The organism is Vibrio sp. McD22-P3 (assembly GCF_021568915.1).
In the GTDB taxonomy this organism is placed as follows: Bacteria; Pseudomonadota; Gammaproteobacteria; order Enterobacterales; family Vibrionaceae; genus Vibrio; species Vibrio mediterranei.
In genome coordinates this window covers 57,672-115,342 of record NZ_JAKGTN010000008.1, presented here as the reverse complement: position 1 = coordinate 115,342, position 57,671 = coordinate 57,672, and the positions used below count along the sequence as shown (strand labels likewise).

The 57,671-nt window shown below is 44.5% G+C and carries 52 protein-coding genes (2 of these 52 cut by a window edge); 30 read left to right on the top strand and 22 right to left on the bottom strand.

Annotated features, from left to right (window positions below):
* The 4 genes from L2W36_RS11340 to L2W36_RS11325 all read left to right on the top strand — a co-directional run.
* Positions 1–204, top strand: partial view of a PTS sugar transporter subunit IIB gene (locus L2W36_RS11340; RefSeq protein WP_006069230.1) — the 3' portion only. Its footprint begins 66 nt before the window's first position; the window shows 204 of its 270 coding nt (coding positions 67–270); its start codon lies off the left edge, out of view; its stop codon occupies positions 202–204.
* Positions 205–216: 12 nt separating this feature from the next.
* Positions 217–1,473 carry a PTS ascorbate transporter subunit IIC gene (locus tag L2W36_RS11335; RefSeq protein ID WP_006069231.1) on the top strand — a complete coding sequence of 419 codons (1,257 nt, stop codon included), beginning with the start codon at positions 217–219 and terminating at the stop codon, positions 1,471–1,473.
* Positions 1,470–1,919: a PTS sugar transporter subunit IIA gene (locus L2W36_RS11330; RefSeq protein ID WP_236110071.1), complete on the top strand. Its 450-nt coding sequence runs from the start codon at positions 1,470–1,472 to the stop codon at positions 1,917–1,919. Before L2W36_RS11335 ends, L2W36_RS11330 begins: the two co-directional genes overlap by 4 nt.
* Before the next feature lie 289 nt (positions 1,920–2,208).
* On the top strand, positions 2,209–2,721 hold the full coding sequence (locus tag L2W36_RS11325) for a GNAT family N-acetyltransferase (protein WP_006069235.1): 513 nt from the start codon (positions 2,209–2,211) through the stop codon (positions 2,719–2,721).
* Positions 2,722–2,786: 65 nt separating this feature from the next.
* Here the strand turns inward: L2W36_RS11325 and L2W36_RS11320 are convergent, their stop codons facing one another.
* A complete protein-coding gene (locus L2W36_RS11320; protein ID WP_236110070.1) occupies positions 2,787–3,770 on the bottom strand; it encodes a zinc ABC transporter substrate-binding protein in 984 nt (327 codons plus the stop codon).
* Between the two features lie 147 nt (positions 3,771–3,917).
* Between L2W36_RS11320 and L2W36_RS11315 the strand changes: the two genes are divergently transcribed.
* The 9 genes from L2W36_RS11315 (at position 3,918) to L2W36_RS11275 (ending at position 11,420) form a co-directional block, all read left to right on the top strand.
* Positions 3,918–4,649, top strand: a complete 732-nt coding sequence (locus L2W36_RS11315) for an ATP-binding cassette domain-containing protein (protein WP_236110069.1) — start codon at positions 3,918–3,920, stop codon at positions 4,647–4,649.
* Complete coding sequence (locus tag L2W36_RS11310) at positions 4,639–5,448, top strand: metal ABC transporter permease (protein WP_107305992.1); 810 nt, start codon at positions 4,639–4,641, stop codon at positions 5,446–5,448. Before L2W36_RS11315 ends, L2W36_RS11310 begins: the two co-directional genes overlap by 11 nt.
* Positions 5,449–5,454: 6 nt before the next feature.
* Positions 5,455–6,123, top strand: a complete 669-nt coding sequence (locus tag L2W36_RS11305) for a DUF1826 domain-containing protein (RefSeq protein WP_107305993.1) — start codon at positions 5,455–5,457, stop codon at positions 6,121–6,123.
* A gap of 5 nt (positions 6,124–6,128) precedes the next feature.
* Positions 6,129–6,587, top strand: a complete 459-nt coding sequence (locus tag L2W36_RS11300) for a Fur family transcriptional regulator (RefSeq protein ID WP_031493159.1) — start codon at positions 6,129–6,131, stop codon at positions 6,585–6,587.
* Between the two features lie 48 nt (positions 6,588–6,635).
* On the top strand, positions 6,636–7,970 hold the full coding sequence (locus tag L2W36_RS11295; RefSeq protein WP_236110068.1) for a dihydroorotase: 1,335 nt from the start codon (positions 6,636–6,638) through the stop codon (positions 7,968–7,970).
* Between the two features lie 63 nt (positions 7,971–8,033).
* Positions 8,034–8,594: a carbonate dehydratase gene (locus L2W36_RS11290; protein ID WP_236110067.1), complete on the top strand. Its 561-nt coding sequence runs from the start codon at positions 8,034–8,036 to the stop codon at positions 8,592–8,594.
* Complete coding sequence (locus tag L2W36_RS11285) at positions 8,584–9,588, top strand: CobW family GTP-binding protein (protein ID WP_006069243.1); 1,005 nt, start codon at positions 8,584–8,586, stop codon at positions 9,586–9,588. Before L2W36_RS11290 ends, L2W36_RS11285 begins: the two co-directional genes overlap by 11 nt.
* A 12-nt stretch (positions 9,589–9,600) precedes the next feature.
* A complete protein-coding gene (locus tag L2W36_RS11280) occupies positions 9,601–10,275 on the top strand; it encodes a DUF1007 family protein (RefSeq protein ID WP_443088392.1) in 675 nt (224 codons plus the stop codon).
* Entirely contained in the window at positions 10,272–11,420 is a 1,149-nt protein-coding gene (locus tag L2W36_RS11275) for a nickel/cobalt transporter (protein ID WP_236110066.1), read from the top strand. Before L2W36_RS11280 ends, L2W36_RS11275 begins: the two co-directional genes overlap by 4 nt.
* Before the next feature lie 131 nt (positions 11,421–11,551).
* On the opposite strand, the gene L2W36_RS11270 is transcribed toward L2W36_RS11275, so the two are convergent.
* The 4 genes from L2W36_RS11270 to L2W36_RS11255 form a co-directional block, all read right to left on the bottom strand.
* The gene (locus tag L2W36_RS11270) at positions 11,552–12,424 is read right to left on the bottom strand and encodes an aspartoacylase (RefSeq protein WP_236110065.1); all 873 of its coding nucleotides are present in this window, start codon (positions 12,422–12,424) and stop codon (positions 11,552–11,554) included.
* Between the two features lie 197 nt (positions 12,425–12,621).
* The gene (locus tag L2W36_RS11265) at positions 12,622–14,316 is read right to left on the bottom strand and encodes a phospho-sugar mutase (RefSeq protein ID WP_236110064.1); all 1,695 of its coding nucleotides are present in this window, start codon (positions 14,314–14,316) and stop codon (positions 12,622–12,624) included.
* Between the two features lie 194 nt (positions 14,317–14,510).
* Positions 14,511–16,127 carry an ABC transporter ATP-binding protein gene (locus L2W36_RS11260; RefSeq protein ID WP_236110063.1) on the bottom strand — a complete coding sequence of 539 codons (1,617 nt, stop codon included), beginning with the start codon at positions 16,125–16,127 and terminating at the stop codon, positions 14,511–14,513.
* 22 nt (positions 16,128–16,149) lie between these two features.
* Positions 16,150–16,638: a hypothetical protein gene (locus tag L2W36_RS11255; protein ID WP_038226232.1), complete on the bottom strand. Its 489-nt coding sequence runs from the start codon at positions 16,636–16,638 to the stop codon at positions 16,150–16,152.
* Positions 16,639–16,832: 194 nt separating this feature from the next.
* On the opposite strand from L2W36_RS11255, the gene L2W36_RS11250 reads away from it, so the two are divergent.
* The 5 genes from L2W36_RS11250 (at position 16,833) to L2W36_RS11230 (ending at position 24,561) form a co-directional block, all read left to right on the top strand.
* A complete protein-coding gene (locus tag L2W36_RS11250) occupies positions 16,833–17,924 on the top strand; it encodes an alkene reductase (protein ID WP_236110062.1) in 1,092 nt (363 codons plus the stop codon).
* 185 nt (positions 17,925–18,109) lie between these two features.
* Positions 18,110–18,391, top strand: a complete 282-nt coding sequence (locus tag L2W36_RS11245; RefSeq protein ID WP_038226228.1) for a hypothetical protein — start codon at positions 18,110–18,112, stop codon at positions 18,389–18,391.
* 638 nt (positions 18,392–19,029) lie between these two features.
* Positions 19,030–22,050, top strand: coding sequence for an NADH-dependent flavin oxidoreductase (locus L2W36_RS11240; RefSeq protein ID WP_236110061.1), 3,021 nt, complete (start codon positions 19,030–19,032; stop codon positions 22,048–22,050).
* 53 nt (positions 22,051–22,103) lie between these two features.
* A complete protein-coding gene (locus L2W36_RS11235; RefSeq protein WP_107306000.1) occupies positions 22,104–23,048 on the top strand; it encodes an FAD:protein FMN transferase in 945 nt (314 codons plus the stop codon).
* Between the two features lie 112 nt (positions 23,049–23,160).
* Positions 23,161–24,561 carry an amidohydrolase gene (locus L2W36_RS11230; protein WP_236110060.1) on the top strand — a complete coding sequence of 467 codons (1,401 nt, stop codon included), beginning with the start codon at positions 23,161–23,163 and terminating at the stop codon, positions 24,559–24,561.
* A 58-nt stretch (positions 24,562–24,619) separates the two neighbouring features.
* Here the strand turns inward: L2W36_RS11230 and L2W36_RS11225 are convergent, their stop codons facing one another.
* The 3 genes from L2W36_RS11225 to melR all read right to left on the bottom strand — a co-directional run bounded on the left by L2W36_RS11225 (position 24,620) and on the right by melR (position 26,532).
* Positions 24,620–25,168: a disulfide bond formation protein B gene (locus L2W36_RS11225; protein ID WP_236110059.1), complete on the bottom strand. Its 549-nt coding sequence runs from the start codon at positions 25,166–25,168 to the stop codon at positions 24,620–24,622.
* Positions 25,169–25,183: 15 nt separating this feature from the next.
* On the bottom strand, positions 25,184–25,339 hold the full coding sequence (locus L2W36_RS11220; RefSeq protein ID WP_006069256.1) for a DUF5993 family protein: 156 nt from the start codon (positions 25,337–25,339) through the stop codon (positions 25,184–25,186).
* A gap of 188 nt (positions 25,340–25,527) precedes the next feature.
* Positions 25,528–26,532, bottom strand: coding sequence for a transcriptional regulator MelR (gene melR, locus L2W36_RS11215; RefSeq protein ID WP_038226208.1), 1,005 nt, complete (start codon positions 26,530–26,532; stop codon positions 25,528–25,530).
* Between the two features lie 327 nt (positions 26,533–26,859).
* Here melR and L2W36_RS11210 point away from each other — a divergent pair, with 327 nt between their 5' ends.
* The 3 genes from L2W36_RS11210 to L2W36_RS11200 all read left to right on the top strand — a co-directional run bounded on the left by L2W36_RS11210 (position 26,860) and on the right by L2W36_RS11200 (position 32,021).
* Positions 26,860–28,212 (top strand): alpha-glucosidase/alpha-galactosidase, encoded by a 1,353-nt coding sequence (locus L2W36_RS11210; RefSeq protein WP_236110058.1) that lies wholly within the window; start codon positions 26,860–26,862, stop codon positions 28,210–28,212.
* Positions 28,213–28,282: 70 nt separating this feature from the next.
* Positions 28,283–29,710: a melibiose:sodium transporter MelB gene (melB, locus tag L2W36_RS11205; protein ID WP_236110057.1), complete on the top strand. Its 1,428-nt coding sequence runs from the start codon at positions 28,283–28,285 to the stop codon at positions 29,708–29,710.
* A gap of 100 nt (positions 29,711–29,810) precedes the next feature.
* Positions 29,811–32,021 (top strand): hypothetical protein, encoded by a 2,211-nt coding sequence (locus L2W36_RS11200; protein ID WP_236110056.1) that lies wholly within the window; start codon positions 29,811–29,813, stop codon positions 32,019–32,021.
* Positions 32,022–32,097: 76 nt separating this feature from the next.
* On the opposite strand, the gene L2W36_RS11195 is transcribed toward L2W36_RS11200, so the two are convergent.
* The 3 genes from L2W36_RS11195 to L2W36_RS11185 form a co-directional block, all read right to left on the bottom strand.
* Positions 32,098–33,537 carry a catalase gene (locus L2W36_RS11195; protein WP_236110055.1) on the bottom strand — a complete coding sequence of 480 codons (1,440 nt, stop codon included), beginning with the start codon at positions 33,535–33,537 and terminating at the stop codon, positions 32,098–32,100.
* A 397-nt stretch (positions 33,538–33,934) separates the two neighbouring features.
* Positions 33,935–34,714, bottom strand: a complete 780-nt coding sequence (locus L2W36_RS11190) for a glycine betaine ABC transporter substrate-binding protein (protein WP_236110054.1) — start codon at positions 34,712–34,714, stop codon at positions 33,935–33,937.
* A 123-nt stretch (positions 34,715–34,837) separates the two neighbouring features.
* Positions 34,838–35,731, bottom strand: coding sequence for a DMT family transporter (locus L2W36_RS11185; RefSeq protein ID WP_006069263.1), 894 nt, complete (start codon positions 35,729–35,731; stop codon positions 34,838–34,840).
* A 163-nt stretch (positions 35,732–35,894) separates the two neighbouring features.
* On the opposite strand from L2W36_RS11185, the gene L2W36_RS11180 reads away from it, so the two are divergent.
* Positions 35,895–36,095, top strand: coding sequence for a hypothetical protein (locus tag L2W36_RS11180; protein WP_236110053.1), 201 nt, complete (start codon positions 35,895–35,897; stop codon positions 36,093–36,095).
* A gap of 200 nt (positions 36,096–36,295) precedes the next feature.
* On the opposite strand, the gene L2W36_RS11175 is transcribed toward L2W36_RS11180, so the two are convergent.
* Entirely contained in the window at positions 36,296–36,781 is a 486-nt protein-coding gene (locus L2W36_RS11175) for a MarR family winged helix-turn-helix transcriptional regulator (protein WP_231892903.1), read from the bottom strand.
* A gap of 181 nt (positions 36,782–36,962) precedes the next feature.
* Positions 36,963–38,111 (bottom strand): cyclopropane fatty acyl phospholipid synthase, encoded by a 1,149-nt coding sequence (gene cfa, locus L2W36_RS11170; RefSeq protein ID WP_031494225.1) that lies wholly within the window; start codon positions 38,109–38,111, stop codon positions 36,963–36,965.
* Between the two features lie 374 nt (positions 38,112–38,485).
* On the opposite strand from cfa, the gene L2W36_RS11165 reads away from it, so the two are divergent.
* Positions 38,486–39,661, top strand: a complete 1,176-nt coding sequence (locus tag L2W36_RS11165) for an MFS transporter (protein WP_006069267.1) — start codon at positions 38,486–38,488, stop codon at positions 39,659–39,661.
* Positions 39,662–39,682: 21 nt separating this feature from the next.
* Here the strand turns inward: L2W36_RS11165 and L2W36_RS11160 are convergent, their stop codons facing one another.
* Positions 39,683–39,847 (bottom strand): hypothetical protein, encoded by a 165-nt coding sequence (locus L2W36_RS11160; protein ID WP_156750258.1) that lies wholly within the window; start codon positions 39,845–39,847, stop codon positions 39,683–39,685.
* Here L2W36_RS11160 and L2W36_RS11155 point away from each other — a divergent pair.
* Positions 39,826–40,707 (top strand): DoxX family protein, encoded by an 882-nt coding sequence (locus L2W36_RS11155; RefSeq protein WP_236110052.1) that lies wholly within the window; start codon positions 39,826–39,828, stop codon positions 40,705–40,707. The genes L2W36_RS11160 and L2W36_RS11155 overlap by 22 nt on opposite strands.
* Before the next feature lie 65 nt (positions 40,708–40,772).
* Here the strand turns inward: L2W36_RS11155 and L2W36_RS11150 are convergent, their stop codons facing one another.
* The 7 genes from L2W36_RS11150 to L2W36_RS11120 all read right to left on the bottom strand — a co-directional run bounded on the left by L2W36_RS11150 (position 40,773) and on the right by L2W36_RS11120 (position 47,571).
* Complete coding sequence (locus tag L2W36_RS11150; RefSeq protein WP_031493168.1) at positions 40,773–41,081, bottom strand: hypothetical protein; 309 nt, start codon at positions 41,079–41,081, stop codon at positions 40,773–40,775.
* 126 nt (positions 41,082–41,207) lie between these two features.
* Entirely contained in the window at positions 41,208–41,726 is a 519-nt protein-coding gene (locus tag L2W36_RS11145; protein WP_236110051.1) for a GNAT family N-acetyltransferase, read from the bottom strand.
* 80 nt (positions 41,727–41,806) lie between these two features.
* Positions 41,807–42,706, bottom strand: coding sequence for a multidrug transporter (locus tag L2W36_RS11140; protein WP_236110050.1), 900 nt, complete (start codon positions 42,704–42,706; stop codon positions 41,807–41,809).
* Between the two features lie 65 nt (positions 42,707–42,771).
* Entirely contained in the window at positions 42,772–43,476 is a 705-nt protein-coding gene (gene phnR, locus L2W36_RS11135; protein WP_006069272.1) for a phosphonate utilization transcriptional regulator PhnR, read from the bottom strand.
* Positions 43,477–43,503: 27 nt separating this feature from the next.
* Positions 43,504–45,207, bottom strand: coding sequence for a putative 2-aminoethylphosphonate ABC transporter permease subunit (locus L2W36_RS11130; protein ID WP_062456546.1), 1,704 nt, complete (start codon positions 45,205–45,207; stop codon positions 43,504–43,506).
* Between the two features lie 45 nt (positions 45,208–45,252).
* On the bottom strand, positions 45,253–46,359 hold the full coding sequence (locus tag L2W36_RS11125) for a putative 2-aminoethylphosphonate ABC transporter ATP-binding protein (RefSeq protein WP_006069274.1): 1,107 nt from the start codon (positions 46,357–46,359) through the stop codon (positions 45,253–45,255).
* Between the two features lie 201 nt (positions 46,360–46,560).
* Positions 46,561–47,571, bottom strand: a complete 1,011-nt coding sequence (locus L2W36_RS11120; RefSeq protein ID WP_062455943.1) for a putative 2-aminoethylphosphonate ABC transporter substrate-binding protein — start codon at positions 47,569–47,571, stop codon at positions 46,561–46,563.
* A gap of 221 nt (positions 47,572–47,792) precedes the next feature.
* Here L2W36_RS11120 and phnW point away from each other — a divergent pair, with 221 nt between their 5' ends.
* The 3 genes from phnW to phnX are packed head-to-tail and all read left to right on the top strand — an operon-like array spanning position 47,793 to position 51,080.
* Positions 47,793–48,896: a 2-aminoethylphosphonate--pyruvate transaminase gene (gene phnW, locus L2W36_RS11115; RefSeq protein WP_107306010.1), complete on the top strand. Its 1,104-nt coding sequence runs from the start codon at positions 47,793–47,795 to the stop codon at positions 48,894–48,896.
* Positions 48,896–50,269, top strand: a complete 1,374-nt coding sequence (locus L2W36_RS11110; RefSeq protein ID WP_236110049.1) for an aspartate aminotransferase family protein — start codon at positions 48,896–48,898, stop codon at positions 50,267–50,269. Before phnW ends, L2W36_RS11110 begins: the two co-directional genes overlap by 1 nt.
* Complete coding sequence (phnX, locus tag L2W36_RS11105) at positions 50,262–51,080, top strand: phosphonoacetaldehyde hydrolase (RefSeq protein WP_236110048.1); 819 nt, start codon at positions 50,262–50,264, stop codon at positions 51,078–51,080. The genes L2W36_RS11110 and phnX overlap by 8 nt, the downstream gene beginning before the upstream one ends.
* Positions 51,081–51,175: 95 nt before the next feature.
* On the opposite strand, the gene L2W36_RS11100 is transcribed toward phnX, so the two are convergent.
* Positions 51,176–51,889 (bottom strand): GntR family transcriptional regulator, encoded by a 714-nt coding sequence (locus tag L2W36_RS11100; protein WP_006069279.1) that lies wholly within the window; start codon positions 51,887–51,889, stop codon positions 51,176–51,178.
* Positions 51,890–52,144: 255 nt separating this feature from the next.
* Here L2W36_RS11100 and mngA point away from each other — a divergent pair, with 255 nt between their 5' ends.
* The 3 genes from mngA to L2W36_RS11085 all read left to right on the top strand — a co-directional run.
* Positions 52,145–54,079, top strand: a complete 1,935-nt coding sequence (gene mngA / locus L2W36_RS11095) for a PTS 2-O-a-mannosyl-D-glycerate transporter subunit IIABC (RefSeq protein ID WP_236110047.1) — start codon at positions 52,145–52,147, stop codon at positions 54,077–54,079.
* A gap of 127 nt (positions 54,080–54,206) precedes the next feature.
* Positions 54,207–56,846, top strand: coding sequence for a mannosylglycerate hydrolase (mngB, locus tag L2W36_RS11090; RefSeq protein ID WP_236110046.1), 2,640 nt, complete (start codon positions 54,207–54,209; stop codon positions 56,844–56,846).
* A gap of 386 nt (positions 56,847–57,232) precedes the next feature.
* Positions 57,233–57,671: the start of a linear amide C-N hydrolase gene (locus L2W36_RS11085; protein ID WP_164491500.1), read on the top strand. Its footprint extends 572 nt past the window's final position; the window shows 439 of its 1,011 coding nt (coding positions 1–439); it begins with the start codon at positions 57,233–57,235; its stop codon lies off the right edge, out of view.

Sequence of the window (57,671 nt, the reverse complement as noted above, 5' to 3'; positions counted from 1 at the left end):
AAAGAAGTAGCAGGGAAAATTGGTCTAGATGCAGAAGTTGATCATGAAGATCTATCATCAGCAGCATCAAGCAATGCTGATATTTGGGTAGCAGCTACTGATGTTGCAACGCAATTAGCAGATGCTGGTAAAGAGAATATTGTTAGCCTAGCGAATATTTTTGACAAAGCTTCAATTGAAGAGCAATTAAAAAAATTCATCTAAGGAAAAAGTATAATGGCTAACTTCTTCGAGTTTATGCTGGGCTTATTAAAAGAGCCCGCAATCATGGTTGGTTTAATAGCTTTCATTGGCCTTATTGCACAGAAAGCTGATGTTTCAACCATTCTAAAAGGCACTATTAAAACCGTAATGGGTTTCCTAATTTTAGGTTTTGGTGCTGGCGCTTTAGTTGGCGCACTAAATAACTTCTCCACTGTATTTACAGAAGCATTTGGTGTAAGTGGTGTTATTCCAAATAACGAAGCAATTGTTGCTCTAGCACAAGAAGCATTCGGTTATGAAATGGCACTAATTATGTTCTTCGCATTTATCGTTAATATTCTTTTGGCTCGTTTCACACCGCTAAAATATATTTTCCTAACTGGTCACCACACTATGTTTATGTCTATGCTAGTTGCAGTTATTCTGTCAACAGCAGGTATTACAGGTGCGACTCTAGTTGCGATGGGTGCAATAATTGTTGGTTCTCTAATGGTCATTATGCCTGCTCTAGCTCAGAAATATACTGAGAAAGTTATGGGTACCGATCAATTAGCAATGGGTCACTTCTCAACACTGTCTTACATCGTTGCTGGCTTCATCGGTAGCAAATTTGGTAACCCAGAAAAATCAACTGAGCACATTAATGTTCCAAAGAGCCTTATGTTCTTGCGTGATACGCCTGTCGCTGTTGCTACAACTATGGCTGTGTTCTTTATGATTGCATCTATCTTTGCAGGCGGTGAGTTTGTAGAAGGTGTTTCAGGTGGTCAAAACTGGGTAGTATTCACCTTCATGCAATCTCTGACTTTCGCTGGTGGCGTGTACATCGTACTACAAGGCGTGAAGATGCTGATTGCTGAAATTGTACCGGCATTTAAGGGTATCTCAGACAAACTTGTACCAGGTGCAAAACCAGCACTAGACTGTCCTATGGTATTCCCAGTTGCTCCTAACGCTGTACTGATTGGTTTCCTATCTTCATTCTCAGCAGGTCTTGTAGCAATGGGCATCCAAGGCATGTTTGACTGGACCATTATCGTAGCAGGTGTTGTTCCTCACTTCTTCGTAGGTGGTGCGGCAGGTGTTTATGGTAACGCAACAGGTGGTCTTCGCGGTGCAGTACTAGGTGCATTCACTCAAGGTCTATGTATCTCGTTCCTACCAATGTTACTACTGCCAGTACTAGGTGGCTTAGGTCTTGAAGCAACGACGTTCGCTGACTTCGACTTCGGTGTAGTTGGTCTAATTCTAGGTTGGATTGTATCATGAGCATCATGAACCTAATTGGAGATAACGGCATCGTTATCTCTCACGAAACGAGCTTAAGCGTAGACGCGGCGTTAGATATCACATGTTCAAAGCTGATTGAACAAGGTAAGGTCGAGCCACGTTATTTGGAAGCAATTAAGGTTAAGCACAAAGAAATTGGTGCTTACTATGTACTAGCTCCAAAAATCGCCATGCCACATGCTCGTCCAGAAGACGGCGTGAATGAGCAAGCGCTTCAAATCACGGTATTTAAGAATGGTGTTGACTTAGAATCAGAAGATAACGGCGACGTCTACTTCTCGGTCACATTGGCAGCGATGGACTCTGATAGCCATATCCAAACTATCATGGCATTGGCAGAACTGTTCCAAAACGATGAAGACGTGGACGCCATCATCGCCGCGGATAATGAAGCCGCTATCGTGGAAATTCTTAAAAAGTACTAAGGGTTTAAAAGTTGCGTTGAGCATGCTATTAAATTTAAAGTAGCTAGATTGAAAAGACCTATTCATATAGGTCTTTTTTTGTACATTCAGTTCTAGTTCTAGACTGAAGATTGTCAGCAAATAGAGTCCTCATAAAACTCGTCGTTATTCCCCTTTCCCAATCGAATAAGAGTTTTTAAAAATTGTCGTTGACCTGTCTATAACTTCACACTTTATAGTAACGACATCACATAAGCGAAGAACAACGGCTTGATGCGTAAACAAGCGTGGCCAAATAGCAGGTAATTGCATGAAAATCAGAACAGAAACTCACGAAGATACTAAACAGATCCACTCAATAACATATCAAGCATTTGAGAACCACCCACATCACGAACCAGGTGCGAAACCAACAGAACATCTCATTGTCGACGGACTTCGTCGTGACAACGCACTTACTGTTTCTCTTGTGTGCGAAGCCAATAACGAGGTTATCGGTCATATTGCGTTTTCACCAATCCTAATAGATGGTGAAGCTTCAACTTGGGTTGGATTGGGTCCTGTATCTGTCATTCCAGAGCATCAAGGCAAAGGCATAGGCGGAGCGCTGATTCGAGAAGGGGAAGCTCAAATCAAACAACTCGGTTATCAAGGCATTGTGTTACTTGGAGACCCAAGTTATTACGGACGCTTTGGTTTCGAATCTCATCCAAACCTAACGTTTGCAGATGTCCCAGCAGAATACTTCTTGGTGAAAGGATTTGAGAATACTATCCCTAAAGGTGAAGTAACCTATCACAAGGCGTTCTTTGAAACGGCATAAGGCATAACAAACAGATAAACCTCTCTGCATATCACAATGCAGAGAGGTTATTCACTATTGTGAGTTTACTGTTGGCACTGTTGAAGGCTACCTAGCATCGCCAGCAACAGCTGACTATATTGGTCTTTACCTACTGCGATATCAGCACCGATAGGATCCATCACACCGATGGTAGTAACAGTAGAGTTTTCAAACACTGAATTTACCAGTTGCGGATTAAACTGGGGTTCCGTAAACACACAAGTCACTCCGAGCTCTTTTACCGTGTTGCGAATTTGAGTAATACGCGCAGGACTTGGCTTCGATGCGTCCGATACTGATATTGCTCCTGACGCTAACACACCAAAACGTTGTTCGAAATACTGATAGGCATCGTGGAAAACAATGAATTTAATACCGCCCAGATTTTGGGTTTGCTGTTTTATCTCAGAAGTCAGTTGTTGTAAGCGAGAAATCGTCGCTTTTGCGTTCTGTTGATAAATCGATGCATGCTCACTATCAGCTTCAGAGAGTGTTTTGGCGATGGCTTTAACCCAAACCTCGGCATTTTGAGGATCTAACCATACATGTGGGTCATGGCCTTCATGATGGTGCTCATGATGCTCTTCTTGGTGTTTATCATGGTGGTCAGCATCGTGATGTTCATGTTCATCATGATGAGCCTCATCTCCATGGTGTTCATGCGCCTCAAATGTTGCACCCTCACGGAAGTCATACAAGGTTGTGCCATCCACTTCCATCATCTCAACTTTCTTTGCTGATCCAGCTAAGCTGGATAATGGTTTTTCGAGCCATGGGGTCAACCCCTCGCCAACCCAAAATACAACGTTCGCTTCTGAGAGAGCTTTAGCCTCTGATGGACGCAAATGGTATTCATGAGGTGATGACTCGGGACGAATCAATAAGTCAGGCTCACCAACGCCATCCATCACCTGAGACACTAACGAATGCAATGGAGCAATATCCACTGCCACATTAGGTACCTTAGCGTAAGCGTTTGAAGCTACGACCAAACCAACCACCATGCCTGATAAGGCTTTTTTAAACATTTTCTTCTCCCTGTTTTTTAAGATATAAGATTGGCAACTACAATTGTTATGTTATAACATAACTTTTATTCCAGACGTCTTGCAAGCATCTTTTCTCTATGCACAGGTTTGCAAATCGTCGTTACTTAGTAAGTTGAGAGAAGGTGAATGTTGATTTCATCCCACGGGTTGTCAGTTAAATTTGGCAGCCATTTAATATTGGACAACATAAATATCTCGGTGAGTCAGGGGGAAATAGTCACGATTGTCGGCCCCAATGGGTCAGGTAAATCCACACTATTGAAGACCTTGATAGGCGCAATCTCCCCAATTAGCGGTCACATCGAGCGCAGTGAGAGTTTGAAGATCGGCTACGTGCCCCAGCGTTTACATATTGATGAAACCCTACCTATGACGGTATATCGCTTTCTAACGCTTCCTCTGCGTCATTCCAAATCAAGGATAAAACAAGCCTTGGAGCAAGCTGGTGTTGCTAACTTAGAAACACAGCAACTTCGGTCGCTATCAGGCGGGCAACTACAACGCGTCCTACTGGCTCGAGCACTTCTGAAGCAACCGTCCCTACTGTTACTCGACGAGGCCACTCAAGGACTTGACCAGCGAGGTACTGTCGATTTCTACCAACAAATCGACGCGATCCGCAAACAAACAGGATGTGCTGTCATCATGGTTAGTCACGATCTTCACGTTGTTATGCGAAGAACAGATCGAGTGATCTGTTTAAACGGGCATGTGTGCTGTGAAGGTGTTCCAGAGAAGGTCAGTGCATCACCAGAGTACAAAGCACTATTCGGTTTGGATGATGAAGACGTGTTAGGTGTCTATCGACACCACTCTTCCCCAATCGCTCTCCAAGAAGGAAGACTCAATGTTGGATGATTTTCTCTGGCGAGCGGCCTTAGCAGGAATTGGCGTTACATTAGCCGCCGCGCCATTGGGCTGTTTTATTGTCTGGCGTCGCATGGCCTATTTTGGTGATGCTACCGCTCATGCCTCTATGCTGGGCGTTGCGTTGTCACTAGCATTTTCGCTGCCTATTTTTCCAGGCGTGCTGATTATTGCGCTTCTGATGGCCATAACCGTCTCCACCTTCAGCGGCAGAGGTTACGCCATGGATACCTTACTCGGCGTCATGGCTCATTCGGCATTGGCAATCGGTCTGGTTGCTGTCTCATTTTTATCCGGGATTCGCCTTGATCTGATGGCCTATTTATTCGGTGATATTCTGGCAGTAAGCAAAACCGATTTATTGGTGATTTGGCTGGGTACGTTACTGGTTGTTGGACTGATTGGCTTTCGTTGGTCTGGATTACTGCTCTCCACCTTAAACAAAGATCTCGCGTTAGCAAGTGGCTATTCTCCCAAAAGGGAGCAACTGATTCTCACAATCGCACTCGCTGTCGTCGTTGCAGTCGCCATTAAAGTGGTGGGTGTCTTGCTGATTGTTGCCATGCTGATCATTCCTGCTGCCACCGCCCGCCCATTTAGCCGCACCCCCGAAATCATGGTCGTATTGGCGGCGGTTATTGGAAGCAGTTCCAGCATTGTAGGTCTGCGCACTTCTTATCTAATGGATACGCCTACCGGCCCAACGATCGTTTGTGTCGCCGCTGGGCTATTTCTTGTTTCAAGCTTGGTTTGGAAAGCTACCGTCAAACGTCAAGAGAATGGAGGCTAAGCACTTATGCATAACTACTTAACCAATACAGCCACAGATCTGGGAATATCCCCTCCACTGCCACTGAGCCTACAACCTAGCGCTCTGACGGGAATTTATCAGCCAGAACACAACATCGCGGTTTGGCATCGCTCACTCTCAACAGAAATGACACAAAGTATAGAGTTGCTGCTTCAAGAGCAGACATCTTTAGCGCTAGTGCAAACTGTCACACCCAGCAACACAGCACATTGGGTAAAGGAGAAGCTGGCTAGTCATGATTGCGCAGAGGCTTTAGGCGAAGACATTGCGCTTATCGTTGATATGTTCTGTTGTCTATTCGATTTAAAGGAGGCGGGCTTGCGTCTGACTCGTTTAGATAAACCCATGTGTCCTAAATTTCATGTCGATCATGTCCCCTGTCGACTCGTGACGACTTATCTTGGCAGTGCGACCCAATGGCTAAGTAATAACGATGTTGACCGCCGTAAACTCGGTGCAGGAAGTCATGGTAAGCCCGATCATTTGTCTGGTATTTATCCTAATGAGGCTAGTATCAATCAGCTGTCTTCTGGTGACGTTGCATTGTTAAAAGGCAGTGGATGGGAAGGTAACGAAGCGTTGGGGCTGGTTCATCGCTCACCTGAGGTTCTGCCAAATGAACGAAGGCTGTTACTCACATTAGATATGGTATAGCGATTATGGGTGACATTAACGATATCATTGAGCATGCCGAAAAGCGCTGTAAGATTCGCGGTAAACAACTGACATCTAAACGTAAATTAGTCCTAAAAGCACTAGTCCATGCTGATAAAGCGTTATCTGCCTATGACTTAGTTGATTATTGTAAGACGCATTTTGACCAGAATATTCAAGCCATGTCGGTCTATCGTATTTTGGAGTTTCTTGAGAGCGAGCACTTTGCTCATAAGCTCAATGTTTCTAACAAATACATCTTTTGCTCTCACATTCTTTGCGAACATGAGCACGGCGTTCCTCAGTTCCTTATCTGTTCTCAATGCAACAAGATCAGTGAACAAATCATTGATCCTAATGTGGTATCCGGCCTCCAGTCACACGCCAAAAAGGAAGGCTTTACCGTGCTAAGTCCACAATTTGAGATCAGCGGCGTGTGCGACGAATGTGCGAGAAACGACTAATCACCACCATTTAATAGCCTATTTCACCCAAAGGAGTCCCTAATTCCCATGTCTGCCACGCTTATCAAGAACGCTCGCTTAGTCAATGAAGGAAGCATCATTGAGACGGATATTAGAATTGTTGGTCAGCGAATCGAGATGATTGCATCCAACATTAGCAGTAAACCAGGTGACACCATTGTCGATGCCCAAGGTGGCTACATCATTCCAGGGATGATTGATGATCAAGTCCACTTTCGCGAACCAGGTCTTACCCATAAAGGGACTATTGCAAGTGAATCCCGAGCGGCCGTAGCGGGTGGCATCACCAGCTATATGGAGATGCCAAATGTCAATCCAGCCACAACAACCATTGAAGCATTAGAGCACAAATTTAGTATTGCGGAGCAAAGCTCTTTCGCCAACTACTCATTTTACTTGGGTGCCACCGAAGACAATCTTGAGCAGATAAAGCAGCTTGATCCTCAGAAACACTGTGGCGTGAAGGTCTTTATGGGTGCTTCAACTGGCAATCTATTAGTTGAAGATCCAGCCACATTAGAGGCTATTTTTCGCGACTCACCAGTGCTCATCGTCACTCACTGTGAGAGCGGTGCTGTAATAAAGCAAAACCTACAGAAATTAGCACAAGACAAGTCAACATTGACCATCGACGATCACCCTATACTCCGCGATGAAGAAGCGTGTTTTGCTTCCTCATCCTACGCCGTCGAACTGGCAAAGAAGTATCAAAGTCAGTTGCACGTCCTGCATATCACTACCGCAAAAGAACTGTCTTTGTTTGAGTCTGGTTCAATTAATAAAAAACATATCACCGCCGAAGCGTGTGTTCATCACCTTTGGTTTAGCAACAAAGACTATGAGCGCCTTGGTAATCAAATTAAATGTAATCCTGCTATCAAATACCCAAATGACCGTGATGCCCTGCTTCAAGCTCTGAATACAGGAAAAATCGATATTATCGCTACCGATCATGCACCGCACACTTGGGCAGAAAAACATGTGCCGTACGAGGAAGCCCCAGCTGGACTGCCTTTGGTTCAGCACGCCCTACTCAGCTTACTCGATCAAGTGCATCAGGGTCATATGACTATGACGCAACTGGTTGAGAAAACGGCCCATAACCCCGCGGTCCGTTATGGTGTTCAGCAGCGCGGATTCGTTCGCGAAGGTTACTATGCCGATTTGGTTCTCATCGACCCAGATACGACGACCCTCGTTACTAACGACAATAGCCTGTACCACTGTGGCTGGTCGCCATTTAATGGACACTCTTTCTCTGCGCAAATCAACAAGACTTGGGTAAATGGTAATCTCGTCTATACCAATCAAAAAGTGGTTGAGCAACCCGTAGGAGCAATGAGATTGGTGTTCAATAAATAGCTCATACGACTTTTAATCATGCGTTACAGCGCAATTTTCACTTACTATTGAACAAAAAACACTATGCTAAGAAGAAACCCCAATGGTCATATGCCGCAAGTCTCTGAAACGGCTTTCATCGATCCCACTGCAATTATCTGCGGCAAAGTTATTATCGAAGACAATGTTTTTATTGGTCCTTATGCCGTTATCCGTGCTGATGAAACCAACGAACAAGGCGATATGGAAGCGATAGTCATCAAAAGAGACACCAATATTCAAGATGGTGTCGTAATTCATTCCAAAGCTGGGGCTTCAGTAATCGTCGGTGAGCGAACCTCAATTGCGCACCGCTCTATTGTTCACGGGCCGTGTGAGGTCGGCAACGATGTTTTTATCGGCTTCAATTCCGTTGTGTTTAATGCTGTCATAGGGGAAGGATGCGTGGTACGTCATAACTGTGTGATTGATGGCCTTAACCTCCCTCAACACTTTCATGTCCCACCTATGACCAATATCGGTGCAGATTTTGATTTAAACAGCATTTCTAAAGTACCACCTGAATATTCAGCCTTTTCCGAGTCGGTGGTTTCAGCTAACCATACGCTAGTTCAAGGCTATAGGAGAATCGCTAATGAACTCTGACAATCAGCCTATAACTGGCGTTCCAACTAACATCATTACTGGTTTTCTCGGTGTTGGAAAAACATCGGCAATTCTTAGTCTGATGAAGGATAAGCCCGAAAATGAGCGTTGGGCCATATTAGTTAACGAGTTCGGAGAAATTGGTATCGACGGTAGTCTGGTACAAGGCCAACACAAAGATAAACAACAAGTCTTCATTCGTGAAGTCCCGGGGGGATGTATGTGCTGCGCAGCCGGGTTACCCATGCAAATTGCATTAAACCAGTTATTGTCGGAAGCAAGACCCGATCGTCTTTTGATAGAACCCACTGGACTTGGTCACCCTAAAGAGGTGTTAGAAGTCCTTTCTACCGAACACTATCGCCAAGTGCTTTCATTACAAAAAACAGTCACGCTTGTCGATGCTCGTCGTTTGTCCGACTCTCGCTATACTCAACATGACACTTTCAACCAGCAAATATCGATAGCTGACACTATCGTGGGTAACAAGTTCGATCTCTACCAGCAAGGCGATTCTGAAAAATTGACAACCTACGTAGCGAAAGTAGGCCGACCAAATACAAAGGTGGTCTTTGCCGAACACGGTGCCATCCCCCTATCGGAGTTTGAAGGGGAGACAAGCATTCATCAACACCCACCTCATCACCACCACCATCATTCCCAAAGCAAGCCGCTAGTGTCTGAGCAAGACCTCCCAGAGAGTGGTTTTCTTAAAGCAGAAAATGAGGGGGAAGGCTTTCAAAGCGTGGGGTGGCGTTTTAGTCCCGATAAAGTATTTAACCGACAGAAACTCATTTTATTATTGGTTGAATTAGACGTTGAGCGCATGAAAGCAGTATTTATTACCGAAGATGGAATATTCGGTTACAACTTAACGTCAGATGGTTTAACAGAAGTCGTCCTCGACGATTATTTTGAAAGCCGAATCGAACTAATTTCAGATACTATTGATGATACGTTTGAAGAACAGCTCTTAAGCTGTTTGCAGGAGTAATCATCTTTGACGATTTATGAACTAAAAAATAGAGCCCGCCAAAAGAGCAAGTATTTATTGGTAGGTTTAGTCGCAGCGTTATTCGTTAACGCTGCTGCGGCTCATCCTCACTCTTGGATTGAAATGAAAACACATATCAATGGCCAAGACGGTATCATCACAAGCTTAAGTATGGAGTGGTCTTTCGACGCAATAACCTCTATCTATATGCTTGATGGAGAAGATGTTTCTCCCGATAAAGAGCAGGAAACGTTGCATAATTTGTCGATGTCAGTCCTCAACAATATGAAAGATGAACATTACTTCACTCACTTTTACGATGGTGAAAAAACAGTAAAGTATGGGCTAGCACGCAATGCAAAGATGACCCGTGATAAAGCAAAATTGGTGCTCAGCTTTGAGATTCCCTTTACCAAACCGCTGCCCGTTACTCGCGATTCATTAAAGCTATTAATATATGAGCCGAGTTATTATGTTGATATGGCTTGGCGATCCACTAATGATGTCGTCCTGTCACCAGAGCTAGCCCGCCAATGTCAGGTCAACATCATTGAGCCAAACCCGACTTCAGAGCAAATGAGTTATGCCATGTCTCTCCCTGCTGACGCGGATCCGGATAACACATTGGGTCACCTCTTTACACAAACTGCAAGTATCCATTGTGCCAATGTTTTCGACTCGCAATGACAAACTCAAAGCAAATTGAATCAAACGTTATGAAGCAAAACAAGAACAATGTAACACTCAACCACACCAAAGAAGCACACTTACATTATCGACGTATCTTTGTAGCTATAGTCGTCTCTATACTACTGGTTGTAAGCTTATATCTGTTATGGCAAGCATGGCCGTCACTGGTCGTGATGAGCATTCAATGGCAGCGTGAGGTGAACGCACAACTTGCCGATTTGCTATACGATGCTCAAACACAACCTTTGATCGCTGGTGGCTACTTGATTGGCGCCAGTTTTCTTTATGGAATGCTCCATTCCATTGGTCCAGGTCACGGAAAAGTCATCGTGACCACTTATCTGGCGACCCACCCAACCAAAGTTAAAACTAGCTTAGTTTTAACCGTTATTTCTGCGTTGTGTCAGGCACTCGTTGCTATTGTACTCGTGAGCGTCCTCATTTGGGGTTTCAATGCCTCAATGCAGGCCGTCAACCGTGATGCCATGATTTTTGTTTCAATTAGCTTTGCGCTCGTTGCTTTATTGGGAGGCATTATTTGCTGGAAGGCCGCAGCGCAGATTTTTAAGCTCTTGCGTTCTCACAACCTCAAGATCCGTAGTCTAGCTCCACTCTCTTCTCTAAACACGAAACAGAAAACAAAGCTTGAGGTAAATCCTGCCACCTACGCTATCAAGCCCTCACCTATAGTGGCCAAAGCAACAGGTATTCAACATCACCATTCCCATGGCGATAACTGCGGGTGTGGGCATCAGCATGTTGTTAGTGCACAGATGATCAACGAAGCTTCAACATGGAAAGAATACTTAGGCATTGTTGCATCCATAGGTGTTAGACCCTGCAGTGGCGCCATTATGGTCCTGCTTTTCGCAAACGTTGTTGGTCTATATTGGATGGGGGTAATCAGTGCGATTCTGATGGGACTAGGAACGGCTTTAACAACGTCACTGATTGCACTAATGACTCTGTCTGGCAAACATATACTTAAACGGTATCTAGTGGTGGCAAACAGTGAGCACTCCGTTAACTGGAAGCTAACTGGCAGTTATCTCAAGCTTGTTGGTGGCGTTATACTGATGATCATTGGCTTACTTTTCATGGGCGGGCAGGATTACGGAATGTCCCCTGTGTTGTCGAGCTGACCTGGAAAGCTCTAAATAGAAACTATTTAGAGCTTGTTTACTATGATATGCCACCTGTATTGCCTATCCAGAACATATCTCAGCGGGTTTATGGTCATTACAATAGTCGCTATATTAAGTAGAAGCTCGTCCTATCGAACTGAAACCTTGTGTTTCTCAGCCAAAGCCATCACGATATTCGAGTCACTGTAGGCGCTCTCATTTATAAAGTGCGGGTACACCTCATTGTCGCTCTCCCAATAAACATCATGACCACTGAGAGTGGCCAACAAAGGCTCTCCCTTCCTTAGAACTTCAAAATCTCGCCCACATAAAGTGGGATGTACGACCGCTTCACGCATACCGTCGTTTCCGACTGGTGCTTTGACCTCTTCGGTATAGTAAAAAGCGTCATAATCATTCAGCTCATCAAGCTGCTTCAGGTTATGCTTTTCCACGTAATCCAAAACCACAGAACACATCGCTTTCATAAGCTCCAACGTACTGTATTTTAGCGAGCTATGAGCTTGACTCCCGACCTCTATCATGACGCCATATTCGCTAGCAGTGCAAAGATAGGGCTGATCACTCCAAGATTTCCTACTTTCAAATAAGATATTTGCCTTAGGTAGACGTTGCTTCACATACGCGCCCATCATTCGATAAAACGGGCTATCCGCAAGTAGAATCAAGGTCGCCCCCATATTACTTGTGGTGTTATGCAGATCAATGATCAGTTGATCACTTGTGTTTGCGTGATGTTCAATAAACTGATTGGCGACTTTCGATTCGTGCGAATTCGAACTCTCAACCTTATTAGATGCGGAGAATTCACGATTTAAGTCAGAATCAATATATCTAATGTTCTGTTTTTGAGCCTCAGGGTTAGCAATGATGGAAGAGGCAGAAAACGTCGAGCGATCAACGGCATAAAGACCTTCTTTAATTAACTTATGTAGATAAATCCCAGAAAGTTCATTGCCATGGGTCCCAGCCACAATCAGGACCTGCTTGAGTTTATCCATTTATCTAATACCTCCAATTAAAATTAATAACATTCCTAAACTAGGGCCGATTGCCTACTAAGTGTGTAAAGGTAAGTTAGGAATAATTGATATGTTATAACATATCAATAGGAACATGAAAAAGACTAGGTTTAGATAGGTCAAAAACACAAAAGAGCGGCTGACATGCCGCTCTCTTCTACTGCATTTTTTCTGAGTTATAGACTCCGTTGATGCGCTTCAATTAATGCTAACATTTTGGCTTCAGCCGATTGATTCGCTTGAGCGTAGTCCATCTCTGGTGGAAAATCGCTGATGACCTCATAGTAGCATTTAAGCTTAGGCTCAGTGCCAGATGGACGCACAATGACTCGCGATTGATCCTCAAGCAAATAAATCAGCACATCACTTGCGGGTAAATCGATGGTTTCTGTCGTTCCGTCTGCGAATTGTCGAACGGATGTATTTAGGTCTTCAATCACTTCAATGCGCTTGCCTGCAATCTCTGTCGGTGGGTTGCGACGAAGCTTCTCGCCAATAGGTGGCGACTTAGGATCTAACGCAATACTGCGCTGGGCATTAAAGTAGAAACCATGTTGGCGATAAAGCTCTTCAAGTTTATCCCACAGCGTTTTTCCTTGCGTTTTGAGCTTACCGGTTAACTGTGAAAACGCCACAAGTGCAGAGAGCCCATCTTTATCCCACACTTTATTGCCAACCGTATACCCTAATGCCTCTTCATAAGCGAACAGGAAGGGATGGTCCACGCTCTCTTGAGTCATTGCGACGTTGGTTAGCCATTTAAATCCCGTCAATGTTTGGTAATACTTAGCACCATGCGCCTTGGCAATGCTTCTTAGTAGGCGCGACGAAACTATGGTATTCCCCACCAGCGCATTAGGTTGACCAGCCAACAAGTAATCACCAAATAGTGACCCTACTTGATCTCCCGTCAGCATTTGGTACTCACCATCAGGACGTTTAACTGCAACTGCAAAACGATCAGCATCTGGATCGTTGGCACAGGCAATATCTGCACCGACAGACTTGCCGAGCGCCATCACCATATCCATTGCTCCAGCTTCTTCTGGATTTGGGAAGTTAACGGTTGGGAACGTACCGTCCGGTTCTCGCTGCTCAGTTACACTCGCCACTTGGTTAAAGCCTGCGTCTGCTAACAGTGTTTCTGCCATGTCAGCACCGACACCATGCATCGCAGTATAAACAATGGAAATATCCGTATTGCTATCCGGTGTTAGAAGTTCACTTTGGTTTATGGCTTTACGATAGGTTTGATAGTAATCCTCTTCTAACCAAATCAATAACCCCTGTTGTTTCGCTTGGTCTAAGGGTAACAACGTTAGAGGTTGAGTCGTAGCATCGTCAATCTGTGCCGCAATACCAGAGTCATGTGGAGGAATAATCTGCGCCCCGTTTTCCCAATAGACTTTAAATCCATTGTATTCTGGTGGATTATGACTCGCCGTCACCACAACGGCTGCAGCTGCACTCAATTCACGAACACCAAAGGCAACGATAGGCGTTGCTGCAACTTTATAGGTCAGATACACCTTGATACCAAGAGCTGTTAGAACGGACGCGGTATCGTGCGCAAACTGCTTGGAATCAGGGCGGCCATCATAACCAATCACTACACCTCGCGATGAAGCCTCGCAAACTTGTTCGAGAAGATAATGACCTAACCCAGTCGCAGTTTCTTGAATGACTAAACGATTCATACGATTTGGTCCAGCCCCCACTTTACCGCGTAAGCCAGCGGTACCGAATGCAAGGCGAGAGCTGAATCGATCTTTCAACTCTCTTTCATCGTTCGAGTCCACCAGCTGCTGCAATTCGTGTTTAGTAATTGGATCAGGATCGCGTGCTAACCATTGAGAAATTTGTTCAGTCATAGTGATGTTTCCTTAATTGAGGCAACCTGATGGAGAGGGATATCTTTCAGGTTCTCATTTGTCTATTTAATAATAGTAAATGACTCTCAATATCATTAAAGAGAGAGCAACCGATAAAATGAACTCCAATTTGATAACAAGCTAGAACAGTAATGATAGGTAAGCCAACACTTACCTACCAATAGACAGGGTGACTAAGCCTCTTCAGGGTCTAATTCGAACGAGGCATCAATCAACTTCTGGGTATAATTGCTCTTTGGATGATAGAAGATTTCATCAGTGGTGCCTTGCTCCATAATCTCACCCTTTTGCATTACCAGAACGCGGTCAGATAGCGCTTTAACCACGCTCAAATCATGGCTGATGAACAAGAAACCGATGTTATGTTTCTTCTGAATGTCTTTAAGAAGGTCTATAACGGTAAGCTGTACCGAGCGATCCAATGCAGAAGTAGGTTCATCAAGCAAGATAAATGATGGCTCAAGAATGAGTGCTCGGGCAATAGCAATACGTTGTCGCTGCCCGCCTGAAAACTCATGGGGATAACGGTTGATACTGTGAGGGTCAAGCCTAACTTCTTCTAAGGCAGTCCGTGCACGCTGCATGCGTTCGGCTTTTGACAAATTGGGATGATGAACCGTAAGGCCTTCTGTAATGATGTCGCCTACGGTCATTCGTGGCGAGAGCGACCCATAGGGATCTTGAAACACCATTTGAATGTCTTTTTTAAGGGCAAATCGAGCTTTAGCAGTCAGTTTGTCCACTTCTTGACCTTTGAACTTCACAGTCCCAGTGCATGGTAGCAACCCGATCAGTGCACGTCCTAAAGTCGATTTACCCGACCCTGACTCCCCTACAATACCCAAGGTTTCACCCTGCTTGAGCTGCAACGAAATCCCTTTAACCGCTTCAAAATACTGATTACGATGTTGTATAAAGCTCGATTTAATCAAGAATTTCACTCGAATATCGTCAGCTTCTAGCAAAGTAGGGGCGGTTTCTTCTACTTCCTCTTTTTGTCCCTTAGGTACAGAATCGAGTAGCATCTTGGTGTAATCGTGCTGGGGTGATGAAAACAGCGCTTGGCATTCGCCTTGTTCGACAATATCCCCCTTACACATCACTATCACTCGGTCTGCCAAGTGTTTGACCACACCCAAGTCATGAGTAATAAACAGAATCGCTGTTCCAAGCTTGGCTTGGATTTCTTTGATGAGATTAAGTACTTCAGCTTGAACCGTTACATCGAGTGCAGTGGTTGGTTCATCAGCGATCAAAATGTCAGGCTCATTAATCAAGGCCATAGAAATCATAATGCGTTGCAGCTGGCCACCAGAAAACTCGTGAGGGTACTTAAAGTAAGCCGTTTCTGGTTCTGGCAAATGCACCAAATCAAACAGCTCCAAAACGCGTTTCTTTGCTTGTTGACCACTCACCTTTCTATGGCACATCAATGCTTCAGCGACTTGAATGCCCACCTTCATATAAGGGTTAAGTGAGGTCATTGGTTCTTGGAAGATCATTCCGATACGGTCACCACGAATCTTTTGCATCGCCTTATCATCCATTTTCAGTAGCGAGTGGCCGTTAAATGCGATGTTTGAATCCGCGTGAATAATCGCATTGTTAGGCAAAATCTGCATCAGCGCGTTGGTTGATACAGATTTACCGCTTCCTGATTCACCCACAATAGCTAATGTTTCACCCGCAAAAAGATCGAAGTTGACTTGTTTCACTGCATCAACAATACCGTCATTGGTGGTAAAGCTTACGGAAAGATCGCGGACAGTTAGAATAGGGTCTTGAGACATAATGCTTCCTTGCTCATTCGAATTAGTAATGTGAGTTTGGTGTCGGGTTGGTGTGTGGATTCAAGACCGCAATACTATGATGCGATCGGCTAAGCTCATTGAATTTTTGAGTCCACTCAGCACTGTGTTGAGAAGCGCAGAAGGCTTCCATATGGCTGAGCACAAGATCCGTACTCTCTTCAATCGCCGCATAAACGATCTTGATAAGTTGAGTTTGCTCTAGTGACAAAAATTGCAGTAATGCATAACAGCGATTGAGTGTCTCAAACGCTTGCTGTGGCTCACCAATACTATTGAGGATACTTGATTGATAGATAGAAGCGTCTCGTAATCCTGTCACCAAGAAAACGAACTGACATGGGCGAGTTTGTTTGCATTCAAGTGCATGATAGACATGCGAAGGTAAGCTATCTAACACTTGTGAAAACAAGTGTTTTGCCTCAGGCCAACTGCCTTGTTTTAGTAATTTCTCTGCATTTACAAAACGAGACCAGCACTGTTGAATTTCCATTGGGTGAGCCTTTTTAAAGCGATAGTTGCCTATTAAAATTCAAACCAAATGCGAATGCAAGTAATTATCATTTGACTAATGACTTAACTATTCGAAATTAATGAATACTAAATTCAAAATAAAGCCAATTATCAAATTTAATTAAATGAATACAATGAGCAGACAATAAACATCAGCCACTCAGGACATTCAACATGAGCAAGTTATTTGAGCAAACAGAGATCAAAGGTCTAGGACTTCAAAATCGTATCGCGATGGCACCAATGACTCGAGCACGCACTAATCAGCCAGGCAATATTCCTAATGATATGATGGCCACCTACTACCAACAAAGAGCCACCGCTGGATTGATCATTTCCGAAGCGACGCAGATTTCCGATGACTCTCAAGGTTACTCTTTTACTCCAGGTGTTTATACCGATGAACAGGTGGCCGGCTGGAGCAAAGTGACGCAAGCTGTGCACAGTGAAGGCTCAAAAATGTTCTGCCAACTTTGGCATGTGGGCCGAGTATCCCATCCAACGTTCCAAAACGGTGAAAAGCCAATGGCCCCCTCTGCTCTAGCACCAGTAGAAACTCAAGTATGGATTGCAGACGAAAACGGCAATGGCAACATGATAGATTGTGTCGAGCCACGCGAAATGACCAAAGACGACATTCAGCGTGTGGTTAACGATTTTGCCACCGCTGCAAAGCGTGCTGTAGAAGCCGGGTTTGATGGTGTCGAAATTCACGGTGGCAATGGCTACCTTATCGACCAGTTCCTTCGCACCAACTCCAATAAACGTACCGATGAGTATGGCGGTACACGCGAGAATCGTATTCGTTTCTTACTTGAGGTTGTGGATGCGGTTGTCAGCGCGATAGGTGCTCACAAAGTCGGCGTCCGATTAGCACCATTTATAACTTTTAAAGATATGAATTGCCCAGACATCGTACCGACCATTCTTGAAGCAGCGACAGAATTACAACAACGTGATATCGCTTACTTACATTTATCTGAAGCGGATTGGGATGACGCGCCTGAAATTCCTGAAGCATTTCGTATCGAGCTTCGCAAACGTTTCGACAACTGCATCATTGTTGCCGGCGGTTACACTCAGCAAAATGCAGAGGCCGTGCTAGCTAAAAACTACGCCGATATCGTCGCCTTTGGTCGCCCGTTTGTGTCTAACCCAGACTTGGTCTCTCGCTTACAACACGACAAACCACTAGCGGAACTCGATGGCGCTACTCTGTTTGGTGGCAATGACAAAGGTTATACCGATTATCCAACAATGCCATAACGCTCAGGCCCGCCTTTTGTGCGGGCTTTTTTGTCACCAAATTCCTACATCAATCCTGCTTTTCTTCTTTTTAATCATATATTAACCCGTCAAAACCCTTCATTTGCACAAAATATGACCTCGCTCAAAAATATATGCATCATTAGGAGTATTTTAGGAACGTTCATATTTCAGGAGTGAAAAACATGACAGCTTCAAAAATGTTTGTAAGGGATTTTCTGGGATTACTATTAATCGTCTGCACTGTGCTTGCAGGATTGTGCGTTTTACTTTGCCTACTTGCATTGTTTGCATACGTAAACCACGAAACGATTCTCGCCTCTGACTTCTTCCACGAATCGTTCTACCTCATCGCTTTCTTTATTCCACCCTACTTCATAGCAAGACACATCAACCGTGCAGAGACAGTCACTGCCGTTGAGCAATATTTGTTGATGAAGAGTAAAAGCGAGCAACTTCCACACTAATACGCTTTAAGGGTAATCTTCAATTCATCCTGACCATTACCCTTATTCAACCGCGATCGACGTATTCAGTTACGTACTTCACTGAGCAATTCGACGTTTCTTGTCACTATCTTTCTCTGTTAACTACCGCCCTCAACACCATTAACTCGTCTGACGAATGATGCCCGGTAGTGGAATCTTATTTTCAGCTAAGCACCAATATCCAAAGCTTAAAAAGTTACATTAATGTCACCAGCTGCTCTTTGTCTCTATCACAAAGCTGAAAGCATTACCTGTTCAAACTGCGGTGAAAATAGGGCTATTACGTTGTTAGACTCGGTCAGCTTAACTAATGAATAAAAATAAACCATTGTTATTAAAAGATTTATATAGTTATCCGCCCCTACCAAAAACAGAGCCAGCGCTTGTCGTAACAAATACATTTAATGCATCTAATACATAAACAATTCTTAAACATATGCACAATAAACATATATTGAATGCAAACCTTTCATTTTACTCATAAAAATTATCCATAGTATTTTTGAGGGAAAGTCATCTGATGATGTTTTTCTTATATGAAAAATACTTTGAGCAATGCATTCGGCTCTTGAGGAGTTTTTCATATAAGAATTAATCAGTATGAGGAATATTAACTAATGACAAAGTTAATCGAAGAGATAACGCTTGGGCTGTCCAAGGCCACGCTTAAAAACCGCATTGTCATGGCACCAATGACCATTCAATCTGCATTTTTTGATGGTGGAGTGACTCAAGAAATGGTGGATTACTATGCCTCTCGTTCTGGAGATGCAGGGGCTATTATCGTGGAAAGCGCATTTGTCGAAAATTACGGCCGTGCATTCCCTGGGGCTCTAGGTATCAACCACGACAGTAAAATTGCTGGCCTCGAAAAATTGGCAACGGCAATTAAAGCTAAAGGTTCGAAGGCTATTTTACAAATTTATCATGCTGGACGCATGGCAAATGGTGAATTCAATGGCGGCCACCAACCGATCTCTGCCAGTCCTGTTGCCGCTCTGCGCGATAACGCAGAGACCCCACTCGAGATGACCGAAGAGCAAATTGTTGGCATGATCGACCATTTTGGTGACGCAGTTAATCGTGCCATTCTTGCCGGCTTTGATGGCGTTGAAATCCATGGCGCCAACACTTACCTTATCCAACAATTCTTCTCTCCACATTCCAACCGACGCACTGATAAGTGGGGTGGTGATATTGAGAAACGCACCACATTCCCGCTCGCTATTTTAGAGAAGGCGAAGCAGGTAGCCACATCTCACCAAATGCCTGGGTTCATTATTGGCTACCGTTTTTCTCCTGAAGAGATTGAAGAGCCGGGAATCCATTTTGAAGAGACCATGTTCCTTCTTGATAAACTCGCTCAAAGCGGCCTTGATTACTTCCATTTTTCAATGGGTAACTACGCTCGAAACTCTATTGTTAATCCAGAAGACAAAGAACCGCTTATCCGCAAATTCCATGCGTTGAAGTCTGAAGATGTTGCTAAAGTCCCAGTTATCGGTGTCGGTGGCATTGCTCAGCGTCAAGATGCGGATACTGCGCTTGAGTATGGTTATGACATGGTTAGTATTGGTAAAGGTTTCCTTGTCGAACCAACATGGGCAAAGAAAGCAATCAATGACGAAGTCTGCGCTGAATTTGCTGATATCGCTCAACAACAAGCATTAATGATCCCAACACCATTGTGGGAGATCATGGATTACATGATCATCGACAGCGCAGCCGAAGCATTAAAACACCAACGTATCAAAGAGCTTCAAAGCGTCGAGATCAAGTTCGAACCCGGCGAATACACAGCGTATGGTTATGGCCATAACGGTCAACTTCCAGTCACGGTCAGTTTCTCTGAAGATAGAATTCTTGATATCGCCGTGGATTCCTCAAAAGAGTCAGACGGTATCGCCAACCCGGCTTTTGAACGTATTCCTCAGCAAATACTCGATGGTCAAACACTGAATATCGATGTTATCTCCGGCGCTACTGTCAGTAGCCAAGCTGTTCTTGATGGTGTGTCCAATGCCGTGGATCTCGCAGGGGGTAATTCAGAGGCACTACGTTGTAAAGCACGCGAAGCAGTTGAGTGGTCAACAGAAGTCATCGAAGACACCGTAGATGTGGTGGTAGTCGGTGGTGGTGGCGCAGGTTTGAGCGCAGCGCTTACCGCATTAGATAATCATCAATCAGTGATAGTACTTGAGAAGTTCCCAGCGATCGGTGGTAACACAGTTCGTACTGGTGGTTGGGTTAACGCTGCAGAGCCAAAATGGCAAAAAGCATTCCCAGCTCTTGCCGGGGAAGCAGACTATCTAAAAGCACTTGCTGACACACCAGAGTCTGAGATTGCGCCAGAATATCTCGCGGACTTCCGCATGTTGAAAGATCAGTTAGCAAACTATTTCTTAGATGTAGACGCTGGTAACCACTATCTGTTCGACTCAACAGAACTGCACTTGATTCAGACTTATCTTGGCGGCAAACGCACTAACTTAGATGGTGAATCAATCTACGGCCAATACGATCTTGTACATACACTGACTAGCCGAGCGATGGAATCGATCAACTGGCTAACAGAGAAAGGCATCGATTTTAACCGTGGTATGGTCGACATTGCGGTTGGTGCGCTATGGCGTCGCGCCCACAAACCAAATCGCCCTAAAGGTGTTGAGTTTGTTGAAAAACTGCAAAAGCACATTGTCGCTCAAGGTGGTCGTATTATCACTGATACACGTGCAGACGATCTGATTATTGAGAACGGTCAAGTCGTGGGTATTAATGCCACTCATTCAAACGGCACGAAATACAAACTAACCACGAAGCAAGGTGTAGTAATGGCATCTGGCGGATTTGGTGCCAACACTAAAATGCTTCAGAAGTACAATAACTACTGGAACGAAATCGCCGATGACATCAAGACAACTAACTCTCCAGCGCTTGTGGGTGATGGTATTGCCATTGGTGAAAACGCTGGAGCAGAATTAGTCGGTATGGAGTATATCCAGCTGATGCCAATTGGCGACCCTAAGTCAGGTGCATTGCTTACAGGCTTGATTGTTCCACCAGAAAACTTTGTCTTTGTTAATCAACAGGGCAAGCGCTTTGTCAACGAATGTGAAAGCCGTGATGTGCTGTCTAACTCATTCTTCGATAATGGCGGTGTGATTTACATGATTGCGGATGAAGAGATTCGTAAAACAGCGGCAAACACAACCGACGAGACTATCGAACGAGAAATTGAAGAAGGTATTATCATTAAAGCTGACACAATTGAAGAGCTAGCACAGAAGATCAATGTTCCGACTGCCGAACTTAGCGAAACCATTCGCTTGTATAACTCCTACGTTGATAATGGACGTGACCCAGAGTTCCAAAAAGGTGCACTTGGTCTTAAGGTCGAGCAGGCGCCTTTCTACGCGACGCCTAGAAAACCATCTGTACACCATACGATGGGCGGTCTCAAGATCGACACTGACGCTCGTGTGTTAAATAAACAGGGAGCGCCAATTCCTGGGCTATATGCCGCAGGTGAAGTAACGGGTGGCATTCACGCTGGTAACCGCCTCGGCGGTAACGCCTTAATTGATATATTCACTTACGGCCGAATCGCAGGTCAAAACGTTTCTATGAGAAACTCGTAAACAATAGGGAAGCCTCTGGCTTCCCTATTTTTATTCCTGTTCGGAGACACATTATGCCTAGCTATAAAACTCGCTTTCAAATGATGGGGACCTTCATTGATCTTGTTATTCATCATCACAATGGCGGGCAGTTGCTAAAGGACTGTTATCTCCAACTCCAAGAATTCGCCCAGCGCTTTACCGTGAATCAGTCTCATTCGGAGCTGATGAACGTCAATCACAATGCAGGTATACGCCCGGTGCGTGTCAAAGCTGATTTATACGAACTGTTGAAAACTGCCACCGCAGTGAGCCTTGATAACGCCAATCCTTTTAACATCGCCATTGGGCCGTTAATCAAAACATGGCGTATTGGTTTTAAGGACGCGACCCTACCCTCCGATTCTGAGCTTGCATCAAAGCTTGAACTTGTGAACCCCTCACATATTGTGTTTGATGACATCTACCAAACGGTATTCTTAACCAAAGTAGGTATGCAGATTGATTTAGGCGCTATCGCCAAAGGCTATTTCGCTGACAGGATAAAGCAGTATTTAATTAGCAAAGAGGTAGAGTCCGGCTATATCAGCTTGGGAGGGAACGTCTTAACCATAGGGCATGCACCAGATAGCAAAGCAAAAGCATGGACGGTTGGAATTCAGGACCCATTTCGCCCAAGGGGCCAAGTTTGCCGAATCGTACCGCTTAACGACAAGTCCGTCGTCACATCTGGCATCAATGAACGCTTCTTTGAACACAAAGGTGTACGATATCATCATTTACTCGATGCACAGAGCGGCAAGCCAATCGTGACTGATATCGCGAGCGTAACGATTATTTCCAAGTTGTCTGTCGATGGTGAAATTTGGAGCACGGCAGGTTTCCTGACTTCGGTTGACGACGCATTAGCTTACTTGAATCAACAACAGCACGTTGAAGCCATCGTCATTTCCAATCAAGGTCACGTACATATCACTCACGGACTTGTCGACAACGGCCATACGATTCTCGAAAAGTGAGACTATTAGCCCAAGTCGCTCACCCTGCGCAACCTCACTCCAGCAAACGTTTGCAATTCATCTAGAACTCACTATTATTCGCGCTAATTAAAAACAATAATTAAGAGCTACTATGAATATCAAGCAAACGTTACTCGCCACGACGATCGCTGGCTTAAGTACTTTTTCACATGCTGCCCAAAAAGTCGATCTGATGATCACCGACGCTCTCGTGCTTACAATGAACCAAGAGAAGACCGTGTACCAAAACGGCACTGTGGTTATCGATGACAACAAGATTGTCGCCGTAGGCGACGAAGCGCTAGCTGAACAATATAAAGCCAAACAAACACTTGATGTTGATGGTGATATCGTGATGCCCGGCCTAATCAACACCCATACTCATGTATCAATGACCGTGTTCCGCTCTCTTGCCGATGATGTGCCAGATCGCTTACACCGCTACATTTTCCCGCTTGAAGCTAAATTGGTGTCTCGTGATATGGTTCGTATCGGAGCAAACCTTGGTAACGTTGAAATGGTGAAAGGTGGTGTTACCACATACGCTGATATGTACTACTTTGAAGATGAAGTGGCAAAAACCGTTGATGAAATCGGTATGCGTGCAGTGTTGGGCGAAACCGTGATTAAATTCCCAGTGGCAGATGCTGCCAATGCTGATGAAGGCATCAAATACGCTTTGAACTTTATTGAAGAGTATAAAGACCACCCTCGTATTACCCCAGCGTTTGCCCCTCATGGTCCATATACCAATACGACAGAAACACTACAGAAAATTGCTAAGCTATCGCTGGAGCACGACGTGCCCGTCATGATCCATCTTGCTGAATCTCATCGAGAACAAGAGAAGATCGCAGAACGTTCCAATGGCATGTCTCCCGTTCAGTATATGCACAGTATCGGCGCGCTCAATAAAAACCTTGTTGGTGCTCACATGATTTTGGTCGATGACGAAGATATCAAGTTGGTGAAAGAGTCTGATATGGGTGTGGCACACAATATGAGTGCAAATATCAAATCGGCGAAAGGTGTATCTCCGGCGCTAAAAATGTATGATCAAGGCGTACGTATTGGCTTAGGTACTGATGGCCCGATGTCTGGTAATACACTAAGTACTATTGACGAGTTCAATCAAGTGGCTAAGGTCCACAAGCTAGTCAACAAAGACCGAGCAGCGATGCCTCCAATCAAAGTTATCGACATGGCGACCATGGGCGCCGCACGTGCACTGCACATGGAAGATAAAATTGGCTCACTAGAGGCTGGCAAGTTGGCAGATATCATCGTCATTGATACCAAAGCGCCAAACATGGTTCCGGTTTACAACCCTTATTCGGCGTTAGTTTACTCAGCGAACTCCGCTAACGTTAAACACACTATCGTCGATGGTAAAATCATAATGAAAGACCGCGACATGCTAACCGTAGATGAAGATAAGATTCGAAAGGAAGCATTAGCGTTCACGGAAGTGGTTCGCAAGACCGTCGTTGAAGCTGGCGAAGTAGTTCAGTAGATATCTAATTCACCGTTAGAAAAACGCTTGGTGTTAGCCAAGCGTTTTTATTTGGAAGCTACCTGAAGCTATCGAGCAACCAATAACTAACCGGATTATCCGGACATTGATACGGACCACATTCAATAAAGGTCGACAGCACATTAGTAGCAACCGCCACGATAGCCAAAATACAGACGACTCGACCAAACATATTCATTTGGTAGTGTTCATCACTCCAGTCTTTATTCCAAAGTACCAATAACAATGCCACCCCTGCGATAGTCATAGCAAAAATCACAAAAGCCCACGTGTAATAGTGCATTCCCAAAATCGGGCTACCAAAACCCGGGGTTCCCGGAATCACATGCAGTGAAACCTGCCTAAGTGCTGTCGCCGCACCAAATAGAGCCCCCACTAAAATGACACCATAGTGACGCTGCTCCGTGCCATACACAATATTGAGCAGGAATCCAAACATGACCATTACAAAACCAATCCGTTGCAATAAGCAAAGTGGACATGGCAGTTCATTCCACGCCACCTGTAAAACTGATCCCATGAGCAAAACAAAGGTAATTCCAAGTAATCCTAGAGTATTCAGCATAGTGATGTGCTTCTGATTCATAAGTAGTCACCTCCGCTATAACAAGATCGATAACGTATCGGTTGCATGGTGATGAAACCAATATAGACCCAGCACAACTGAGACTCCGAAAAATGCGTAACCCACCTCTTTCTTACCAATGAACGCGCTAACCATGGCGATCAAAAGCAATAAGAAAATTAAACTCATCATAAGCGACTTACCTTATTGTTTTATAGAGTATTATCCTTCCGATAACATGAGTTTAAGTATAGAAAGAGTTGCATAGGTTGCAAAAAATGAGGTGTGGGAAATCTGCAGACTTAGATTGTACAAATCAATTGAATGCTCTTTATTAGGCTATTTCGCGCCCTTGTTAAAACATGGAAAAAGCTATCATACTAGCTCCCCAATACCGTCAGCGGTCTTTTCCCATCGCAGGCTCCTTTCTCAAGATCATATAATGGACTAGTACCGTGACTGCTCCAACGGTGGTCTTCTCTCGACAGCTTGCGATATTGTGTGGGCGTGACTCCGATATAGGTTTGGAATGTCTCGTAAAAGCGGCTACTTGAGTTAAAGCCGACGGTAAGTGAGATATCTAATATGGTTCGGTCTGTATCACTAAGCAAGGCTCGGGCATGGTTAATGCGCATGGCGGTGATGTACTGCTTAATGGTCATCTGCATTGTGCGTTGGAACACGTTCATTGCGTAGTTAGTGTGCAAGCCAATGTGTTCAGCGATATCTTTGATCGTCAGAGGTTGATTGTGATGAGTTGCTATGTATTCCAACATCTGACTGACGTAAAACTGAGAGTGTTTAGACACCCCTTTTGGTGTTGACTTGTCCTGCTTATTAATAAGTAATTGCTGCCAACCATCAAGGCAAATCCGCTTTAACATCAAGCCAATTTCATCCACAGCAAGCTGCTGGCGGCTTTCCGATGGATGGTTCATTTCTTCTGCCCAACGGGCAATTTCAAACTCACTAATCAGCGAACATGAGTTGGATTGAATTACGCTACCGTGAGTGATTTGATTGACGAGATCTCGGCTCAATGTCCAAGACATAAAGTGATGGATAGGTATATTTATGATTCCCATATTGTGGCTGTGACCCGGGTCAGTCAAGCGATGTGGCACCGATGCCCAGAACAATCCAATCGCACCGCTTTTTACAACAATGGGGCTGCCGTTAATGATGTACTCCACATCATCACCGAACGGAATATTAACTTCAATTTGGCCATGCCAATGGTATCCCGGCATCGAATGTGGCGGTCTCAATTCAATATCAATTTTCTCATACGACGAATAGAGCGACAGCGGACTGACCGATACCGTTTCTGATGAGTATTTGTCTTGGGTGACAACTTTCAGCGCATCTGGGTCATATTGTTTCATCTATCACTCCTTAGGAAATCGTACAAACCTGTTTTAGCAAATCGTGCAATTTAAAACTCTGAACAGGATCATATAGCCAAACTACCCCAATAAGTAAGATTCAAGTTATGTGATTAAAGTCAGTGTGTTACATGAAATGCGCTAGTATTTTCACAATCTTTATCCGCAAAAATGACAATATTGTCCCATTTCCTAAGATTTTTATTTGGCTCATTAGAAATATGAGAAAACAGGATACTCATTGTTATATCTGAGACGAATCTACTCTTGCCACAGGTGTACCTTAGCTTCATCGAAACAGAACTTTGAGAGATAAAGGATTCGACTATGAAAAGCCCCAAAATCACATTCATCGGTGCTGGCTCCACCATTTTTGTTAAGAACATCCTTGGTGACGTTTTCCACAAGCCCGCATTAAAACAAGCGCAGATTGCGCTGATGGATATTGATGAACTGCGTTTAGAAGAATCTCACCTTGTCGTGAGCAAACTTATGGAGTCCTCTGGTGCGACCGGTACCATCACTTGTCATCTAGACCAAAAAGAAGCACTCAAAGATGCTGACTTTGTGGTTATCGCATTCCAAATTGGCGGTTATGAGCCATGTACGGTGACAGACTTTGAAGTGTGTAAGCGTCATGGTTTAGAGCAAACCATCGCTGATACTTTAGGCCCTGGTGGAATCATGCGCTCGCTGCGCACCATTCCTCATCTATGGAGTGTGTGTGAAGACATGACAGAAGTTTGTCCAAACGCCACCATGCTTAACTACGTCAACCCAATGGCGATGAACACTTGGGCAATGTATGAAAAGTATCCGCATATTAAGCAGGTGGGTCTTTGCCATTCGGTGCAAGGCACGGCTGAAGAGATAGCTCGTGATTTGGAGCTTAATTATGCTGACCTTCGCTACACCTGTGCAGGTATCAACCACATGGCTTATTACCTCACAATAGAGAAGAAAAATGAGCAAGGCGACTATGTTGATATCTACCCTGATCTACTCGAAGCTTTTGAAAGTGGTAAAGCGCCTAAGCCGGGTCTTCACCACAATGGACGCTGTACCAACCTCGTACGCTATGAAATGTTCAAAAAGCTTGGCTACTTTGTCACTGAATCTTCAGAACATTTTTCTGAATACACGCCATATTTTATCAAACCAAATCGCCCTGATTTGATAGAACGTTATAAAGTGCCACTAGATGAATATCCGAAACGCTGTGTAGAACAAATTGCAGACTGGAAAAAAGACCTTCAAGAATTCAAAAACGCCGACCAAATTACGGTTCAAGAGTCACATGAATACGCCAGTACCATCATGAACTCAATTTGGACAGGAACTCCAAGCGTCATCTACGGCAACGTCAAGAACGAAGCATTGCTCGACAACTTACCTCAGGGTTGCTGTGTAGAAGTCGCCTGCTTAGTTGACGCCAACGGTGTTCAACCAATCAAGGCGGGTCGATTACCAAATCATTTAGCCGCGTTGATGCAAACCAACATTAATGTTCAAACACTGTTAACTGAAGCGATTCTCACCGAAAACCGCGAGCGCATCTACCACGCTGCCATGCTTGACCCTCATACCGCTGCCGTACTTGGGTTAGAGGAAATATATGCACTGGTTGATGACCTCATCGACGCTCATGAAGGCTGGCTGCCTGAGTGGGTAAATCAGTAAATCAATACCAATAAAAACAATAACGTGAATATTTAACGCCTTCTCTATGGGAAGGCGTAAGGAGTAACAAATGAGTATCTCAATGAATACCAAGCTGAGCTATGGCTTCGGCGCATTTGGCAAGGACTTCGCAATTACCATCGTCTATATGTATTTAATGTTCTACTACACCGATGTGGTAGGCATTTCCGCTGCAGCGGTGGGCACCATCTTCCTCGTTGCACGTATTTGGGATGCGGTCAACGACCCGATAATGGGCTGGATCGTTAACAATACCCGTAGTCGCTGGGGTAAATTCAAGCCTTGGATTTTGATTGGCACGCTTGCCAACTCTGTAGTCCTTCTGATGCTGTTCAGTGCACACTATATTGACGGCCCTTGGCTGATTGCTTATGCCGCTGTCACCTACATTTTATGGGGTATGACTTACACCTTAATGGACATCCCGTTCTGGTCTCTAGTACCAACTCTAACCTTAGACAAACGTGAGCGCGAAGAGCTTGTTCCTTATCCTCGATTCTTTGCAAGTCTTGCATGGATAGTCACTGCTGCCATTGCTATGCCGTTTGTGAACTATGTAGGTGGTGATGACAAAGGTTTTGGCTTCCAAATCTTTACGTTACTCTTAATCGCTTGTTTCCTTGTCTCAACTTACATCACTCTTCGTAACGTCAAAGAGCGCTACTCGACCGCTAATTTGGATGAAACACAGCAGGAAGAAAAAGTATCGTTAAAACAGCTTCTTAAACTCATCTACAAAAATGATCAGTTAACGAGCGTGCTATGTATGGCACTATCCTACAATCTAGCAACAAACATCATTACAGCGTTCGCGGTTTATTATTTTACCTACGTGGTCGGCAACGAAGCTCTATTCCCTTATTACATGGCTTATGCGGGGATTGCGAACCTCATTACCTTAGTACTGTTCCCGAAATTAGCACAAATGTTCTCACGTCGTGTTCTTTGGGCTTGTGCTTCTAGCTTCCCGATTTTAGGTAGCGCGGTACTTATTTATGTAGGCATGTACGACAAACAGAGCATTCTATTGATTTCAACGGCTGGTGTCCTACTCCAAATCGGTACTGCCTTGTTCTGGGTACTGAATGTCATCATGGTGGCAGACACTGTTGATTACGGTGAGTACAAGCTTGGCTCTCGCTGTGAGAGTATCGCCTACTCAGTGCAGACATTAGTGGTAAAAGCAGGTTCAGCATTCGCCGCATTCTTCATCGGTATCGCGCTCACTGCTGTCGATTACGTGCCAAACGTAGAACAAAGTGCTGACACTGTCTTTGGCATGCAATGCATCATGGTTGGCTTACCTGCGTTCTTCTTTGCAATTGCATTGGTGGTCTATTTCCGCTTCTACAAGTTGAACGGAGCCTATCACCAACAAATTCAAGACCATCTCACAGAGAAATACGATCACATTACCAATGATGGTTCCGAAAAAGGTCAATCGGCTAAACCTGCTGAGCCAGCACAAGCTCTATAACCCAATACAATAAAACCCATGCAGAAGACCTGTCTGCATGGGTTCACTAACAAACGTCAAACATCGGCTAGATTTTCCATTTCCAATAAAAGAGAACAGTATGAAACTTAAAGTCCTTGCATCCGCAATCACTTTTGCCCTCACACTATCTGGTGCGGCAATTGCACAACAGAACGACAACCTTATTGTGAACCCAACATTTGAAAACAAAGGACTAGGCTGGAGCTATTGGTTTGCCAATATCAAAAACGACCAAACTCATGAAGGTGAATACCGAGGCCGTATTGCCCAAGGTCGAAACCACCACATAAGCCAAGAAATCACGATTCCTGAAAGTGGCTATTATGATTTATCTGCGTTTATCATCAGTCCAGGACAAGACGCCACTCTTGCTATTACCAACCTGTACGATGAAATCTTGGTACGAGATAAAGCTAAACAGAGCAAAAAATACAAACGTAACAAGCTCAAGCACATTCCTTTGGAGCAAGGTGAGCAGTTAAAAGTCTGGTTCTCGGGTTCTAAACGTGGTGGTGTTAGTATCGACAGTGTTTCTTTGACTAAGAGTGACAAGAACAAAAAGCTGAACTTCAATCAGATCATCCAGTTCTCCGCTCTAGAGCAAGTGGGTGCAACAAACCTTAACAAGAAGTCTAAACAGATTGAGTTTTACGTCCCTTATGGTACCGACTTAACCCGTATCACCATTGATAATATTCTCGTTTCGTCCACCAGCAATGTCTCATTAGAAAACGGAGACACGGTTGATTTTACTCAACCTGTTCGTGCTGTCGTAACCGATCCAAAAGGTAACAAGCAACGCTGGACAATCAAAGCGATCGAAAAAGAGAAACAAGTTGTTGTCACCTCTTCCAACCAAAAGCTCCAAGAGTCGTTCGATTGGGCTATCGATAAAACCCGTCGCTTCGTTATGACTGGCCAGCATGATCTGGTCAACCGTGACGAATTCAACAACGATGGAGATGGCACCGCGGATTACATCCCATCCTATTGGGCGGGGTATTTTGATAGAACAGCCTTCTATTCTCGCGATTTTTTGCATCAGGCGAGCGGAGCAAAGATCGCTGGATTGGATATCGAAAACTTTTCCATGTTTAAGACCTTTGCCAAACACTCAACAGAATCCAGAAAGTGGTACACCTTGTGGGCTGTGAACTTTGATGGCACGCCTCATACTATTGATTACAAAGATGATAGTTGGTTTGTCCGCGAGGTTCCGGCTCAGTTTGAGTTCGTCGAAAAAGCATGGCAGCAATATCAGTGGACTGGTGATAAGCGCTACATCGAAGATGAGGACCTATGGCGCTTTTACACTAAAGTGCTCACAGACTATATCGAATTACACGACGACCAAGATCCAAACGGAATCGCAGAAGGTTACGGTGGGATTTTTGAGGGGTCAGCAACCTACAACGAGCGCGGCGAGTTTCCAATTGAAGCCGGAGATGGTATTGGCTCACAATACCAAGCAACAGTGGCTTACTCCGCTATGTTAGAAGCTCGTGAAGAGTACAGTGAAGCTGCGGTTTGGCGTGAGAAAGCTCAGCAGCTCAAAACGTACTTTAACGAGGAATGGAGCATCGCCGACCCTGATAAACCACTCGACAACTACGTCAATATCGTTCAAAGAGATGGCTTTAGAATGAATGATTTTGGTAAGGAAAACAGTTGGTTTATGCCAATGAAGCGAATTACCGAACCCGGGGAGCGTAATAATCGTTATCTTGACTTTATCGCCAAAAACTTAGGAGATGGCATCGGTTCGACTCCAGAAGCTCCAAATAATATTGAGGCCTACACTTACATTCCAGAAACCTACTTCCCGTACAATCGTAATGAGGAGGCATGGAAGTGGATGCAATACATCATGGATATCAAAGATGAGCCACATGAACGTCCAACTCAAGGTACCAACGGTGATTACCCTGAAATCTCGTTTACCTTTATCTCCAACACAATCGAAGGCTTGATGGGCATTAAACCTGATGCAGCGAACCACAAAGTGGTTACCGCTTCCCATCTCACTCCAGACATTGGTTGGCTGGAAGTAACACAACTTCCAATGGGAGAACATGAGCTTACTGTCCGACACGATGGTTTAAGTAAGTCCACACTGACTAACGACTCAAATCATAACCTAGATTGGGAGGTGTGGTTCTATGGTAATTATCCAAGTTTAGTTGTCGATGGACAAACCGTTCGCAGTCAGCACAAACAAGTTAATGGTCAGCAAGTCAGCTATGTACTGGTCTCTGTAGCAGCGGGAGACACAAGCACCGTTCACAAGTAGCGCTCTGCTCGTTCATTGAACAAGGCTCAAAGAACAAGGCTCCTCGGATTCATGCCGTGGAGCCTTGATGTCATTGCTAGTTGTTACTCAACCCCAATATGCGCGCCAACCCTTCTCCATAAGCCGTATCCGCTTGAGAGGCGTTGTATACGTGACGCAACTTAACTGCTTCACTCACTCCCGACATAGCACGTGCCGTATTTGCGAACAGACGTTGTTGCTCATCCTCAGACATTAAGCGGAACAAATCGCCAGCTTGCTGGAATTGGTCAACATTGTTTCGATGATTGTAATGGTCTGCGTCCCCAGAGATTTTCAATGGTGGCTCTGAATAGTCTGGTTGCTCCGCCCATTCTCCGTATTGATTCGGTTCATAACCTATTGTTGCGCCCGAGTTAGCATCCACTCGCATCAACCCATCACGATGAGAGGAGTGCACAGGACAACGCGGTGCATTGACTGGGATTTGATGATGATTCACTCCAAGACGGTAGTTTTGTGCGTCACGATAAGCAAAGAGTCGACCTTGAAGCATTTTGTCTGGAGAGTAACCAATGCCAGGTACAACAGCGGCCGGGTTGAAAGCCGACTGTTCAACTTCAGCAAAGAAATTCTCAGGGTTACGGTTTAGCTCGAATTCACCAACTTCTATTAGTGGGTAATCAGCGTGAGTCCATACTTTGGTTAAATCAAACGGGTTAAAGTCCACCGATTCAGCTTCTTCCTCCGACATTACTTGAATGAACAAGGTCCATTTCGGGAAGTCACCACGCTCAATTGCATCGAATAGATCTCTTTGGTGGCTCTCTCTGTCTGCTCCAACGATAACTGCAGCTTGTTCGTCAGTCAGGTTCTTAATACCTTGCTGGGTTTTGAAGTGAAACTTAACCCAAAAGCGCTCATTATCAGAGTTAATCATGCTAAATGTATGTGAGCCAAAACCGTGCATATGGCGATAGCTCGCAGGTATCCCACGATCTCCCATAACGTAAGTGACTTGATGTAGAGCTTCCGGTAGAGAGGTCCAAAAATCCCAGTTGCTCTCGGCGTTATGCATATTCGTTTTCGGATCGCGTTTCACCACTCGGTTTAAATCTGGAAACTTCAGAGGATCGGCGAGGAAAAATACCGGTGTATTGTTACCCACTAAGTCCCAGTTTCCTTGTTCGGTATAAAACTTGAGTGCGAACCCGCGAATATCACGTTCAGCATCGGCAGCACCACGTTCTCCTGCAACGGTAGTAAACCGAGCAAACATCTCGGTTGTTTTACCTACTTCAGAAAACATCGCGGCTCTTGTGAACTTAGTGATGTCCTGAGTCACTTTGAAAGTACCATATGCGCCAGAACCCTTAGCATGCATACGCCTTTCTGGGATTACTTCCCTATTGAAATGGGAGAGTTTTTCCAAATACCAAGTGTCTTGAAGAAGCATTGGACCGCGCTCACCAGCTGTTAGCACGTGATTATTATGAGCAACAGGGCAACCCGTTGCAGTGGTTAGTTTTTTAGTCATTGCTTATCCTTCCATTACTTCGCGAGTAGGTAACCTCTTACCACCGCTCAAATTAAATACAAGAACAGTAATTGCCTTTTATTTAAGACGCCCAAAGTGGACCAAAAGGCGTTATCGACAGGTAGCAAGAGGTTTTATTTGCATTTTGTAGTTGTAAACACTAAGTAGGATACGCTCTATAATGAATAACATAATATCTAAAAAAGTGAATTCTCTTTTTTGCACAGGCGAATAATACAAAGAAGCAAACTAAATAGATGAGTCCATATAATAACCCCCATCACATGGAATAATTTTTTAAAATTTTCTTGCAAGCTCTCTTATTGAAAACTTGCTTACTAAGTTAAAAAAATCACTCATAAAGAGTGATTTTTATCAGCAATTACGACAAAGCTATTTATCGATTATGTTCCAGCCAATGCTTAGTCACAATATCAATATCCAAACCTTCCCTACTCACTTTGTAGTCTAGCTCTGCGATAATCTCGTTAGAAAACTTCAAGTCATCTAGCTGATTGATTTGCGCTGCCGTAAACCTATCTGCTACGTCTTCAGGTACGAGTAGTACAGCACGGTCAACAATACCGAGCAAACCTTTAGGGTCTTTTATCTCTCGAATGTCGTACTTGAAATGCAGGAACTGCGGTTTCCATAGTGGCACAACGAACCACTCATTGTTGGCGACTCGTTGCTCAAAGGTAGTAAAGCAGTCTTCCTCAGTCCCAGTGTGAAATTCGTACCCAGCTTCACTTAGTCCATACTCTTCCATCATTTTAATTGAAAATCTGGTAATGCCGGCTCCAGGATTGATGCCCTGAATATCCTTTTGCATTTTGCCCAGTACATCTTGCTTGAGCAAATCCTTCACTTCCCGAACAGCTTCTTCAGGAACATAACTTGGCACTCCCCAATGCGCATAAGGTTCATAGTGCAAACCCAACTCAATCACGGGACGTTTTTGTTCAACATCCTGTTTGTAGATTCCATGGCTAGAAGGCAGCCAAGCAGAGGTTAGAATATCAACCTCACCAGATTTAAGCTTTGCGAAATTTTCTTGGTGCGGAGAGTAGATTCGATTTACCTCAAATCCCATGTCGGTAAGCACATGAGATATAAGAGAGGCGGTAATTCTATGGAATGATAAATCTGTTACGCCTAAGTTTATTTTTTTATTCATTATTTCACCGTATAAATTTATTTATATTAAAAGTTCTGACTTGTTAGCGAATATTTTCTTTCAATAACATTCAATACACGCCGATTAAATCCCTATTAAAATGGAATTTGAAGAGATGGAAGATTAGTAATCAATTATGGTTTGTTCGGTTGGTAGCTTTTTCTTATATTCGAAAAACTGTGCCATTAGGTTGCTTAGAACCATTAAAGCCATCACTGATATTTGAACTTGACTAAATGAATCTCCCATTATTGTCGCTCCGAGAACCATCGCTAATATAGGATTGAAGGTTCCAAAAAAACTCAATTCATTAGTAGATATCATCGGAATTGTATAAATGTAAGCACCATACGCCAAAGAAGTGAGTCCTATCGTCAACCAGAACATCGCGGCCCACTGCTCACTACCAACCGGGATGGCTGCGACAAATGACCTACCGCTCCATACCATTTCCCAATATGCCATGGGGATCAACAGCAAGCCTCCAAAAATCAGTTTCCATGTGAGTAACTTCCACCAATGGATCTTTTTCATGACGTGCTTTGCTACTACGCTACCGCCTATCAGTGCCGTCATCGCACCAATAAGTAGCACCACCGCACTCACATTGACAGGAACAGTACTCGAAAAGAACAAATACGTTGCACAGGCTATAAGAATTAAGGCTGATAGCAATTGAATCAGAGACGGTTTTACTTGATGGAATATACCCATTATAGCCAAACCAATCACAGGCAATGCGACCATTCCAACGCCCACCAAAGTGCTAGGAAGCTGCATCGCTGCAGCAAAGAGCAAACCAAAGAACAAAGCGATATTGAGAAACCCTATCAGTAGCAATGCAGGCAGTTCTGACGCCTTTGGTAAGGTTGGTTTAAGTAACAGCAGTATTATGCCCGCTGGTAATGCTCGCCACACCGCCAGCGCAAATGGTGACCAACCGACAAATTCAGAAGCCACTACGGCATAAGTGGTCCCCCACAACAGCGGAGCCAACATGGCTAGAAAGATTTTCATACTACGACTCTCATTTATGTTTAATTAAACATACTTTACATAAACAAAAATAGATAGTAAAGTGCCTTCAAGTCATCAAATGGGGTATGCGGGGTTAACGTGTGCCGTGTTATCAATCAGGTTCGAATGAGCCACATAAGGTCAGTAAGAGTTAGGAGTTACTATGAAAGCACTATCCATATTCAAAAAAGGCGCGAGCGTCGGGGTCACTAAGACTATTTTTTTGGCAATTGAAGTAGTCTCACTACTTGTGCTGGTTTTCCAAGTAATCAGTTCGATCAGCAAAATTATGTATTACGGCGTAAAACTCAGCATTGCAAGACACCAATACCGTCAGTCTCATATGGGTAATCAACTCAAATAGTATGAATAGACAAGATTATGAATCTCCGCTGAGATTATTTTTAGATAAGACTAAGGCCCCATTTCATATCAGAAGCTTGACACATGAAATGGTGGCCTTAAATCAGGCAAGACAGTTTTTAAGTCATGAAAGTGCATATACTTATAAGAGCCATCGCAGATACCCGTTGCGTGGTATCCAGTCTAAGGTGCTACCTAGATTCAGGCTCCCATCTTACTCATCAATACCATTAGTGTTTCTATCTCACTTGGCTCTAGGGATGAAAACTGACTGGACATTTGCTCGAAGAACTTTGGATACATTTGACGGACTAACTCCACGCCGTCTTCAGTGAGAGATATTTTTACGCTGCGCTTATCAATCGTATCATGTCTTCTCTGAACCAAACCTTTCGCTTCTAGGCGATCAATTCGATTTGATAACGCGCCTGACGAAGGAAGCAAGGTCTGCTCTTTCAGTTCTTTCGCTGTCACTTCATAAACGTCACCCGCTCGATAAAGTGTTGCGATGACATCGAATTCAGACGTATTTAATCCATATTGCTTGCAAAACTCACAACGAACATGAGTAAACTGATTCGAAGCTAAAACAAATTGTGTCACTAACCTAACGGACGATTCAGATAGACCAGCGTCCGCACTCATCCACTGACTTACGATAGATTCTTCTTTTTCTCTATTAATCAAACGATTAACCTCGGTTAATATTGACGATGGTTATAGAGCATTACCCTAGCATATTTCGCCGTTTTTCGCTTTAACATCCGCTAGTCCACCAGCATTCCATTGACGATAAAATACCTAGAGTCCGCCAAACATCATTAATCACAAAACCGACACCTTGGTGTCGGTTTACTCAATAGAAAGGTTATTCAGAACGAGCGCTAGCTGGTTTTGGCGTTCCAACTTTTGTCAGTACCATCTGCCACACGCTCAGTTCTCGACAACGAAATGCACCAGCACAACTCAATAGATAGTACTTCCACATACGGTAAAACCTCTCATTGTAGTTGAGGTCACCTTGCTGCCAAGCCTTGTCAAAATTACGATACCATGCACAAAGCGTATGATCATAATCCTCTCCAATATTATGCAGATCTTCCATATTGAACTCTGGCTCCATCGCCGTCGCTAACTGAGCTAAAGAAGGAATTTCACCATTTGGGAAAATGTATTTGTGGATCCACGGATCATTGGTTTCTGTCGATTCAAACGTACCAATAGAGTGAAGTAAAAAGACCCCATCTTGATTCAAAAAGTTATCTGCACATGTGAAAAAGTCTCGATAATTCGATGAACCAACGTGCTCTAACATACCCACAGAAACAACGCGATCGTATTTCGTTTCCGGTTCATAGAGTCGGTAATCTCGAAGAATGAAATTAACGGGAAGTTGTTTTTCCTCCACCATCTGAGTACCTAGCTTTGCTTGTTCTTCAGATAACGTTAAACCATCACAAACTACACCGTATTTTTCGGCGGCATAGATCATCAAACTCCCCCAACCACAGCCGATGTCCAAAACCCGCATACCTGGTTTTAAGCCTAGTTTTCGACAAATTAGATCCAACTTGGCCTCTTGAGCGTCATCTAGGTTATCTGCATTTTTCCAATATCCACAGGTATACGTCATACGTTTATCGAGCATAGCGCGGTATAAGTCGTTACCGATATCGTAATGAAATGAGACGTTGTGCTTGGAAATTGTCGTGCCTTGAGGGTTAAAAAACTTTTTGATTTTGTCTTTACCAATTTTGGCACCAAGTATCATTTTGGTCCTTAAATCTAAGTGCTTGTCGAGCTCAAACGCTAAGATCCTGTTTACCAATTCTGCGATGTCCTTACATTCCCACATCTTTTCCATATAGGATTCGCCCAAACCAAGCGAACCATCGGCTAATATTCGATCAAACATGGCAACATCATTGACCTGAATATCCCATGGTCTAGACCCATTAATCTTGATGTCCGCGGAACTCAACATACTTTCGAAAATTGCGTATTCATTACCCTTCATGTGTTAACTCCAAAAGAATCACCTTGAAGCTTCACATTATTCCCAATATATATTTACGTAAACATAATTTATTTAAACATTTATCACTTCAGAAGAGTGTTTTTTTTGGCGACAGTTGGAGTGTTGTGACTAAGACGCTCAACACAGCTCGGATCAACGTGAGTGGAATGCCCTATCGCTACCCATACTCTTAACCGTTCTGCTGCCAAACAAAGAGATTCGATTAGATTGTTCAGTATTTACGAATAATGATTTCATTTTTTGGGTAATTCTAAAAACTAAAATGAATAAATATACTCTCACCATCACTTGAGAGACGAGCCACCTTACAACTCAGCGTGACTCATCCCAAACCGTTTTAGAGGAGAAAAACCATGAACAAAGAGAAGATGCCATTTCAAGTCTGGATACTAACACTCGCCGCCTTCGCTATCGGCACTGCAGAATTCATTATCGCAGGTATTTTGCCGCAAGTTGCCACATCGCTGTCGATTACTGAGGGTCAGGCAGGTTATTTAATCAGTGCATACGCACTTGCCATTGTGATTGGAGGACCAATCTTAACCATTTATCTCGCACGCTTTAATAAGAAAATGGTTCTTATCGGATTAATGGCATTATTTATAGTCGGTAACCTCATGTCAGCCTTTTCACCAAGTTATGACATCTTGTTCATCAGTCGCATTATTAGTGGCTTAGTACAAGGGCCTTTCTATGGTATTGGTGCCGTTGTAGCGACAAACCTCGTGTCTGAGAAAATGGCTGGTCGCGCCGTAGGACAAATGTTTGCAGGCCTAACTCTAGCGAATGTACTAGGCGTTCCCGGTGGTACTTGGATCGGTGTTGAATTCGGCTGGCACACGACATTTATTGTGGTCGCTGCATTCGGTGTCGTAGCTCTATTCGCCATTCTTGCCGCTATCCATTCAACAGGTCACGGCGAAGCGAAAAATGTTAAAGCACAACTTGCTGCGTTCAAAAATCCAAAGCTTCTTATTAGCCTAGCGATTACCGCTGTAGTTTGGACTGGCTTCATGACACTTTACGGTTACATTGCTCCTATCGCTATGCATGTTGCTGGTTACGGTGAAAGTGCTGTGACATGGATTCTGGTCATTGTAGGTCTTGGCTTAATCATTGGTAATACGCTTGGTGGTCACTCATCAGACAAAGATTTAAACAAATCTTCTCTATTTTGGGCCATTGCAATGATTGCTTCTCTAGTACTTGTCGGTGTGTTTACCGACAACAAAATCCTATTCGTCGCCGCATCATTTATTTTCGGCATCGCATCATTCGCTAACGTTCCATCTATGCAATTACGTGTAATGAACAATGGTGGTGACGGACAAGAGCTGGCAGCAACAGCAAATATCTCAGCGTTTAATGTTGCTAATGCGTTCGGTGGTTTCCTTGGAGGTATGGTTCTTGATGGTCAGCTTGGTGCAGAAATGATTCCTTACGTGGGTGTTATCGTTCCAATCATCGGTGTGTTATTGATTCTTAAAGCGAACCGCAACGAGAAACAAGCACAACCTGTAGAAGCGTAATAGGCCTTTCTCCCCCTTGCCTTACCAACCTTGCCGTGGCGTGTTAATGCGCCACGGCATACGCATTAGCAGTCCGACAAGCTCGGTACCATTCTGAAAAAGCCAAATTCGATATTCAGCAAAGTCAACATCGCCTTTATTGGCTTTGCTTTGAGGAGAAAAAGATGAACACTTTTGATAAGACATTACGACTACTCACCCTCATTGCCGCCACTTTCACGGTAATACTCTCTGTCAAAGCCGTTATGGACAACGGACTAGGTAGTTGGGTCTCTACCTCCACAGGCCTATTTATTGCCGTTCTTATCGCGTCCTTACTTAAAACCTATAACAAAGGACAGGTTAACTTTTTTGGTTTGATAGGTGCTTTGTTTGCACAGCTCACTTTAGGAAGAATATTTTCAACCATTCACCTTGAATCAATCGATATTTCAACATTGTCGTCACTTGATCCTCTGATGGTGGCAGAGACAGGCCCAGGTATCCCAAGCATTGAGCTAACCAGCACCCTGTTGTTCGTCTTATTGGCCCTACAACTTATCGCCCTTCCTTGGAGAACCAGACTGTCGCAAACTCAATCGACAATAGGAAAACCAGACCACTACGCGTGGGGCATGACATTAGTAAGAATATATGTAGGACTTATGTTTATTGCCCATTTCACTGGTCACTTGTTAGTCGGAGGTAATCCATTTGCCGTATTTACCGATTACTTTGGCAGCATTGGCCTCCCCTTCCCTCAGGCCTTTGTCATTCTTGCAGGAATCATTGAGATATCCTTGGCGATTATGCTGTCCTTTGGCCTGTTCACACGCCTCGCAGGGTTTGGTTCGGCAGTCTATTTATTTGTATCTGTAGGCTTGGGCGGCCACTATTCAGTGGGGTATGTATGGGTACTACCCACGGGTGGCTGGGAATTCCCTGCAATGTGGATCTTCGTATCTGGGATATTCATGTTAGCAGGCGGAGGGAAATTGTCTGTTGATTACTTGCTTAGAAAAAAGCTGGGGCAAAACTCCATTAGTTTGCCGGAATATTTGGTTTAACCTATACCAAACTGAGTAACTAAAAAAGCGGGCAATCCTCATTGCCCGCTTTCAATCACATATAGCTACTTCATTGAAGGCTTTTCGATCTGATTGAGAACATCCGACACACTGAGAATACTCGCGTTAAAGATGAAAAACTGAGTTACAGCAGAATCACAAGCGCTTGATGTTGAAATGATAGCTGGTTGGCCTTTGAAACCGATACGGGATAGCTTATGGCAAAGTTTCTCTGGCGCTTTATCGAATACTACATTAAGAAAGGGCAATAATTCCTGACTGACTAATCCTTGTTCATTGAACACTTCCATTGCCTGACTAAGGTGATCCGTATCCGTGAATTCGATAATTTCTTCAATTTGTTCCAATTGCATGTACTACTCAATTCCATTTTTATCAGATGCTTAGCTCGAACGCCGAGTCTACACTATCTGATCGGTAGATAACATGTATTGGATCAAATTGAGTCTTTCGGGAACTTCCGATACTGTCGATCATAATCACTTTATGCTCAGGCGATATAAAGAAAGTGGGCTATCGCTATTAGCTTGATGTAAGCCGATGTACTGAAATCCCAGTTTTTCGAGTAATCGTATGCTGGGTGCATTTTGTGGTAGTGATACCGCGTCAATCACTGGAAGTTGGAAAGCATCAATGGCAAAAGTCAGTAATTCGCTACAAGCCTCATACGCATACCCTTTACCTTGATAGCTGGGCAAGAACGCGTAGCCGAAATCCGGGTAACTCAGGTCAGGTTTATTTAAGAAACCACAGATTCCTATTGGTGTTGAACATGATTTGAGGCGTACAACGTAATACCCAAAGCCCAATTCTTGATAGGCTTTGATGAAACCGTTGGTTAGATACTCTTGAGCTTGATCTGACGTACGAACATTGCGATCACCTATGTTTTTGAGCCATCCTTCACTGTTCATCAACTCAACAAAGAAGCCTGCATCATTACTGGTAATGTGATCAAGTTGAATTCGAGCTGTATCAAGCAGTGTTTCAAAAGTCATGGTATCTCCAAACTCATTCAATAGTAGGAAGTATCGTCGGTAATTCGCCATCTGATTCGATAACCTCAGCATCAACTTCATTAAGTCAAAGCAACCACCAGCCCAAACAGTACTAGCGTAACCCCAATACCTCGAGTATACAGCCATTTCTCATTGAGAAACCAGATGCCCATCAGGAGCCCAAAGACGATACTCACCTGACGCATAGCAACCACATAACTAACGTTATCGACCATAGTCATTGCATACAGCACAATGCCATAGGTCAGTCCCATCATAATCCCAGCGATAGACGAACGATAACGATGCTGCCAAGTTAGCGCTAACTCACTGCGTTTATTAGTCGCTAATAACCAAGTTACCAAAACAAACGCAATCGCAGCAAACTGCACGCCTAGGTAGAAAATAGCTACTTGAACTTTGGTTAGTCCGCTAGTTTCAAGCTGTAGCCATGTTAGTGCTTGCTTGTCGATGATGGAGTAAATAGTTGTGCCGATTGCGGCAATACATGACCAGAACACACCTAAATTTAAATAAGAGCCAAGCCTTAAGTCTTTGATGTGTCGCATTGGGATCAACAAACAACCCAATGTTAAGACCACAAACCCTATCCATGCATTGGGGGACAGCGATTGGCCTATGAATACGGTCCCGATCCCAACCATCAGAACTGGTAAGGCTCGCGCGATAGGATAAATTACACCAATGTCACCGGCATCATAAGCCTTGATTAAACCAATCAGGTAGATAGCCTGCCCGATTCCACTTAGCGTGACCAGAAGCCAAAAGTAACCGTCAAGACTGTCAAAACCAATCACCGAAATGCACCAGATTATATACGGCGATAGTAAAATAAGTGGAGCAATAGACGCGCCTAAAGTAAACGAATACCCAGAGCCAGTATTCGATTTTCCAAGAATATTCCACCCCGCGTGGAGCAGTGCAGAAAAAATAACAAGAAAAGCGGCATAGAGAGTCAAAGTGGGCACCAACAAACATGAAAGTCACCCCTCTCGAGACGTCAAAAGGGATGAGCAGAAGGGTATCAATCGAGCTGAGCAATAGATTCTATATTGATGGCATCGTGTCGCCAGTATTCAATATCGCAATCAATCAACTCACCGTGTTGGTTGTAATTAATGCGCTCAACCATCATAGCCGGAGTGCCAGAAGTCGCACGTAATGCTTGCGCGATGTCACCAAGAAGCGAAGTAGTGCTGACTCGGTATTTCACCTTACTGTAGGTAACGCCATACTCGTCGCGATAGATATCCGTCAAAGAGGAGTTTTCCATATCAAACTCTAACAAGTTCGCAAATGGTTCCGTCCGAATAAAGTTTGTCACGAACACGACTGGGCGATCTTCTAAATAACGAACGCGATCTACTCGATAAATATCGGAGAACGGCGGCAAATGTAAAAGCTCTGCTGCTTGCTTAGTGGCTAACATCGCTTTGGCTGACAACAACTCAGTTTTTGGCGTTCGATTTTGACTTTTCGCCATATTGGTAAAGTTCAATGTTTGAGTAGGATCATAACGCAGTGGTTCTGGTGAGATAAACCAGCCGCGCCTATCTTCGCGATAAATACGACCTTCCGACTCAAGTAGTGACAACGCTTCACGCAGCGTTACACGAGTCGTGTCAAAAGACTCTGCTAACTTTCTTTCTGCTGGCAATTTTTGTCTTGGTGTGAGCATTCCTGAGTCTATTTGCTCAACGATAGCGTCTTTAATTTTTACGTATTGCACACCGCATCCTTAATTCAATCATTGTTATTAGCGCTTGCGCCACGCTTGAGTTCGACCTTCAAACAACTTTCCAACAAACATATGGGTAAGTTTTGCCACCGCTGCCGATAGCATGATCATCACTGCCATTGCCGCAGCACTGCCCGTCTGCCCTGCATCGTCCATATTCAGCACCGCTACTGATGCCGGAATGGTGTTGGTTGAATACAAGAATACTACTGCCGATGTGGTTGTTAAAGCATTGATAAATAAATATATCGCTATATCTAATACCGCTGGTAAACAGCAAGGCAGCGAAACTTTGAAAAACAGCTTATATTGTGGGAGTTTAACCGAAGCAGCGGTGGCTTCAATCTCTGCCGGTAACTGCTTCAGAGCTGTCAAAGCTGTCATGTGTCCAACCGTGTAATAATGGACAATGGTATTAATCACCAGAAACGCCATCGTACCGTACATCACACCCAACGGGTTGTTGGCATCGTTAAAATAGAAGATATATCCCAAGCCGAGTACGAGTCCAGGTACCGCCATGGGAATCACACTCATCATTTGCATCGCTTGACGAACGGGAGCGAAGGCACGACCTTTTTCAATACAGTAAGCACCGACAAAGATAACTACAGAACCAATAATCGCCGTCCACGTCGCCAGTTTCAGCGAATTAAAGTACGGACTCCACCCATAGGTGCTCATCTCAGCAAAGTTATAGTTATTTAGCGTCAGCGCCTTGTTCCAAGGCCAAAACGTCACGAGCGAGCCATAAACCGCCATACCAAGTACCGCTAGAACCGCGAGGGAAATAACCAGGCAATAAACGAAGCACACCGAATCTCGCAGTTTATTAGGGGATGGTTGATAAGGCACGGAACGACTGTCCAACATGCTCTTTTGCTTTTTTTGTACCCAGCGATCAACCACAAAGGCCAATACCGCAGGAAGCAGAAGTAAGATACTGGTAACCGCCCCCATGGAGAAGTTTTGCTGCCCCACAACTTGCTTGAATATATCCGTAGCCAGCACGTTGTAACTGCCACCAATGACCTTAGGCACACCAAAGTCACACACCACCAGCGTAAAAACGACGATTAACGTACTGATCAAACCGTACTTTGCAGCAGGTAACGTCACCATAAAGAAGGTCTTGAACGGAGAGGTTTTAAGAGCTCGAGCCGCTTCGTAAAGCCTAGCATCTGAGGTGCGTAAAGAGGTGTTGAGAATCATCAAGGCGTGAGGGAATGTCCAAAATATCAAGCCTAGAGAAATGCCAACTAAGCCATAGACTGAATGCCCATGCAGCAACTCTTTTGCGACGCCCTGATTACCAAACAGAAAAATCAAACTGATAGCAGGCAGCAGAGAAGGCGCTAATATTGGAGCCGTGCCCATCAGTTGAAACACGCCTTTAAAGGGCATGCAAGAGCGCGTTAATGCGAACGCATACCCAAACGCCAAAAAGCCCACTACAACGGTCACAATCAGACCAAGGGTAAAGGTATTACTTAGTGAATACCATAAACTGTCGGTAGCAAAATAGGTGGCAAAGTTTTGTAGACCAACAAACTCACCGTCGCTGTTTTGGACACTCTTTTTCATCATGGCCCAAAGAGGCATCAAGATAAACAGTGTCATCGCCACAAAAAGGAACGTCAGAAGACCAAACAAAACAATATTGTCTTTGCTCATTGTTGAGCTCGCTTTTTGCGTTGCCAACTGTGCAATTCGTTGTTTCATAGACCCGCCTGTCGTCAAGGTTGAAGATGCTTGCATGTCTGTCCCTTAAGCCGCCGACTCTAACGTTGCACTTAGCGATGGATAGCCCAGCAAACCACTTTCAGAAAACGCAACATAGCGAATATCATTACGGCGCAGATTAAGTTCATTCGCCTGTTTCACGGGTACGTCCACATATAGAGCGTTGGCCATTGGTGCATGTTGCATTGCTACTTCGACGCGATAGTAAGACCCTTGAAATTCCTTGGATAACACTCTGACAGGAATAGCGTTCGAAGCGTGCTCGACAAAGTGCAGACTCTCCGGTCGCACGGCTAAATCAAATATATCGCCATGCTTTAGAGTCATATTGTCTAACGCAGGCAAACGCAGCATCGACTCAGCCACGCGCATAGTGTTAGCAGATGGCACCGATGCTTCGATAAAATTCATACTGCCAACAAAATCAGCGACAAATCGAGTCGCAGGTTGCTCATACACCTCTTGTGGCGTTCCAACCTGCTCAATCACACCGTGGTTCATCACCACAATGCGGTCAGCCATAGATAGCGCCTCTTCTTGGTCATGAGTCACCATAATGGTGGTGATACCAAGTTTGCGTTGCATCTGACAAATTTCATCTCGCAGGTGAGTACGCACTTTCGCATCCAATGCAGAGAGCGGCTCATCCAGAAGCAGCAGACCCGGAGACAACGCCAATGCACGAGCCAGAGCCACACGCTGTTGTTGACCACCTGATAGTTGGTTAGGAAACTTCTCTCCCGAGGTTGGCAAGCCGATCATTTCTAACCAGTGCTCTACTTTTTCAAGCGCCTCTTTGTTCGACATCCCTTGGTTCTTAAGACCGATAGCAATGTTCTCTTGTACCGTCAGATTTGGAAACAACGCGTATGACTGGAACACAATGCCAAAATCACGCTTCTCTGGTGGTAAAAACGTAATCGCCTCATCCGCTTGATGGATTTCTCCTGAGGTTGGAAGATCCAAACCTGCAATAGCGCGAAGCAACGTCGTTTTACCGCAGCCAGAAGGGCCGAGGAAACAGACGAACTCGCCTTTATTAATGGACAAGGAAATGTGCTTTAATGCCGTGAACTGACCAAATTGCTTCACCACATTGTTGATTTCTAGATAAGGTTTGGATACTGACATCGTTTACTCTCCAAATGGTATATACCAAATTTAAATCTGGTATATTTCATTGGGATGACAGTTTTGTAGCAGGTTGATTGCAGTTTAATGATTGGCTTTTCTGGTGTGATTGGAGAGCAGAAATGACAAGAGGAAGATCAATAACAATCTCCCTCAATAGCTTATAATCTACCAATTCCCAGTTATTTTATTTCTTTAAAATTAGGATTTAGGCTCTGACTTTCCATCAAACTTTTTCGACCATGTTTTTAAGATATCAGCACGATCGGCACCCATTTTCGCAAAATCCATCTCAGCCATCGCACCTTCAACTTCAGGGTAGTTCGAGACCACTGCTTTCACGTCTTTATGAGCAACCACTGGGTAGGATTCAACGTAGAGTTCGTTCGCCGCTTTTGACACTGACCAGTCAACAACACGCTTCGCCGCCTCAGACTCTTTCACCAAACCCACAGCCTCTGATTCCCAACCAATACCTTTAGGTGTGATAACCGCGAGAGGCGCACCTTGATTCTTGAGCTTCGCACCACGCACAGCCATCGAAATACCGATTGCCACCTCACCCATCGCAGCTTGAACGCAAGGCTTTGAACCAGAGTGCGTGTAATGTGCCATGTTGTTATCGAGTTTTTTCATGTAATCCCATGCTTGGTCCTCACCCATGTTTTGTAGCCAAGCTGAGACTTGCATATAACCTGTTCCTGATGAAGCAGGATTAGGCATGGCAATATGACCTTTGTACTCTGGTTTGGTTAAATCTTCCCATGACTGTGGCTTAGGTAGGTTGAGTTGCTTTGCCACCGCTTCGTTAAAACACACAGCATTGAAAAATGCATCATTGCCAAACCAAGCTTGATTAGATTGTGGGTCATTCAAACTGGCATTTAGCTCATCTGCACCTTTTGGAGTATAAGGCTTAAGAATCCCCTCTTCTTTAAGCAATGCCATAGAAGAGCCTGCTAATCCCCACACAACTTCGGCATGCGGATTGTTTTTTTCAGCAAGAAGTTTGGCCGTCATGATGCCCGTTGAATCTCGAACCCATTTGATTTTTACATCCGGATTTTCTTTCTCAAACGCATTCTTATATTTCGCCAGAATGTCAGTTTCGAAAGCGGTATACACCGTGACTTCTGTTGCTGCTAGTGCATTTGTCGCTAGTAGAGAAACCAGTGTCGCTAGTGTTCCCTTCATCAAACGGTTTTTCATCATTCTCTCCAGTTAGATTTGGTCTGTACCAGTTTGTGCGTTAAACGTTAAATTCCAATTATGACGATTAAATGAACGAATAATGGCAGTTTAAAGAAACTTTGATTGGCAAGGAGAGCGAGTGTGAAAGTTTTATGAAACCTTAAGTTGTGCCGTTTACTTCCCCTAATTATCGCTGTTAGATTAATCAAAACAAATTGGTATAGTCCAAATAGAGAAATAACATGAAGAACGATTATTTGCTGTTAACTCCAGGTCCTTTGTCTACATCAGAAACGGTGCGTCAAGCGATGCTTAAAGACTGGTGTACGTGGGACGATGAATACAATAAAGATGTCGTCGAAGTCATTCGTGCCAAGCTGACCCAGTTAGCGACTTCCCATCACGGTTATACCAGCGTTTTAATGCAAGGTAGTGGTACTGCATCGGTAGAGGCAACTATTGGCAGTGCCATCAGTAAAGACGGAAAGTTGCTTGTCATCGACAATGGCGCATACGGTGCGCGTATCGCCCAGATTGCAAGCTATCTCAATATCGCAACCCAAGTAGTTGATCCTGGCGAGGTTAACCAACCAAATATTGATGCTATTGATACGCTGCTCAAGCAAGATGACACGATTACTCACGTTGCCATCGTACACTGCGAAACTACGACAGGCATGCTGAACCCTATTAAGCAAATTGCATCGTTGGCAAAACAACATAGCAAAGTGGTCATTCTAGACGCGATGTCGAGCTTTGGTGGTATTCCAATGGATATTGGTGAGTTGGGTATCGACTTTATGATCAGCTCTGCCAATAAATGCATCCAAGGTGTTCCTGGCTTTGGGTTTGTTATTGCCAAGCAAACAGAGCTTGAGAAATGTAAAGGTCAGGCCCGCTCTCTCAGTCTCGATCTTTATGACCAATGGCAATGTATGGAAGTTAACCACGGCAAGTGGCGCTTCACTTCGCCAACTCATACTGTGCGCGCCTTCTATCAAGCATTAATTGAACTGGAACAAGAAGGTGGGATTCCCGCTCGTCATCAACGTTACTTTACCAATCAGAAAACGCTGGTTGAAGGCATGCGTTCGCTAGGCTTTCGCACACTTCTTAACGACGATTTGCACTCACCGATTATCACTTCATTCTACTCGCCAGAGCACAGTGATTATCAGTTCAAAGAGTTCTACGACCGTCTAAAACAGCAAGGGTTTGTAATTTACCCAGGCAAAGTTTCCAACGCGGACTGTTTCCGTATCGGTAACATTGGCGACGTACACCCTGAAGATATTGAGCGCCTTATCATTGCCATCAAAAAGGCAATGTACTGGGAGGTAGCATAATGCCAGAGCAAGCGACCCATTTACGCAGCGAGGGGGACGTGAATAATACGCCCGCTCGCCACAAGTGGAATCAGAACATTCAAGACCAAGCGACTCAAGCACTGCTTAAACGTGACTCGGATGTGTTTCTGCATCAATCAATGTCCACGCCTTGCTTGGATTCTTTAGAAGCAGCTGAAGGTATCTACATTCAAGATACCCGCGGTAAGCGCTATATGGATTTTCATGGCAACAATGTTCACCAACTCGGCTATGGTCATCCTCATGTGATTAAACGAGTAACCGAGCAGATGCACTCGTTACCGTTTTCGCCACGTCGCTTTACCAACGAAACGGCGGTGCAATGTGCAGAAAAACTAACGCAGATTTGCGGTGGAGATTTGAGCCGTGTGTTATTTGCGCCTGGAGGCACTTCCGTTGTTGGCATGGCACTTAAGTTAGCACGCTACATTACCGGCAGCCACAAAGTAGTTTCATTATGGGATTCTTTCCATGGTGCGTCACTGGACGCCATTTCTGTCGGAGGTGAAGCCTGCTTTCGTGAAGGTATGGGGCCTTTGATGGCAGGTGTTGAGCGTATTCCACCCGCCGTGTCCTACCGAGGTGCCTTACCTTCTCAAGATGGCAGCGATGTACATTATGCAGATTATCTAGAATACGTTATCGAGAAAGAGGGCGGCATAGGTGCCTTTATTGCTGAAGGTGTTCGCAATACCGATGTTCAAGTGCCAAGTAAAGCCTACTGGCAACGCGTACGCGAAATATGTGACAAGCATAATGTACTGTTGATTATCGACGACATCCCAAACGGTATGGGCCGAAGCGGCGAGTGGTTCACCTATCAAGCCTTTGATATCGAACCGGATATTTTATGCATTGGTAAAGGTTTCGGTGGTGGTTTGGTGCCTATCGCCTCCATGGTAACCAGAGAAAAATACAACACCGCTGCAGAGATTTCTCTGGGTCACTATACCCACGAGAAGAGTGCGCTTGGCTGCGCGGCGGCACTGGCTACCATGGAAGCCATTGAACAAGAGAATCTTTTAGAAAAAACACGTCGTGACAGTGAGTATGTCAAAACTCGCCTAGAAACGATGAAGCAACAGTATCCAGTCATTGGTGACGTACGCGGTATTGGTCTACTCTGGGGTGTGGAATTAGTGAAAAGTCATGTCACTAAAGCACGCGCATTCGATGAGGCAGAACAAGTTCTTTACCAATGTCTGAACCACGGACTGAGTTTTAAGGTGTCGCAAGGCAACGTTATTCAGCTTAGTCCCCCCCTCGTTATTACTCGTGAAGAGCTGACGACCGCACTCGATATTTTCGAGCAAGCAATCACTAAAGTATGTAAGGATTTCAACTATGTCTAATTCATCTCCAATTCAAGCCATTGTATTCGACTGGGCAGGAACTATCGTGGACTTTGGTTCATTTGCACCAACGAGTATTTTCGTGGAAGCATTTAAACAAGGTTTCGACTTCGATATTACGCTTGCCGAAGCTCGTGAGCCTATGGGCATTGGTAAATGGGACCACATTAAAGCGGTCGGCCAATTACCAGAAGTAAAAGTGCGCTGGGTTGCGCAATTCGGCAAAGAGATGAGTGATTCAGATGTAGACGCTATTTACGCTGCTTTCATGCCTTTGCAAAAAGCCAAAGTCGCCGATCATGCCGAGCCGATTCTTAATGCCGTTGAGGTGGTGAATTCATTCAAAGATAAAGGAATCAAGATTGGCTCTTGCTCTGGTTACCCGAGAGAGGTCATGGATGCACTTATTCCTGTCGCTGCGGACTATGGCTACAAGCCGGATTATGTGGTTGCCACAGATGATCTCCCTCAAGGTGGCCGCCCTGCACCATTTATGGCACTGAAAAACGTTATTGAGCTTGGTGTTGGCTGTGTTGGTGCTTGTGTGAAAGTCGATGACGCTGCGCCGGGCATCGAAGAAGGTCATAATGCGGGAATGTGGACCGTTGGCCTGCTGCTATCAGGCAACGAAGCAGGCTTGACGTTTGACGAATACCAATCAGCGGATCACGCCACTCTTGATGCAGCTCGTGAGCGCGCTCGCACGAAACTTGGCAAAGCATCACCGCACTACCTCATCGATACCATCGCCGACCTCCCAGGCGTCGTAGCGGATATCGAAAAACGTCTTGCTGCTGGCGAACGTCCTTAACGAGGACACTTCGACAGTACAAGAAGCGCGCTAAGCTCCTTTGGCTTATCGAGCATTTGAACGCAAAACCCGCAGCTAGGCTGCGGGTTTTTGCGTTAATGTCGTTTAGCCACCAAGGTAAATTTATATTCACTAGATTTAAAGTAGTTACGACTATACTCGAACACCGTATCTCCGCGTAAATAACCTCTAGTTCGCTTCTCTATGATGGGCTGAGCTGGGTTAATTTGCAGTAGATCAGCAATATCTTCCGGTGGTAATACAGGAATGATCTCTTGTTCGCTGCGATCGATGACCAAGCCTTTTTGTTTCTCAATAAAATCGTACTTAGAGCCTTGCATGACCTGATAAGTCAGGTCTGGGAACATACTCGTTGGCATCCAAGTTTCTTCCACTGTGATTGGGTTATCGTCCAAAAAGCGAACGCGTTTAATGTAAAAGATACGTTCTCCTTCTGAGATCTCTAAATGTTCAGCCATAGTGATAGATGCGGCTTGAATCTCAAAGGCCAGTACATCACTGTGAGTCACACCTTGTAAGTGAGCCCATTTCTCAGCAAAACTGGTTTGTTGGTATATATCGTAATTAACACGGTTTTCTTTTACATATGTACCGCTACCTTGAATACTCTCTAGCTCCTGGTTCTCTACCAATAACTTGATAGCCTGCCTGACAGTCACCCGACTCACAGAAAACTCTTCACGCAACTGAGCTTCAGTGGGCAACGCTTCCCCCACCTTATATTCTCCACTACTAATTTTTTCGCGGATCGCATCGGCAATTCTGCGATACATCGGTAATCTCGCCATACTAACCTCTACTACCTGATTACGGCGTCAATTGAGTCGGAGCACTCAACATTAACTATATTTAACCAATATGATACGAATTGATAGACTAATGACAAGCAGTTGTTACTACAAAAAACTTAAATTTAAATACAAAAACAATACATATTTCCAGGTAAATGAGATCTTGATCATGGATCATTTGTATCAAATAGGTATTATTCACTCATTGTTGACAGGACAACAATAGATGAATGTAACAATGGGACAAAAGTTATGAACCTAACATCTCTTACCAACCCATCGCTGATAAACCTACAAACGACATTTGAAAGTCGTGATGCAGCGATTGAAGCCCTTGCCGAACAATTACACCAACAAGGCAAGTTGTACAATAAGGAAGAATATTTAAAGGCTGTATTCGAGCGTGAAGCTCAAGGCCCAACAGCGCTAGGTGAAGGCTTAGCGGTACCACATGGGAAAACTGACGCGGTGAAAGAAGCCGCTTTCGCAGTCGCCACCCTTTCAAAAGATCTCAAATGGCAAGGACTTGATGAAGATGAAGACGTTAATCTCATCTTCTTAATTGCGATTCCAAATGCAGAGGCAGGCTCAACACATATGCACCTGCTTACCGAACTGACCACTACGCTGGTTGACGACGATGTGCGCCACGCGGTCCTCAATGCTACAACTTCAGAACAAATTCTGGATTTATTGACTGGGAAAGACAACACTGCCGAAAAACAAGACAACTTAGATACAAATGCACCAACCGTTGTTTGTGTAACCGCCTGCCCTGCTGGTATTGCTCATACCTACATGGCAGCCGAGTACCTTGAAAAGACAGGTAAAAAGCTAGGCTACAAGGTCTATGTTGAGAAACAAGGTGCGAACGGGATTGAAGACCGTTTGACTGCAGAACAGTTGAACAAAGCCACGGCTGTTGTGTTTGCAGCAGAAGTCGCAATCAAAGAAGTTGAACGCTTTAATGGTATCCCACGTGTTGAAGTGCCAGTGGCAGAGCCAATCAAACACGCAGAACGTATTCTGAACGACGCGATTGAAGCAGGTAAGAACAGTGCTGGTGCTGAGCGTACTATCGCAACAGACGATAAACCGAAAAAACTACCGCTGAAAACAGAGCTAAAACAAGCACTGCTCTCGGGTATCTCTTATGCCGTCCCTCTTATTGTGGCTGGCGGTACAGTTCTGGCAGTGGCCGTTCTTATTGCCCAAATTTTCGATCTGCAAGAATTGTATGCAACCGATGGTTCGTGGCTATGGATGTATCGTAAGCTTGGCGGCGGTCTGCTTGGCACCCTAATGGTTCCTGTACTTGCCGCTTACACCGCTTACTCGCTTGCTGATAAACCAGCGCTTGGTCCCGGTTTTGCTGCAGGTATCGCTGCCAACCTAATCGGTTCAGGCTTCTTAGGTGGCGTAGTTGGTGGTCTGATTGCGGGTTATATAATGCGTTGGGTGAAAGAGAATGTTCGCCTTAGCCCTGCCTTCAACGGCTTCTTAACCTTCTACTTATATCCAGTTATTGGCACTTTGGTTGCAGGTTCATTAATGCTGTTTGTTATCGGTAAACCTGTTGCATGGCTTAACCAAGGCCTGACGGACTGGCTAAACGGCATGTCTGGCACAAACGCTCTACTTCTGGGCGCAGTGATCGGCTGTTTCGTGTCATTCGACTTAGGTGGTCCAGTAAACAAAGCGGCATATGCATTCTGTCTTGGTGCGATGGCGAATGGTGTTTACGGTCCATACGCTATCTTCGGCTCAGTGAAAATGGTCTCAGCTTTCACCGTAACAGCATCGACCATGCTTGCTCCGCGTCTATTCAAAGATTTCGAAATTGAAACCGGAAAATCAACCTGGTTACTTGGTCTGGCAGGTATAACTGAAGGTGCTATTCCGATGGCAATTGAAGATCCTATCCGTGTTATCGGCTCATTCCTACTCGGTTCCATCGTTACAGGTGCCATGATTGGTGCAGCAGGTATCGGTCTATCGACTCCAGGAGCAGGTATCTTCTCAATCTTCCTGCTGCACGATGCCGGTATTGGTAGCTTTATGGCAGCCGCAATATGGTTCGGCGCAGCCTTAATAGGTACCGCTATCTCAACCGTTACCTTACTAGCGTGGAGAGCGCATGCCGTAAAAAAGGGCAAATTTGAAGCTCAGGTAGCCACGCAAAACTAATCAAAATTATTAATCAATAAGCTGAAGGGCACAGATTCTCTGTGCCCTCAATCAGCAACTAGTAACGATCAATCCCTTGATATTAAAGAATTTAAACTCACTGCAAAGCAGTCCAAAGGTTAACACAATGACTACATCTCGCGTTCATATCACTCCTCACATGCACTGGGACCGTGAATGGTATTTCACCACCGAAGAATCTCGAATTCTACTGGTGAATAATATGGAAGAAATCATGCAACGTCTGGAAACAGACCCTGAGTACAAATACTACGTACTCGATGGCCAAACTGCCGTTATTGAAGATTACTTTGCCATCAAACCAGAAAACAAGCAGCGAGTAAAAGCGCTCGTTGAGGCAGGTAAGTTAATTGTTGGTCCTTGGTACTCGCAAACCGACACCATGCAAGTCTCTGGTGAGTCTATTGTACGCAACATGCTTTATGGATTACGCGACTGCCTTGCTCTTGGCGAACCAATGAAGATTGGTTATCTGCCAGACTCTTTCTCAATGAGCTCTCAATTGCCAATGATCTATAACGGTTTCGACATCGACACTGCCATGTTCTGGCGCGGCTGTTCTGAGCGCCACGGTACCGACAAAACCGAATTCTTGTGGCAATCAAACGACGGCTCAGAAATCATGGCGCAGGTGCTGCCTCTTGGCTATGCGATTGGTAAATACCTACCACAAGACGAAGAAGGTCTGCGTGCGCGTCTCGATAAATACTTCCCCGTGCTTGAAAAGCCATCTGTGACCAAAGACATCCTATTGCCAAACGGTCACGATCAGATGCCAATCCAAAAAGACATCTTTGAGGTGATGGACAAGCTACGTGAAATCTACCCAGATCGTGAGTTCGTTATGAGCCGCTTTGAAGAGGTGTTTGATCGAATCCGCGAAGAGCGTGACAACCTAGATACAATCAAAGGTGAGTTTAACGACGGTAAGTACATGCGTGTTCACCGCACCATTTCTTCGACTCGCATGGACATCAAGCTTGTCCACGCAGAGGTAGAAAACAAGATCGTTAATATCCTTGAGCCGCTCGCTTCCATCGCTTGGACTCTTGGGTTTGAATACCACCATGGTCTTATCGAAAAAATGTGGAAAGAGAGTATGAAGAACCATGCTCACGACTCTATTGGCTGCTGCTGCTCAGATAAAGTTCACGCTGAAATTTTAAACCGTTACATCCTAGCGGATGATATGGCGACCAACCTGATCAATTTCTACAAACGTAAGATTGTTGACCATATGCCTGCTCGTGAAGGATGTGACAAGCTTGCGTTCTTTAACCTGTCACCATACGAGCGTGAAGAAGTGATCAATACAACCATCACCATTCGAGCTGACCAGTTCAACCTGTTTGATGATGAGGGCAACGCGGTCGAATACTTTATCCGAGAACAACGTGTTATCGACCCTGGCAAAATTGACCGCCAAATTGTTCACTATGGAAACTACGACCCATTTATTGAGTACGATATCCAGATTAAATATTCTGTACCGGCAATGGGCTACACGACGCTTCACATCCAAGGTAACCAAGACGGGGCACAAAAAGCGATTCATTCAAGCGCCGATATACTTGAAAATGAGTTCTACCAAATCACAGTCAACAACAACGGTACGTTGACTGTGCTGGATAAAGACACTCAGATGACGTTCGACCAAATATTGCGTGTCGAGGATGGCTCTGACGATGGCGACGAGTACGATTACTCACCTTCTCGCCAAGAATGGCTGCTGTATTCCGACGAGTTTGATGTTGAAACCAGCATCAAACATGAAGGCTTCCAGTCTGTCGCAACAATCAAGACTCGCATGAACGTACCTGCAAACCTTGAAGAGCGCGAAGCGCGTTCAGGCCAAAACGGGTTTGTTGATGTGGACTGCCAAGTAGTTCTAAAACAGGGCTCTCGCCGTATTGAAGTCCGCATGGAAATGGACAACCAAGCCGATGATCACCGTGTTCGAGTTCTCGTTCCAACACCATTCGTATCTGAAACTGTCGTTGCCGATAATCAGTTTGGTCTCATAACGCGCCCGACGAACGATCCTGCGATGGATGTTTGGGAGCAAGAAGGCTGGAAAGAAGCACCCGTACCCGTTTATCAATTGATGAACTTCGCAGCGGTTGAGAACAACACGGGCGGTATGGCACTAATGAGCAATGGTCTGCGTGAATTCGAAGTCATTTCCAGTCAAGGTAACGCGCAACGTGATACTTTCGCGCTCACGCTATTCCGTGGTGTTGGGGTCCTTGGTAAGGAGAACCTTCTTCTTCGACCAGGCCGACCATCTGGTATCAAGATCCCAACACCAGATTCTCAAACTCGCGGCAAGATCGTGTGTGAGTTTGCGCTGTTTGGTTTTGCTGGCAACCACATAGATGCCAACATCATGGCAGAATCACGTGACAATGTAACGCCAATACAGTGCTACAACAAAATTCCTTATAACGCGATGAAGTTGAATGTGGGCGAGCAAAACAAACCGCTGACTTACTCCTTGCTCAATAAGAATCAAAAAGGGGCCGTTCTGAGTGTGCTTAAGAAAGCAGAAGATGAAGATGCATTGATTCTCCGAGTCTACAACCCATCAGAAACTGCAACCATTGAAGACAATATCGCATTCAAAGAATCAGTTACCTCTTGGAGAGAGGTCAGTATGGACGAACGAATTCGAGATACTAACATTGAGATGCAATCCTTCGGATCGCTGAAACCGTGTCAGGCTAGAAGCTTCCAAATTAAGCTTTAAGCTAAGTTTGTGGTCAGCAAAAAGCATCGTGCTCCGCTTCTTTGCTGACTACTCCCTTTACCAATATCAAGGGAATGGTACTGTCTTTCGGTTATCACCATACCAGCGACGTACCTAGAGCCTGTTTAATTGAGACTTCACAGGCTCACTATTGGTAACTTATGGTCCTGATAAGTTCATAATCAAGCTCTTTGACCAACCCCGCTGCGAGGCGGGTTTTTTCATTAATCTCCTCCTAATTAGCCCCCCTACCAACGCTCCATCTATTGGTTATAACAATGGTTCCTATTTTGAATCCAATGATTGCTCACTTTAGATTGTCGTTCAAACCAAGTAGGTACTTCTTTAGGCAAGGATGTTATCTATCAAAGAATCGGAGCGAACAAATGAAAAAGTCAATTCTTACACTGTTACTAACCGCAACAACCAGTGGGGTAATTGTTGGTACTGCAGATGCATGCACCTATGCCACTTTTGAAGCTAATGATAAATCCTTTGTAGCTCGCACTATGGAATTGCCATTTGAAGCTCATGAGATGCTCACAGTCGTTCCAAGAGGGCATGAGTTCGCTGAGTTTACGGCTAAATATGGCTTTGTTGGGATGCAACATGGTCAAGAAGATATGGTGTCTTCAGGCATTAATGAGCATGGTGTTTCGGTTGAGGTACTAGCACTTGGAGCTGCGGATTATCTACCAGCAGGTAAGGGTGATATTTCACAGATCGCACTTGGGGCTTACATTCTTGGTAACGCACGTTCAACCGATGAAGCAGTCACGATACTTCATAATCTGAAAGTGCATCTTGGTAAAATGGCAGGGGTCG

Coding starts and splice junctions, on each gene's coding strand:
- L2W36_RS11225 (WP_236110059.1), bottom strand. CDS start 25,168: ATGAATCAGAAGCACATCACTATGCTGAATACTCTAGGATTACTTGGA.
- L2W36_RS11310 (WP_107305992.1), top strand. CDS start 4,639: ATGTTGGATGATTTTCTCTGGCGAGCGGCCTTAGCAGGAATTGGCGTT.
- L2W36_RS11100 (WP_006069279.1), bottom strand. CDS start 51,889: ATGGCGAGATTACCGATGTATCGCAGAATTGCCGATGCGATCCGCGAA.
- L2W36_RS11245 (WP_038226228.1), top strand. CDS start 18,110: ATGACAGCTTCAAAAATGTTTGTAAGGGATTTTCTGGGATTACTATTA.
- phnX (WP_236110048.1), top strand. CDS start 50,262: ATGTCTAATTCATCTCCAATTCAAGCCATTGTATTCGACTGGGCAGGA.
- phnW (WP_107306010.1), top strand. CDS start 47,793: ATGAAGAACGATTATTTGCTGTTAACTCCAGGTCCTTTGTCTACATCA.
- L2W36_RS11255 (WP_038226232.1), bottom strand. CDS start 16,638: ATGGAAATTCAACAGTGCTGGTCTCGTTTTGTAAATGCAGAGAAATTA.
- cfa (WP_031494225.1), bottom strand. CDS start 38,111: ATGAAGGGTAATGAATACGCAATTTTCGAAAGTATGTTGAGTTCCGCG.
- L2W36_RS11300 (WP_031493159.1), top strand. CDS start 6,129: ATGGGTGACATTAACGATATCATTGAGCATGCCGAAAAGCGCTGTAAG.
- L2W36_RS11160 (WP_156750258.1), bottom strand. CDS start 39,847: ATGTCTTATCAAAAGTGTTCATCTTTTTCTCCTCAAAGCAAAGCCAAT.
- L2W36_RS11120 (WP_062455943.1), bottom strand. CDS start 47,571: ATGATGAAAAACCGTTTGATGAAGGGAACACTAGCGACACTGGTTTCT.
- L2W36_RS11130 (WP_062456546.1), bottom strand. CDS start 45,207: ATGAAACAACGAATTGCACAGTTGGCAACGCAAAAAGCGAGCTCAACA.
- mngA (WP_236110047.1), top strand. CDS start 52,145: ATGAACCTAACATCTCTTACCAACCCATCGCTGATAAACCTACAAACG.
- L2W36_RS11335 (WP_006069231.1), top strand. CDS start 217: ATGGCTAACTTCTTCGAGTTTATGCTGGGCTTATTAAAAGAGCCCGCA.
- L2W36_RS11305 (WP_107305993.1), top strand. CDS start 5,455: ATGCATAACTACTTAACCAATACAGCCACAGATCTGGGAATATCCCCT.
- melB (WP_236110057.1), top strand. CDS start 28,283: ATGAGTATCTCAATGAATACCAAGCTGAGCTATGGCTTCGGCGCATTT.
- L2W36_RS11235 (WP_107306000.1), top strand. CDS start 22,104: ATGCCTAGCTATAAAACTCGCTTTCAAATGATGGGGACCTTCATTGAT.
- L2W36_RS11275 (WP_236110066.1), top strand. CDS start 10,272: ATGACAAACTCAAAGCAAATTGAATCAAACGTTATGAAGCAAAACAAG.
- L2W36_RS11190 (WP_236110054.1), bottom strand. CDS start 34,714: ATGAATAAAAAAATAAACTTAGGCGTAACAGATTTATCATTCCATAGA.
- L2W36_RS11165 (WP_006069267.1), top strand. CDS start 38,486: ATGAACAAAGAGAAGATGCCATTTCAAGTCTGGATACTAACACTCGCC.
- L2W36_RS11260 (WP_236110063.1), bottom strand. CDS start 16,127: ATGTCTCAAGACCCTATTCTAACTGTCCGCGATCTTTCCGTAAGCTTT.
- L2W36_RS11290 (WP_236110067.1), top strand. CDS start 8,034: ATGCTAAGAAGAAACCCCAATGGTCATATGCCGCAAGTCTCTGAAACG.
- L2W36_RS11285 (WP_006069243.1), top strand. CDS start 8,584: ATGAACTCTGACAATCAGCCTATAACTGGCGTTCCAACTAACATCATT.
- melR (WP_038226208.1), bottom strand. CDS start 26,532: ATGAAACAATATGACCCAGATGCGCTGAAAGTTGTCACCCAAGACAAA.
- L2W36_RS11230 (WP_236110060.1), top strand. CDS start 23,161: ATGAATATCAAGCAAACGTTACTCGCCACGACGATCGCTGGCTTAAGT.
- L2W36_RS11270 (WP_236110065.1), bottom strand. CDS start 12,424: ATGGATAAACTCAAGCAGGTCCTGATTGTGGCTGGGACCCATGGCAAT.
- L2W36_RS11185 (WP_006069263.1), bottom strand. CDS start 35,731: ATGAAAATCTTTCTAGCCATGTTGGCTCCGCTGTTGTGGGGGACCACT.
- L2W36_RS11265 (WP_236110064.1), bottom strand. CDS start 14,316: ATGACTGAACAAATTTCTCAATGGTTAGCACGCGATCCTGATCCAATT.
- L2W36_RS11195 (WP_236110055.1), bottom strand. CDS start 33,537: ATGACTAAAAAACTAACCACTGCAACGGGTTGCCCTGTTGCTCATAAT.
- L2W36_RS11200 (WP_236110056.1), top strand. CDS start 29,811: ATGAAACTTAAAGTCCTTGCATCCGCAATCACTTTTGCCCTCACACTA.
- mngB (WP_236110046.1), top strand. CDS start 54,207: ATGACTACATCTCGCGTTCATATCACTCCTCACATGCACTGGGACCGT.
- L2W36_RS11110 (WP_236110049.1), top strand. CDS start 48,896: ATGCCAGAGCAAGCGACCCATTTACGCAGCGAGGGGGACGTGAATAAT.
- L2W36_RS11180 (WP_236110053.1), top strand. CDS start 35,895: ATGAAAGCACTATCCATATTCAAAAAAGGCGCGAGCGTCGGGGTCACT.
- L2W36_RS11250 (WP_236110062.1), top strand. CDS start 16,833: ATGAGCAAGTTATTTGAGCAAACAGAGATCAAAGGTCTAGGACTTCAA.
- L2W36_RS11155 (WP_236110052.1), top strand. CDS start 39,826: ATGAACACTTTTGATAAGACATTACGACTACTCACCCTCATTGCCGCC.
- L2W36_RS11330 (WP_236110071.1), top strand. CDS start 1,470: ATGAGCATCATGAACCTAATTGGAGATAACGGCATCGTTATCTCTCAC.
- L2W36_RS11240 (WP_236110061.1), top strand. CDS start 19,030: ATGACAAAGTTAATCGAAGAGATAACGCTTGGGCTGTCCAAGGCCACG.
- L2W36_RS11320 (WP_236110070.1), bottom strand. CDS start 3,770: ATGTTTAAAAAAGCCTTATCAGGCATGGTGGTTGGTTTGGTCGTAGCT.
- L2W36_RS11150 (WP_031493168.1), bottom strand. CDS start 41,081: ATGCAATTGGAACAAATTGAAGAAATTATCGAATTCACGGATACGGAT.
- L2W36_RS11145 (WP_236110051.1), bottom strand. CDS start 41,726: ATGACTTTTGAAACACTGCTTGATACAGCTCGAATTCAACTTGATCAC.
- L2W36_RS11325 (WP_006069235.1), top strand. CDS start 2,209: ATGAAAATCAGAACAGAAACTCACGAAGATACTAAACAGATCCACTCA.
- L2W36_RS11210 (WP_236110058.1), top strand. CDS start 26,860: ATGAAAAGCCCCAAAATCACATTCATCGGTGCTGGCTCCACCATTTTT.
- L2W36_RS11220 (WP_006069256.1), bottom strand. CDS start 25,339: ATGATGAGTTTAATTTTCTTATTGCTTTTGATCGCCATGGTTAGCGCG.
- L2W36_RS11125 (WP_006069274.1), bottom strand. CDS start 46,359: ATGTCAGTATCCAAACCTTATCTAGAAATCAACAATGTGGTGAAGCAA.
- L2W36_RS11315 (WP_236110069.1), top strand. CDS start 3,918: ATGTTGATTTCATCCCACGGGTTGTCAGTTAAATTTGGCAGCCATTTA.
- L2W36_RS11295 (WP_236110068.1), top strand. CDS start 6,636: ATGTCTGCCACGCTTATCAAGAACGCTCGCTTAGTCAATGAAGGAAGC.